This is a genomic window from Pinisolibacter sp., assembly GCF_036782435.1.
Lineage (GTDB): Bacteria > Pseudomonadota > Alphaproteobacteria > Rhizobiales > Ancalomicrobiaceae > CALBKH01.
The window spans coordinates 21,822-77,320 of the sequence record NZ_DAIPZB010000018.1; the positions used below are offsets into that span (position 1 = coordinate 21,822).

Below are 55,499 nucleotides of genomic sequence, written 5' to 3' on the forward strand. Positions count from 1 at the left end.
ACCCAAAGCACCCAAAGCACCCAAAGCACCCAAAGCACCCAAAGCACCCAAAGCACCCAAAGCAAAGGAGATTCGCCGATGTGTCACGTCAATAGCTGGGGCGCTAACGAATAAGTTTTTGCGCTCCGCAAGGAGATTGCATGATCAATTTTAACGAACCTCCCCTCGATACCGCCAGCTTCGAGTGGGACAACAATAAGCGACTCGCGAACATCGCCAAACACGGCATCGACTTCGAGGATGCCATCGACGTGTTCTTCGAGCCGCATCTGGATGAGCCGCTGAGCTATCCGCACGAAGCCCGCCGAAAGGCCCTCGGCCTGATCGGCGATCGTCTCGTCGCCGTGATCTACACGTGGCGGGGTCCTTCGATCCGGATCATCTCGGCGCGACGAGCGAGAGCCAATGAGCAGAGAGCGTATCGTGCGCTACACCCTCGCGGAGATCCGTGAGAAGCGCGCCTCGGGCGAATTGAAGAGCGAAACCGATTGGGCTCGGGTCGATGCCAAGACCGACGAGGACATCGAGCGCGACATCGCCTCCGATCCCGATTGGCAGCACGATCTCGACCCCGACTGGGAGAACGCCGTCCTCGTCGTTCCCCCGTCGAAGACCCCGATCTCCATCCGCCTCGACGCCGACGTCCTCGCCTTCTTCCGTGAAGGCGGCGCCGGCTATCAGAAGCGGATCAACGCGGTGCTGCGCTCCTACATGGACCACACGCGGAAACGCCGGGCCAAGCGCAAGTCCGACGCGGCGGAGTGACGAAGGCGCGCCCTCACCCCACCCCCGGCAGCCCCACGAACCCCGCCGTGATCGCCACCTGCGCCCCCCAGTAGAGCCACCACACGGCGAGCGGCAACCAGAAGGTGGCGAGGGGGCCTTCCTTCAGGCGGAAGGTGACGGTCGCCAGACACGAGTCGGAGGCCGCGAAGGCGAAGGCGCCGACGAGCGCCGAGCCACGTCCCGAGAGCGCCAGCGCACTCACCACCATGGTGGCGATGGTCACCGTATAGGCGACGACCGGCGCCCGCATCGAGCCGAGATGCCCCCACAGCCAGCCGAGCAGGCCGAGGCAGAGCACCACGATCGCCACCGCACCGACGAGCCGCCACGTCTCCCCCCCGATCGCCGCGAGGGGCAGGCCGACCTGCCGGAACAGCACGATGTAGACGACATGGGCGAGGAGAAAGCTCGAGAGGCCGGCGAGGAACGGCTTCTCGCCCTCGAAGGCGAGGAAGAAGTCGCCGAGCGCCGAGAGCGCCAGCGCCGCGACCAGCCACACCGGCCCGCCGGCGAGAAACGCGTAGACCGCGAGCGAGGCCACCGCCGTGGTCTTCACCACCGCCCGGCGCGGCGTCTTCTCCGCCCGCAGCAGCACGGTGCCGTAGAGCGCGGCGGCGAGACCGGAGAGGAGGAGGGCGGCGGGCAAGGATCGTTCCCCGGATCATCGCGGCGAGGGATATCGTGACGAAGGACATCGCGGCGCGGGCCCGAGCCCCGTGGGCCTCCGGCACGCGTCGGGACGCGGACCGGCGCTCGCATCTTCTTCGCGACCGCATCGAAGACCGACCGGCGAAACGCCGGGCGCGCGGCCTCACTCCACCCGCGGCCGGATGCGCACCACCACGTCGACGTCTTCGAGTTCCATGCCCGGCGGCAGGGTCGGCATGCCGATCACCTTGAGCTCGCCGGCGGAGATATCGGTCACCTCGCCGGTCGAGGCGTCGTAGAGGTGGTGATGCGGCGCGGTGTTCGAATCGAACACCACCTTCTCGGAATCGATGATCAGGCGGCGCAGCAGGTTGGAGCGCTCGAAGAGATCGAGCGTGTTGTAGACGGTCGCGCGCGAGATTTCGGGCATGATCACCCGCGCCCGCGCCCACACCTGATCGGCGGTGAGGTGGATCGGTCGCGACAGCAGCACTCGCGCGATCACCAGCCGCTGCAGCGTCAGCGCGATACCGGCGGTGCGCAGTCGATCGGCGAGGTCCTGATCGGTGACCTCGCTCATGCGTATCGCCCCGCCGATCTCGTCGTCGAGGTTGATGCCCTGCGGCGACAGGGAAGTCTGCATGGCCCGACCCATGATACGTCACTCCAACCGGAGGCGAGAAACGAAGCCGAAATCATAGAACGTCCTCCTCGCCACGAAAAGTCCTGCCCGCGAACGGGGTTCGATTCGATCGGCGGACATCGAGTCCGTCGGCCGTCCCCCGCCGTTCCGTTCGATCGGGAAGCCGTCATCCGCCGGCTCCTCGGGTCTGCGCCTCCCCATCTTTCGCCCGCCTCTGCAGGTGGCCGAGCAGGAACGAGAGCTCGTCGTCGCCGAGCGGCACGAATCGCCGCATCGCATTGATGTTGGAGATCCACTTCTCGGCGTCGTAGGCCTCCGGCTTCGGCAACGCATGACAGAACGAGCAATTGGCGTCGTACATCTCCGCCGCATAGGCGGCGATCCGCCCACCGTCGGACACCCAACCCGGTGCGGCGGTCCAGCCGCGCAGCCGGCCTTCGGTCCAGGTCTCGTCACGCTCCGGCTCGACCCGCGCCGCGCCGGCCTCGATCTCGAGCCGATCACCGTCGACGACGGTCGCCGCCGTGATGCGGCGCCCGAAGGCGGCGTAGACGGTGCGGACCGTCCCTTCCCGCTGCCAGACCATCGCCTCGATCCGCAGGCGATCACCCTCTTTGGCCAGAACTCGCACCGGCATCCCCGGCACGACACGCGCGACGGGGCTCCCTCCCGTCGCGTCGGCGAAGACGTCCATCGTCACGAGCGCCGTCACCGTGGCCCCGATCGCGAGCGAGGGCACCGCTTCGGTTATCCGCCGCGCCATCTCGCGATGCCGGGCGGTGAGGTCGGGCAGCTTGTGGGCTATGCCCTTGTGGCAATCGATGCAGGTGTAGCCCTTCCCCTCCGCCGCCTTCATCGCTTCGACCGATTTCGGCCGTTGCTTGTGGAAGTCCATCGCTTCGTAGCTGTGGCAATTGCGGCATTCGCGGCTGTCGCTCTCCCGCATCCGAGCCCATTCGCGACGCGCCAGATCGAGACGCCGCGCTTCGAACTTCTCCGCCGTGTCGATCGTGCCGGCGAGCTTGGCCCAGAGTTCGCCGCTCGCCTGCACCTTGCGGATCACTTTGTGGGTCCAATCCTTCGGCACGTGGCAATCGGAGCAGACGGCACGAACGCCCGACGGGTTCGCCCAGTGCACCGAAGCGCGGTATTCCTCGTGGACCGTGGAACGCATCTCGTGACAGGAGATGCAGAAGTCGAGGCTGTTCGTCGCCTCCAGGGCGGTGTTGAAGGCACCCCACCCGACGATCCCGACGACGATGCCGAAGACCACCCCGGCGGGAATGCTCCACCATCTCCGAACGACACGACGGCCGGCGGATCGGTCCGATTCCCCACGCGTCGTCATCGACGGCGTACCCTTTTCCATTTCACCCCCGTCGCCGGTCCACGACGAACGGACCACCGACCGCCCGGTCCCACCTCCCGTCCGGGTGGGACCGCGCAGCCGGCGGAAGAGATCCACCGACGGGCATCAGGGGCGGCGAGCCCGCCGGTGGCGATGACGAGACGTCGATCGGGCGGCCGATCGACGTCTCTCGGGCGCGAGCCTCAGCCGAAGGGCTTCGGCTTCGGGGTCTGGTCGGTCGACGGCGGCAGGATCGGCAGCTTGAAGTCGGGCTGGTCGCCGGTCAGCGTCTTGAGGAACGCCACGATCGAAGCGTTCTCTTCCGAGCTGAACTTCTTGCCGAGCTGCAGACGGCCCATCAGATCCACCACTTCGGTGAGCGACCAGTAGGCGCCGTCGTGGAAGTAGGGATAGGTCATCTCGACGTTGCGCAGCGTCGGAACCTTGAAGTTGAAGCGATCGGCGTCCTTGCCGGTGACCGCCGCGAGGCCTTCGGCCTTGTTCTTGGTCTGGTAGGGCTCGATCACGCCCATCTTCTGGAACGAGGCGCCGCCGGCGGCCGGTCCGTTGTGGCAGGCGACGCAGCCGGAGTCCTTGAACAGTTCCCAACCGGCCACTTCCTGCTTGGTCAGCGCCTTCTTGTCACCCGTCAGCCACTTGTCGAAGCGGGAGTTCGGCGTGACCAGCGTGTCCTCGAAGGCGGCGATCGCCGTCGTCACCCGGTCGATGTTCACCCCGTCCGAACCGAACGCCGACTTGAACTCGGCGACATAGGCCGGGATCGATTCGAGGACGTCGACCGCGAGCTGGTGGGTGAAGGCCATCTCACCCGGATTGGCGATCGGTCCGCCGGCCTGTTCCTTCAGGTCCTTGGCGCGACCGTCCCAGAACTGGGCGAGGTTCATCGACGAGTTGAGCACGGTCGGCGCGTTGATCGGCCCCTGCTGCCAGCGGTCGCCGATCGACGTCGGCAGGTTGTCGGTGCCGCCCATCGAGAGGTTGTGGCACGAGTTGCAGGAGATGAAGCCGGACTTCGACAGGCGCGGGTCGAAATAGAGTTTCTTGCCGAGTTCGACGACCGCCGGTTTGGTGACCTTGGCGGCGGGAATGGGCTGGATCGGTTCGTCGGCCGCGAAGGCGAGCGCGGTCGAGCCGGCGAGAAGCGAGAGGGAGGCGAAGAGCAGGGAAATCGGGCGCGTCATGGGACGGATCTCCATCGGATCGGCCGACGGATGGCGTCGGCGTCGGGTCCGCCGACGGAAGCCGTCGGCGTCGGGTCGTGCCGCCCATGTCGGCGGCTCTCCTCGACCGTCTCGTGTCTCTCCTCGCCATCCCCGTCCGAATGGCGAGCCGTCGGTTCGGTCGAGATGGGTTATTGCGTTTAGACCGGGTCCAAACCTTGCGATGGATCAAAATCGGTGCCCTCGGACCGCCGCTGGGACGTCCTGTCGCAGCCCTGGCAAATTCGACGAGGTCGATCTCCGCCGCTCCGGCGCACGCCCGAAGCGACGAGAAGAGGCGGACGAATCCATCGATCCGTCCGCCTCCGGAGATCATCGCCGAGGGGCGATCCGCCGTGTCGACCTCGCCTCAGCCGGTCAGCGCCGCCTTGACGAGGCCGCTCGCCTTGGAGAAGTCCATCTTGCCGGTGAAGCGCTCCTTGAGCGCCGCCATCACCCGGCCCATGTCCTTCGGCCCGGCCGCGCCGATCTCGGCGACGAGGGCGGCGATCGCCGCTTTCGCGTCATCTTCGCTCATCTGCTTCGGCATGAATTCGCGGATGACGGCGATCTCCTCGCGCTCCTTGGCGGCGAGTTCCGGCCGTCCACCCTCGTCGTAGAGCTTGGCCGAGTCCTCGCGCGACTTCACCAGCTTCGCCATCAGCTCGACGATCTCGCCGTCGGAGATCTGCTCGACGCCGGAAGTGCGGCCGGCGATGTCCTTGTCCTTGATCGCCGAGGTGATCATCCGAAGCGCCGACAGGCGCGCCTTGTCGCCCGCCTTCATCGCCGTCTTGACCGCGGCGTTCAGCTCGTCCCGCATGGCTTCTCTCCTCGCATCGATCGCCGTTTCGCCCGTTCCATACACCCTCGCCGGCCACGACGCGACCATCGGTCCATGAAAGCATCGCGCGCGAGTTGACCTCTTTCCGGGGGCGGCCTATATCGCGCCCCGAGGCGGGCGACGACCTTCGCGGGGTCGGACGTCGTGCGTCCGGGGGCAGCCCATCGCCCGCGGACGATCCGCGCGGCTCGCGGCCACCGCTCCGGTGACCCGAGTGACCCCCGACGAGAACCGATGCCATGACCGACACCATTTCCGCCGGCGTCTCCGCTGAAGCCGACGTCTGGGCCGAGCCGAAGCCGACCGCCCTTCTGGTGCTGGCCGACGGCACGGTCATCGAGGGCCAGGGCCTCGGCGCCGCCGGCTCCGCCGTCGGCGAGGTCTGCTTCAATACCGCCATGACCGGCTACCAGGAGATCCTCACCGATCCCTCCTACGCCGGCCAGATCATCACCTTCACCTTCCCGCACATCGGCAACATCGGCGTCAACGACGAGGACATCGAGACCGTCAACATGGCCTCGGCCTCCGGCGTGCGCGGCTGCGTGCTCAAGGCGTCGATCACCGAGCCGTCGAACTGGCGCTCGACCCGCCATCTCGATCAATGGCTGAAGGCTCGCGGCATCGTCGGCCTCGCCGGCATCGACACCCGCGCGCTCACCGCCCTGATCCGCGAGAAGGGCATGCCCAACGCGGTCATCGCCCATTCCCCCGACGGCATCTTCGACCTCGCGGCGCTGAAGAAGGAAGCCGCGGCGTGGCCCGGCCTCGAGGGCATGGACCTCGTGCCGATGGTGACCTCCGCCCAGTCCTTCACCTGGGACGAGACCACCTGGACGCTCGGCGAGGGCTACGGCCGCCAGACGGCGCCGAAGTACCGCATCGTCGCCCTCGACTTCGGCGTGAAGCGCAACATCCTGCGCCTCCTGGCCGACGCCGGCGCCGAGGTGATCGTCCTGCCGGCGACCGCCACCACCGACGAAGTGCTGGCGCTGAAGCCCGACGGCGTCTTCCTGTCGAACGGCCCCGGCGATCCGGCGGCGACCGGCGAATACGCCGTCCCCACCATCAAGGGCGTCGTCGATGCGGGTCTGCCGACCTTCGGCATCTGCCTCGGTCACCAGATGCTGGCGCTGGCGCTCGGCGCCAGGACCATGAAGATGCATCAGGGCCACCACGGCGCCAATCATCCGGTGAAGGACTTCACCACCGACAAGGTCGAGATCACCTCGATGAACCACGGCTTCGCCGTCGATCGCGACAGCTTACCCGAGGGCGTCGTCGAGACCCACGTCTCGCTCTTCGACGGCTCCAACTGCGGCATCGCGCTCGAGGGCAAACCGGTGTTCTCGGTGCAATACCACCCCGAGGCCTCGCCCGGCCCGCAGGACAGCCACTACCTCTTCACCCGCTTCATGAACCTCATCCGTGAGGCGAAGGGCGAAGAGACGCTGCCCGAGCGCGCCTGATCGGGGATCGGGACCGCCATCGAACATCGAGAAGGCCGCCTACGGGGCGGCCTTCGTCGTTTCGGCGCCTACGGGAGAGTGCGACGCAGGCGACGACGGCCTCGCCTCACCGCACCGCGATCTCGATCAGGCTCGGGCCGTCCCGCTCCAGCGCCTCGGCCACCGCGGCGCGGATCGCGTCCGGGTCGTCGGCACGAACCGACGGCACGCCCATCGACGCGGCGAGCGCCTGGAAGTCGATCGCCGGATCGTCGACGTCCATGCCGACGAAGCGGCCCGCCACCGCGTTCGGACACCCGAGCTGCTTGGCGATGTTCTGCAACACGCCGTAGCGGCGGTTGTTGAAGACGAAGAACAGCACCTTCGTCCCGTATTTCGCCGCGCTCCACAGCGCCTGCGGCGAATACATCGCCCCGCCGTCGCCGACGAAACTCGCCACCGGCCCGTCATGCATCAAGGCCGCCCCGACCGCCGCCGGCATGTTGCAGCCGAGCACGCCGCCGCGGGCGAAGAAGTAGCGCCCCGGCCGGGTCATCAACAGCTCCTGCACCCGCCCGAAGGTGGCCGCCGAATCGTTGGCGATCAGCGTCGTCTCCGGCAGCGCGTCCGACACGGAGAGAACGGCGAGATCTGGGGTGAGCGGCGTCGACGCATCCGCCAGGATCTCGGCACGCACCGCCGCGACGTGGCTCCCCTTCGCCACCCGCCGCGCTTCGAGCCGCGCCGCGATCGTCTCCCGGTCGAGGCGATGGGCGAGATCGGCGGCGGTCGCCTCGAGCGTCACGCCGATGTCGCCGAGGAGCGCCGTGTCGGCCGGATGCTCGCGCCCGAAGGCCTCCGGATTGTCGGCGATGTGATGCACCCGGACCCCCTCGGGGATCGGCCGCACGTCGCGGTAGGGGTAGGCGACGAAGGCTCGCCCGCCGACGAGGACGATCGCCTCGGCCTTCTCCAGCCGCTCGCGCATCACCGCGAAGTCCGGCTTCAACACCCCGGCCCAGCACGGATGCGCCGAGGGGAAAGCGGCGCGCGAGGTGAGCTGCGTGCCCCACACCGCATAGCCGCCGGCCTCCGCGAAGGCGACGATGCCCGGAGCGGCGCGCGCCGGCAGATCGTCGCCGAGCAGCACGAAGACCTTCTCCGGATCTTGCGCGGCGAGCTTCTCGGCGAGCAGCAGCGCATCCGGAGACGCCCCGAGCCGCGGCGGAGCGGAGGCGGGCGGCGTCGGCCCCTCGACCGCCTGATCGAGAATGTCCATCGGCAACGACAGGAACACCGGCCCGCACGGCGGCGTCCGGGCGATGGCGAAGGCACGCCTGAGCGCCTGGCCGACGTCCTCGCCGCGCCTGACTTCCGTCGCCCACTTGGTCACCGGATGGGCGAGCGCCACGAGATCGCCCGAGAGCCACGGCTCGGTCATCAGATGCCGCGTGTCCTGCTGGCCGGCGGTGACGACCAGCGGCGTCTCGCTCGCCTTCGAGGCGACGAGCACGCCCATGGCGTTGCCGAGGCCGCCCATGGCGTGGAGGTTGACGAAACCGGTCCTGCCCGAGGTCAGCGCCCAGCCGTCCGCCATGCCGACCGCCGTCGCCTCCTGCAGCCCCAGCACATAGGTGATGTCGGGCGCGTCGACGAGCGCGTCCATCAGCGGCATCTCGGTCGAGCCGGGATTGCCGAAGACGTGGGTGATGCCCTCGTCGCGCAGGATGTCGAGCAGAACGTCGGCGGCGCGCCTCGTCATGGCGGAATGTCTCCTCGGCCGGATACGGCGACCCGGCCACGGGACGTGACGGATCTTCCCACCGAAGCTAGCGCGAGGGCCGCGCCATCGGCGGTCGAAGAGAGCCACCCTGGTGCGACATCACGCAATCGGATAGCGTGAAATCGACCCTACGAGATACCGGATCGCACATGGACGAGATCGACCGCAAGATCCTGCGCATCCTGCAACAGGATTCCTCGATCCAGAATCAGGCCCTCGCATCCCTTGTCGGCCTGTCGCCGTCGCCGTGTCTGCGGCGCGTCCGGGCGCTCGAGGCGGCCGGCGTGATCCGCGGCTACGTGGCGCTGGTCGACGGCAAGGCGGTCGGCGCCGGCTTCGTCGCCTTCGTCGAGGTGCGGCTGGAGCGCCAGTCGGAAGCCTGGTCGACCCGCTTCGAGACGGCGATCCTCGCCCGCCCGGAAGTGATCGATTGCGCCTTCGTCACCGGCGATTTCGACTATCTCCTGAAGGTCGCCGTCGCCGACCTCGACGAGTTCCACCGCTTCCTCACCCAGATCCTGACCCGCATCGAAGGCGTCGCCAACACGCGGACGATCATCCCGGTGAAGCGGATCAAGGAAACGACGGCGGTGAAGATCGGCTGAGGCGGACGGCATCACTCTCCGCCTTCGACGTTCATGTCGATCATCGACCGGCTCCAGTCGGCGATGAACCGCGTCCGCCGCATCCGATCCTGGGTGAGGAGCAGCGCCGGACCGATGGCGATGGGCCGGCCGGCGCCGGAGCCGAGGATCGAGGCGGGGCCTTCGACCCCCGGGGGTAGGCCGCCGTCGGCGGAGAAGAAGAAGGCCTCGGCGCGGCCGACCTCCTGCCCGCGCGGCGACAGCAGATAGTCGAGGAAGATCCCGCCGTCGCCCCCGGAGCTGCGCCGCGGGATCATCGCGCCGCGCGCCAGCACGAGGGTGTAGTCGCGCGGCAGCACGATCCCGATCGGCGCGCCCTGCCGCATGCGGCCGTAGGCATAGGAACCGAGGAGGTTGTAGCCGATCAGCAACTCGCCACGCGCCACGCCTTCGAGCACCTGATCGGTGCAGCAGCGCAGCACGGTGCCGACGCGGCCCATGCTCTCCAACAGTCGGCCGTAGGTCGTCCCGGTCTGGAGAAGATCGAAGAAGGCGTAGAGGTAGCCCACCCCCGACAGGCGGATGTCGTAGGTGCCGACCCGCCCGCGGAACAATCCGGCGTGGGTGCGCAGGATCTCGGCCAGTTGGTGGTGGCTCGCCGGCACCAGTTCCGGGGCGAGCAGCTTCTTGTTGTAGACGATCACCGCCGGTTCGAGAGTGAAGCCGAAGACCTCGTCGCGCCATTTCGCCCAGCTCGACAGTGCGGCGGCGTCACCGCTCCGGTGAGGCGCGGCGCACCCGCGATTGGCCAGTTCGACGAGATGGTCGACGGCCGAGGAGAGCAGGAGATCGGCATGGGGCCGATCGGCGCGGCAGGCCTCGGCGGCCTCTTCGAAGAGATCGTTGGTGACGTAGTCGTGGTAGTCGACCGTCACGTCGGGACGCAGCCTCTGAAAATCGAGGATCAACGGCCGGATCGCCGAGAGGTCGGTCGCCCCGCGCACCACGATGCGACCGCGCTCACCGGCCGGCGCCGGAAACACCTCCCGTTCCGCGGCCCGGACCGTCGCCGTCGACAGGGCGAGCGCCGCCGCGATGAGGATCGAGCGCCACGTCATACCGTCGCCTCCTTCACGCCGCCGGCACGCGTCAGCTCGAGGATCACCGTGAAACCGGCCGCACCGGCCTCGCGAAAGGCGAGACCGCCGCCATGGGCGCGGCAGACCTCGGCGGCGATGGCGAAGCCAAGACCTGTGCCCTCGAGGCCGGACGAGGGTGCGCCGAAGCGGGTGGTCACCCGCTCCCAGACGCTCGACGGGATGCCGGGTCCGTCGTCCTCGACTTCGATCGTCACCCGCGCCGGGTCCGGTTCGAGCACCCGGACCGTCAGGTGGCCCGGCGCGCCGTGGCGGATGGCGTTGCCGATGACGTTGGTCAGAGCCTCGCGCAGGCTGACCGGCTCGCCTGTGACGATCACCTCGTGCTCGGGCGCCTCGAGCGCCACCACGACGTCGCGGTCGAGCGAAGCCGGCACCGCGTCGCGCAATGCCCGCCGTGCGATCGCCACCACGTCGACGTCGACGAAATCGATCGTGTCGGTGCGATGGATCACCATGGCGTGGCTGAGGATCTGATTGGTGAGGCGGCCGAGCTGATCGGCGCGATCGCGAATGCGCTCGACCCGGTCGCGATCGCGCCCGCCGATGTCGCCGCGCGACAGGAGGTCGATCTGCGCCGTAAGCGCGGTCAGGGGCGTGCGGATCTGGTGAGCGGCGTCGGCGATGAAGCGTTGCAGGAGCGCCATGCGCTCGGCGAGCCGCTCCATGAAGTGATTGATCGCCCCGGCGAAGGGCCGCAGTTCCTTCGGCATGGCGATGTCGAAGGCGGTGAGGTCGTTGGGGTCGCGGTCGTCGAGCGCCTGCGCCACCCGTTGCAGCGGCGCCAGCGCGATGCGGACGGCGATGATCGCACCGACCAGCCCGACGACGCCGAGCGCGACCACCAGCCCGATCACCTGCAACGCCAGACTTCGCGCCAGCGACGATCGGGCGGTCTCCGTCTGGGCCACCAGGACCTGGACGCGGCCGGAGATCGCCGGGTCGGACACGGCGCGGGAGACGACGGCGACGCGGACCGGTTCGCCGAGATGGCGGCCGGCGGAGACGACCGGCTCCCGCCGCAGCCGGTCGGGATCGCGCCGCACCTCGAGATCGTCGGCGCCGGTGATCGTCTTCCCGTCGACGCCGATCACTCGATAGAAGACGCGGTCGCGGTCGGCGAGCGCCAGCATCTCGAAAGCCGAGAGCGGCAGATCGACCACCAGGCGATCGTCCTCCACCGCGATCGCCTCGGCGATCTGCAGGGCGGCACCGATGAGCAGGCGGTCATAGGCCTCGTCGGCGGCGGTGCGCCCCCATACCCAGGCGGCGGCGACCAGCGTCACCGCGACCGCGCCGAGCACCGCGCCGATCGCCAGGACGAGACGGAGGAAGAGCGAAGGTTCACGCCGGCTCATGGGCGACCAGTCGATAACCGAGGCCGCGCAGGGTCACCACCTCGGCCCGGGCGCCCTCGAGTTTGCGCCGCAGCCGCGCCACGTAGAGTTCGACGGCGTTGGCGCCGGGCGCTTCGTCGAAACCGAAGAGCTGATCGAGCAACTCCTCCTTGGTGAAGACTTTGCCCGGTCGCGAGGCGAGGATCTCGAGCAGGGTCAACTCGCGGCGCTTGAGGGCGACCTCGCGCGCGCCGATACGGACGCTGCGCGAAGAGCGGTCGACGACGATGTCGCCGACGCGGATCTCGTTCGACGCTTCGCCGGACCGGCGTCGCAGGAGGGCGCGGGCGCGCGCCTCGAGCTCGCGGAAGTCGAACGGTTTGACCAGATAGTCGTCGGCGCCGAGATCGAGCGCGCCGACCCGGTCGTCGACTTCCGACCGGGCGGTGAGGACCAGCACCGGAACGGCGTTGCCGGCCGCCCGCAGCCGCTGGAGGATGGCGAAGCCGTTCAGACCCGGCAGGTTCACGTCGAGGATGACGAGGTCGTAGGGGGTGTAGTCGAGAATCTCGCTCGCCGCGGCGCCGTCCGTCTCCCAATCGACGGCATGGCCGGTGGTCTCGAAGCGATCGACGATCGCCTCGGCCACGTCGCGCGTGTCCTCGATCAGGAAGATCCGCATGGCTGCCCTCGACGGCGCGCGCGCCGTGACAGGTTGGTGACAGGTCGCGACGCTAACAATCGTCGTCGAACCCGTCCACAAAGAATCCGGGAAGATCAAATTCGGAGGAAGGTCCGGGCCGACCGGACAGAAATTCCTACCCGACAAGTCATCGCACCGACGATGACCAGCCGTCGCGACGATGTCGTCGCGCGGACGGATCGGTGTGACCGAGGAAACGTCCAGAGAGGAAAGAAGACGATGCCGACCTTCTTCAGCAACACCAAGATGCTGGCTTGCGCCATGGTCCTCCTCGGCGCCACCGCGGCTTCCGCGGCGCCGGAGAAGACCGAATGCCTCGCCGGCGCCAAGCCGGGCGGTGGTTTCGACCTGACCTGCCGTCTCGCCGCCAATTCGCTGCTGGCGACCAAGGCGATCGACAAGCCGATGGCCGTCACCTACATGGAAGGCGGCGTCGGCGCGGTCGCCTACAACCACGTGATCTCCAAGCGGGCGGACGACGCCTCGCTCATCACCGCCGCCTCTTCCGGTTCGGCGCTGCTCATCGCCCAGGGCAAGTTCGGCAAGTACGACGCCTCGGCGGTACGCTGGCTCGCCGGCCTCGGCGCCGACTACGGCGTCCTGGTGGTCGCCGCCAATTCGCCGATCAAGACGCTGAAGGATCTGGTCGACGCCTATGCGAAGACGCCGAACGAGTTCCCGATCGGCGGCGGCGGCGCGGTCGGCAGCCAGGACTGGATGAAGGCGGCGCTGATGGCCAAGGCCGCCGGTCAGGCGCCGAAGTCGATGCGCTACGTGGCGCTCGAGGGCGGCGGCGCGGTGATCACCGCGCTCGAAGGCGGCCACATCAAGGTCGCCTCCGGCGACGCCGCCGAAATGGTCGCTCACCACACCGCCGGCAAGGTCCGCATCCTCGCGGTGATGTCGAAGGAGCGCCTGCCCGGCGCGCTGAAGGACGTGCCGACCGCCAAGGAGCAGGGCATCGACGTCGACTGGACGGTGTGGCGCGGCTTCTACGTCGGCCCGAACGTGTCGGACGCCGACTACGCCTGGTGGACGAGCACCTTCGAGAAGCTCACCGCGACGCCCGAATTCGCCAAGGAGCGCGAGGCCCGCGGCCTCTTCCCCTTCACCGTGATCGGCAAGGCGTTCGACGAACGGGTGAAGGCCGACGTCGCCCGCTTCAAGGCGCTCGCCGCCGAAGCCGGACTGTGATCGACGCGACGCGGGCGGGGCTCCCCTCCGCCCGCGTCGGCTCGTCTTCTCCTCGCAACTCCAGGGGTGAACCATGCACGGCGACCACGGCGCCACGCTGCGCCACGGCCGGATCGGCGCGGCCGCACTCTTCGTCTTCGCCCTCGTCTTCGGATGGATGGGAAGCCGGATCGAATATTCCTTCTCTTCGGATCCGCTCGGTCCGCGCACGTTCCCGGTGGCGCTGGCGGTCGTGCTGGCGGGTCTGGCGATCCTCAACTTCGTCCGTCCCGGCCGCAACGAGGCCTGGCCACGCGGTGCGACGCTCGTCGGGGCCATCGCCCTGCCGGCGCTGGTGGCCGCCTGCGCGCTGCTCCTCGGTCCGGCCGGTTTCCTCGTCGCGATCTTCGTCATGACCGCCGGGTCGAGCCGCGTCTTCGGCGCCTCGTGGCCGAAGGCGATCGTCGCCGGCGTCCTCCATGCCGTCGGCTGGTACCTGCTCTTCGCCGTCCTGCTCGAGGTGCAACTGCCCTCCGGCGATCTCTTCAAGATGCTCGTCAAGCGCTGACGCGCCGCGCCTCACGGAGTTCGACCCATGAACCTCGACTACCTGTGGCACGGCTTCGCGGTCGCGCTCACCCCGACGAACCTGCTGATCGGCTTCGTCGGCGCCTTCCTCGGGACGCTGATCGGCGCGCTGCCGGCGATCGGTCCGATCAACGGCATCGCCCTCCTGCTGCCCATCGCCTACACCATGGGCCTGCCGCCGGAGAGCACGATGATCCTGCTCGCCGGCATCTATTGCGGCGCCGAATACGGCGGCCGCATCTCGTCGATCCTGCTCAACGTGCCGGGCGACGCCGGTGCCGTGATGACGGCGCTCGACGGCCATCCGCTGGCCAAGCAGGGCCGCGCCGGCGAGGCGTTGGCGATCTCGGGCCTCGCCTCCTTCTTCGGCGGCACCGTCGGCACCATCGGCCTCGCGCTCTTCGCCCCGGCGCTCGCCGCGCTCGCCATCGGCTTCGGTCCGGCCGAATATTTCGTGTTGATGGTCTTCGCCTTCGCCACGCTCGGCTCGATGGTCGGCTCCGACCCGGTCAAGACGCTGGTCGGCTGCACCCTCGGCCTGATGCTGGCGACCGTCGGCCTCGACCCGACCTCGGGGGCCTACCGCTACACCTTCGACGAGCCGGAACTCGGCGACGGCATCGAGTTCGTCGTCCTGGTCATCGGCCTGTTCTCGATCTCCGAGGCGATCAACATCCTCGAGCATCAGAGCAAGGGCGGCGAGATCCTCAAGGTGGCCGGCCGTTCGCTCGCCCGCCTCGACGACATCCGCCGCTGCGTCTGGACGGCGGTGCGGTCCTCGGTCATCGGCTTCGTCGTCGGCGTGCTGCCGGGCACCGGCGCGTCGGTCGCTTCGGCGATCTCCTACATGACGGAGAAGCGGCTCAACGATCGTGACGGCACCTTCGGCAAGGGCGACGTGCGCGGTCTGGCCGCTCCGGAAGCCGCCAACAACGCCACGGCGGCGGGCGCCTTCGTGCCGATGCTGACCCTCGGCGTTCCGGGCTCCGGCACGACGGCGGTGATGCTCGGCGCGCTGATGCTCTACAACATCCAACCCGGCCCTCAGCTCCTGACCGAGCGGCCCGAGATCGTCGGCGGTCTGGTCGCCTCGATGTTCATCGGCAACCTGATCCTCCTCGCCCTCAACCTGCCGATGGTGAAGATCTTCGCCCGCGTCCTCACCCTGCCGAACTGGATCCTGGTGCCGTCGATCCTGGTGCTGTCGGTGGTCGGCGTCTACTCGACCCACTCCAGCGTCCTGTCGGTGCTGATCATGTTGGGCATCGGCGTCGTCGGCTGGATGCTGCGCAAGCTCGATTTCGAGATGGCGCCGATCATCCTCGGCTTCGTGCTCGGCAAGGTCATGGAGGTCAATCTGCGCAATGCGCTGGCGATCTCCGGCGGCGAGCTGTCGATCCTGTGGTCCTCGACGATCTCGCAGGTGCTGTGGGTGATGGCCCTCACGGTCGCGGTGGCGCCGTGGTTCCTGGCCCGCCGCATGAAGCGACTGCGCGCGGTGGAAGCCAAGGCCGAGAGCGCCGGACTGCCGGAGGATTGAGGCGGACGCGACGGACGGGAACGGGCACGCCTCCGACGAGCGGGCGTGCCCGTTCCCGCATCCCGTCTCCGCGTCGCGATCGGGCCCCGACGCCGATCCGCCGGCGCACCGCGCCGCGGACACGGCTCGAGCCGATGAGCCGCCGCGGATCGTCGGAATGACCGTGGGGTCGACCGTCTTCCGCCGGCGCGATGCCGACGGCTCTCTCCGACCCGAAGCGGGCGCGACCGAATCAGTGGCGCGTCGACTTTGGAGTTGCGTGTAATATAGATATCCAGCATTCTTTCGTTAGAAAATCGGCATTGATTGCCCCCCTAGAGGCGAAAATAAGATGGGAAGCGACTCCCCGATCCTCGTTTACCAAGATTTTGTTGAGCTGACCTGCAATGAAGATGATGGCTACGTTAGTAGCTCTGTTTCGAAGGCAGATTTACATCGCAATGGGGCTCGGCTCCGCCAGACCAATTCTGCACAAGGTATTTTATTGGTCGACTCGGATGAAGATTTTCGCGATTACAACGAGAGAAAGCGAATCAGTTCGCTGAGGAATGAGACGTTTGGAAGATGGAACTACTTTGAACACTGCCCTCACTGCAACACAAAACTCACTACAAATACATTGAACATTGAAGGTTTTCGAGGATTTTATACTAGCGAGTGCCCCTGTTGCGGGTGGTGGGAAACAGAGCATTTTTTATCGGAGGAGTTTGATAGCTACGGCTTCAAGCATGGCGTTAAGTCATTCCACCGCAGATCTATTCTAAAGTCATTTTCCGTCTCATCGGCCGAAGTTCCGGTAGAAAATCTTTGCGAATATCTAACGCATCACCCACAAAAACTTGAGGATGTCGATCCCGGTAAATTAGAAGAACTTGTTGGCCACGTCTTTCGTGAAACCCATAAATGTGAGGTCTCGTACGTCGGAGGTCCGAACGACCGCGGAATCGACCTGTACCTAGCGCGAGGCGATCAGGAAATGGTTGTTCAAGTAAAGAGGCGCGCGCTCAGGCGGGGAGCGCAACCTGCGAGCAGCGTTCGGGAGTTTGTGGGTGCGATGGTTATACAGGGCGCCCTTCGGGGGATATTTGTAACGTCCGGAAAATTCAGCAAGGCCGCCGTACGTGAGGCGGACGACGCATCAAGGCGCGAACCAATCACCAGTATAGAATTGGTCGATGGAGGTCGACTGATTGCAATGTGTGAATTGACTCGCCCGATCATGATGACAAAGTCTAGTTATTCTGAATCTGATATGGAATTAAATTTATCGGAATTCAATAATTTAATTGGATTCTCAATGCGAAACCCTATAAATAATTAGTACATTACATGGCATGAACTAGTCAAGCCACACCCCCCCTTTCGGCACGAACATAGTTATACGATAGACTTATCGCATCGGTGTTCACCTCAAATATCCTCCTTCGCCGCGAACCGACGCTCGTCCACAGCCCTCTCACCGGTGCCCGTGCCCGTGACTCCCGTGAGCATGGTCCCCATGGCCGTGTTCGTGCTCCCCCGACGTCCCCTCGTGCGCATCCGCATGGTCGTGCGCGCCGGTGTGGACGTGCTCGTGGACATGGGCGTGCTCGTGGGAATGGGTGTGGCCGTGCTCGTGACTGTGGACGAGGTCGCCGTGGCGGTGCTCGTGAGTGTGCCAGTGGGTGTGCTCGTGGGCGTGGCGGTGCTCGTGCGGATGGGTGTGCGGCTCGGGATGGACGTGACCGTGCGTGGCGTCGATCTTCTCGTCGTGCATGACATCCTCCCCGTCCGGCGTCCGCCGCATCCCTCGCCGGACCTCGTGCCGAAGCGGCGGCGCTCGCCATGATCGAAACTTCTCGAGCGAAGGCAAGCCCGAACCGCCGCCACCCCCCGGTCGCCCGGGTGCTCGCAGCGCCGTCGATGCTCGCCCGCCCGGGCCGCCTCCCCGCACGGCGCGCATCCGTGTCCCTTGTTCGCAAGCCCTCCTTGATCCCGGGCCCGATCCGGCGGACGCTGGGGAAACGGCTTCAGGAGGGCCCCATGGATCCGATCCGCATCGTCGGCGTGAACTTCTCGAATTTCGTCCAGTCCGCCCTGCTCGCCCTCAAGGAGAAGGGCGCGACCTACGAGTTGGTTCCCCCGCCGAGCGCCCTCGAGGAGCCGGCGCATCTCGCCCTCCATCCGTGGGGCAAGATCCCCGTCCTCCTCCTCGACGGCGCCCCCCTCTACGAGACCACCGCCATCCTGCGCTGGATCGACACCGCGCTGCCCGGACCGGCGCTGATGCCGACCGACCCGCTCGCCGCCGCCCGCGCCGAACAGTGGATCTCGGCGATCACCTCCTATCTCGACATCCACGCCATCCGTCAGATCGGTTCGCCGATGTTCTTCGCCACCCGCCGCGGCGAAGCTTTCGAGCCGCCGCAGGCCGCTCTCGAGGCGCTCGAACACGACCTGACGGTCTTCGAGACCGCCCTCGGCCACGGCCCCTTCCTCGGCGGCGACGCCCCGAACCTCGCCGACCTGCTGCTCGCGCCGATCGTCAACGCCATCGCGCTGATGCCGCAGACCCGGCCGATGCTCTACATGCGCCCGGCGCTGACCGCCTTCCTCGCGGCGGTCCATGCCCGGCCCTCGTCGGAAGGCGTGCTCAAGAAGCCGGCGTGAGGCGGTGGCGCGAGGCGATCAGGGACGGCCCGCCATCGCCTCCGCCAGAACTTCGAAGATCCGCCGATGACCGCATTGCGCCACGTTGAAGCGTAGGAAGCGGCCGGCGGAGAGCGAGGGCGAGAAGACGTTGCCCGGCGCCAGGACGACGCCGGCGGCGTCCGCACGTTTCGACACCTCGACCGCCTCGACGCCCTCCGGCAACTCGGCCCAGACGAAGATCCCCTCTTCACCCGCTCCCCACGGCCTGAGCCCCAGTCGCTCCAGAGCTCGACACACCCGCACCCGCGCCTCGCCGAGACGGCGGCGCAGACCGTCGACGTGCCGGCGATAGCTGCCGTCGACGAGCAACCGATGGACGACCTGGGCGGCCAGATCGTCGTTGGTGAAGGAGGTGGCGAGCTTCGCCTCGGTGAACGCCTCCGCCCGCGTCCGGTCGGTGGCGATCCAACCGAGGCGGATCGCCGACGACAGCGTCTTGGAGAACGACCCGACATGGATCACCCGCTCGAGCCCGTCGAGCGCCGCCATCCGCGGCGCCGGCCTCGTCTCGAAGTCGGCGAAGACATCGTCCTCGACGATCGTGAAGCCGTGACGTCCGGCGAGGTTGACCAGCCGATGCGCCGTCGCCGCGCCGATCCGGCCCCCGGTCGGATTGTGCGGCCCGGCGTTGGTCAGATAGAGCCGTGGCCGATGGATCTCCGCTTCACGCTCGAAGACTTCGAGATCGGGTCCGTCCGGATGGAAGGGAATGCCGATCACCCGCGCCCGCTCGAGCTTCAGCTTGGCGCGGAAGTTGTAGTAGCAGGGATCGTCGACGAAGACCGTGTCGCCCGGCTCGACCAGAAGGCGCACCACCAGATCGACCGCGGCGGAAGCGCCGGCGGTCAGAACGATGCGGCCGGGTTCGGCGGCGATGCCGCGTTCGCCGAGCCGCCGCGCCAACACCTGCCTGAGGCCGGCGTGGCCGAGCGGCGAGCCGTAGTCGACGAGCCGCGCGACGGGGTCGCGGGCGAGCGCGCGCAACGCCCGCCGGATGCCGGCCTCCTCGAGCCATTCGCTCGGCAGCCAGCCGCAGCCCGGTTTGAACACCGTGTCGTCGAGCTCGAGCGACCGGCGCATCACCCAGGAGGGATCGATGTCGCGATCGGCCGGTGGAGCCGGCTCGGCGACGATCGGACGCGGCACCGGCGCCACCGTGAACCCGGACCCCGGCCGAGCCACCACGCGGCCCGCCGCCACGAGCCGGTCGTAGGCCTCCACCACCGTCGACTTCGACAGGCCGAGGTCCTCCGCCGCCCGCCGGATCGACGGCAGGCGCGCCCCCGGTGGCGAACGACGCTCGTCGATCGCCCGCTCCACAGCCGCCACCACCGCGCCGACCAGCGTCGCATGACGATCGCGCTCGATCCGTATGTCCATCGATCGTCCCGATGAATGTACCGGTACGGTTCATCCGACCGTACCCGAACCGTATCTCGATCGATGGCGCGTGTCAGCCGATTCTCCGGGCGGTGCACAGCGAGGGAGTTTCGACGATGGACGATCGCAGAGCGGGACTGATCGACGGACTGATCGGCGTGGCGTTCTTTTCCGGATCCCTGGTGGCGACGCGGTTCGCGGTGACCGATTTCGATCCGTTCTTCTCGACCTGGGCCCGCGCCGTCGGCGCCGCGTTCCTGGCGAGTGCGGCCCTCCTCGTCGCGCCACGACCGTGGCCGACCGGACGGGAGTTCGTCGCCCTCGCCGTCGTGTCGGCGACGGTGGTGATCGGCTTCCCCGTCGGCTCCGCCCTGGCGCTGCGCGAGATCACGGCCGCTCGCGCCACGCTGTTCATCGGCCTTCTGCCGCTCTTCACCGCCAGCTTCGCCATTCTGCGCGGCATCGCCCGGCCGCCGCACCCCGCCTTCTGGCTCTTCGCCGCCGCCGGCAGCGCCGTCGTCGCGCTCTATGCCCTCGGCGGCACCCTCGGCGGCACGTGGCGCGGCGACGGCTTCATCCTCGGGGCGGTCGTTTCGGCCGGACTGGGATATGCGGAAGGCGCCCGCCTCACCGCTCGTTTCGGCGGTTGGCGGGTCATCTCCTGGGCGGTCGTTCTCGCCCTGCCCCTCACCTTGCCGCTGATGCTGCACGACTGGCCCGACTGGTCGCGGGTCGGTTGGCCGGCGATCGGCGGCCTCGCCTACACCGCCGCCTTCAGCCAATGGATCGGCTTTCTCTTCTGGTATCGCGGCCTCGAGCGCGGCGGCGTCGCCGCGGTCGGCCAACTGCAACTGTTGCAGCCCTTCCTCGGCCTGATCCTGGCGGCGGTCCTGCTCGGCGACACGATCGATCCGCGGCTGGCGCTCTCGACGGTCCTCGTCGTCCTCTGCATCTTCGGCGCCCGGCGTTTCGCCACCCCGGCGCGCCGTCCGGTGATCGCCGAGGCGATCAGAGACTCGGCGCCTTGAACGTGTCGCAGCTCGACATGCGGCCGCTCTCGAAGCCGATCTTGAACCAGCGCACCCGCTGCGCCGACGAGCCGTGGGTGAAGCTGTCGGGCACGACGTAGCCCTGCATCGTCTTCTGGATCGAATCGTCGCCGATGCGGGACGCGGCGTTGAGCGCCTCTTCGATGTCGCCCGGTTCGATGAAGTCGCGCTCCTTCTGCGCCTCGTGCGCCCACACGCCGGCGAAACAGTCGGCCTGCAACTCGACGCGGACCGAGGCGCGGTTCTGCTCCTTCTCGCTCATCCGGGCTCGGGCCTGATTGAAGGCCGGCAGGATGCCGATCAGGTTCTGGATGTGATGGCCGATCTCGTGGGCGATCACATAGGCCTGGGCGAAGTCGCCGGGGGCGCGGAAGCGGGTCTTCAGCTCGTCGTAGAAGGCGAGGTCGATGTAGACCTTGTGATCGGCCGGGCAGTAGAACGGCCCGGTCGCCGCGCTCGCCTGACCGCACGGGCTGCGGGTCGAGCGCGAGAACAGGACGAGCCGCGGCTCCTCGTAGCGCATGCCGCGCGCCTTCGGCACGAGATCGCCGGCCTGAGCGGGCAGGATGTCCTTCCAGCGGTCCTCGGTGTCGCCGAGCACCACCGCGACGAATCGACCGAGCTGATCGTTGCGCGCCTGACTGCGCTGCGGCGGCTGGGCCGAGCGCTGGTAGGACTGCGACTGCGTGCTCGGGCCGATCTGCGTGCCGGTGAGCAGGCTCATCGGGTTGATGCCCATCACCCAGGCGATGATCAGCATGATGACGATCGTGCCGATGCCGCCGCCGCCGATGTTGATCGGCAGGCCGAAGCCGCCGCCCGGCGAATAGCCGCCGCTCGAGCCGTAGGACCCGTCGTCGCCGCCGAAACCACCACCGTCGCCGCCGCCGTCGCGGCGATCCTCGATGTTGCTGCTCTCTCTGTGGCCTTCCCAGCGCATCGTCGCAGTCCTCGTCGAAGCGGCCTCGTCGAAGCGGCCTCGTCCCCGCGGGTTCCCCCGCGACGACATCGGCGGCGCATGTCCCCTTATATCGTAGGCTTTCGTGGCGATGAAAAGATCTCGCGCCGCACCCGCACGAGAGCGACCGCTTTCGGCCGGTTCGGCCGGCCGTTCGCCCGCCGCGGCGAACCTGCCCCTCTTTTCCCCCGCATCCTTTTCCCCTATAACGCCGGCCAGTCCGGACGACCCTCCGACTTCATCGACAAACGACCGGTGCGGGCCGCTCACGTGCGACCGCGCCGGATAGGTCGCGAGCACGCATGCCCAAACGCACAGACATCGAGAGCATCCTCGTCATCGGCGCCGGCCCGATCGTCATCGGTCAGGCCTGCGAGTTCGACTATTCGGGCACCCAGGCCTGCAAGGCGCTGAAGGCCGAAGGGTACCGGATCATCCTGGTCAACTCGAATCCGGCGACCATCATGACCGACCCGGATCTGGCCGACGCCACCTACGTCGAGCCGATCGTGCCGGAGGTCGTCGCCAAGATCATCGAGAAGGAACGCGGCGACCGCTCCAAGGGCTTCGCCATCCTGCCGACCATGGGCGGCCAGACGGCGCTGAACTGCGCCCTCTCGCTGCGCAAGATGGGCGTCCTCGAGAAGTACGACGTCGAGATGATCGGCGCCACGGCGGAAGCCATCGACAAGGCCGAGGACCGCGAGCTGTTCCGCGAGGCGATGAACAAGATCGGCCTCGCGACGCCGCGCTCGCGCTTCGCCAACGCCTCCGACCTCAAGCGCGCCGACAAGAAGATCCACGACGAGGAGATCGCGCGGATCCGTGGCCTCGACGCCTCCGACGCCGAGAAGTCGAAGCTCGAGGACCGCTTCCGCAAGTCCTGGGCCGACAAGGAAGAGGACCGCAAGCGCCGCTACGTCTCGAAGGGTCTGGTGGAAGCGCTGGAAGCCCTCGACGAGGTCGGCCTGCCGGCGATCATCCGTCCGTCCTTCACGCTCGGCGGCACCGGCGGCGGCATCGCCTACAACCGCGAAGAGTTCATGGACATCATCGAGCGCGGCCTCGACGCCTCGCCGACCACCGAGGTCCAGATCGAGGAGAGCGTGCTCGGCTGGAAGGAGTACGAGATGGAGGTCGTCCGCGACAGGGCGGACAACTGCATCATCGTCTGCTCGATCGAGAACGTCGATCCGATGGGTGTCCACACCGGTGATTCGATCACCATCGCCCCGGCGCTGACGCTGACCGACAAGGAATACCAGATCATGCGCGACGCCTCCCTCGCGGTTCTCCGCGAGATCGGCGTCGAGACCGGCGGCTCGAACGTCCAGTTCGCCATCGATCCCGAAACCGGCCGCATGATCGTCATCGAGATGAACCCGCGCGTCTCGCGCTCGTCCGCCCTGGCGTCGAAGGCGACCGGCTTCCCGATCGCCAAGGTCGCGGCTCGTCTGGCCGTCGGCTACACCCTCGACGAACTGGCCAACGACATCACCGGCGGCGCGACGCCGGCGTCGTTCGAGCCGACCATCGACTACGTCGTCACCAAGATCCCGCGCTTCGCCTTCGAGAAGTTCCCGGGCGCCGAACCGACGCTGACCACCGCGATGAAGTCGGTCGGCGAGGTCATGGCCATCGGCCGCACCTTCCAGGAGAGCCTCCAGAAGGCGCTGCGCGGCCTCGAGACCGGGCTGACCGGCCTCAACGACATCGAGATCCCCGGCCTCGGCCAGGGCGACGACAAGAACGCCGTGCGCGCCGCCCTCGGCACGCCGACGCCCGACCGGCTGCGCTACGTCGCCCAGGCCATGCGCCTCGGCGTCACCGACGAGCAGATCCACGCGTCGTGCAAGATCGACCCGTGGTTCCTCGAGCAGATCCGCGGCCTGATCGACACCGAGGCCAAGATCCGCACCCACGGCCTGCCGAAGACCGCCGGAGCCTTCCGTGGCCTCAAGGCCATGGGCTTCTCCGACGCCCGCCTCGGCGAACTCTCGGCCAAGTCGGAAGCCGAAGTGAAGGCCGCCCGCCGCGCCCTCGCCGTGAGGCCCGTCTTCAAGCGCATCGACACCTGCGCCGCCGAATTCGCCGCGCCGACCGCCTACATGTACTCGACCTACGAGATCCCCTTCGCGGGAACCGTGGACGACGAGGCGCGGCCGTCGGACAAGACCAAGATCGTCATCCTCGGCGGCGGACCGAACCGCATCGGCCAGGGCATCGAGTTCGACTACTGCTGCTGTCACGCTGCCTTCGCGCTGTCGGATGCCGGGTTCGAGACCATCATGGTCAACTGCAACCCGGAGACCGTGTCGACCGACTACGACACCTCCGACCGGCTCTATTTCGAGCCGCTCACCGCCGAGGACGTGCTCGAGATCCTCGAGACCGAGAAGCAGAACGGTACGCTGAAAGGCGTCATCGTCCAGTTCGGCGGCCAGACGCCGCTGAAGCTCGCCGAGGCGCTGGAGAAGGCCGGGATCCCGATCCTCGGCACCTCGCCCGACGCCATCGACCTCGCCGAGGACCGTGATCGCTTCAAGCGCCTGCTCGACAAGCTCGACCTGCGCCAGCCCGAGAACGGCATCGCCTATTCGATCGAACAGGCCCGCCTCGTCGCCGAGAGCCTCGGCTTCCCGCTGGTGGTGCGCCCGTCCTACGTGCTCGGCGGTCGCGCCATGGAGATCGTCCGTGACGAGGCCGGCTTCGACGCCTACCTCAACGGTACGCTCCCCGGCATGGTGCCCGCCGACGTCAAGGCGCGCTATCCCAACGACAAGACCGGCCAGATCAACATGGTGCTCGGCAAGTCGCCGCTGCTCTTCGATCGCTACCTGTCGGGTGCGATCGAGGTCGACGTCGACGCCCTCGCCGACGGCAAGGACGTCTACATCGCCGGCATCATGGAACACATCGAAGAGGCCGGCATCCACTCCGGCGATTCGGCCTGTTCGCTGCCGACCCATTCGCTGAAGCCCGCGGTGATCGCCGAGATCGAGCGGCAGACCCGCGATCTGGCCCTCGCCCTCGACGTCGGCGGCCTGATGAACGTCCAGTACGCGGTCAAGGACGACGTCGTCTACATCCTCGAGGTCAACCCGCGCGCCAGCCGCACGGTGCCCTTCGTCGCCAAGACCATCGGCGAGCCGGTCGCCAAGATCGCCTCCCGCGTCATGGCCGGCGAGGCGCTCGCCTCCTTCGGCCTGAAGCCGAAGAAGCTCGACCACATCGCGGTGAAGGAAGCCGTCTTCCCCTTCGCCCGCTTCCCCGGCGTCGACACCGTGCTCGGCCCGGAGATGAAGTCGACCGGCGAGGTCATCGGCCTCGACTACGACTACGCCACCGCCTTCGCCAAGTCGCAGCTCGGCTCCGGCACCCGCGTGCCGACCGGCGGTACGGTGTTCCTGTCGGTGCGCGACGAGGACAAGGATCGCATCCTGCCCTCGATCCGCGCTCTGGTGGAGACCGGTTTCCAGGTGATCGCCACCTCCGGCACCCAGCGCTACCTCGAAGCCCAGGGCGTGCCGGCGACCAAGATCAACAAGGTGCTCGAAGGCCGCCCGCACATCGTCGACGCCATCAAGAACGGCGGCGTGCAACTGGTGTTCAACACGACCGAGGGTGCACAGGCGCTCGCCGACAGCCGCTCATTGCGTCGCGCCGCCCTCTTGCACAAAGTCCCCTACTATACGACCCTCGCAGGAGCGATCGCCGCCGCGGAGGCGATCGTCGCCTATGCCGGCGGAGAACTCGAAGTCCGGCCGCTGCAGGCCTATTTCTCCGACGTCGCCTGAGGGGGCGAACGCGGAGACCGCCGACGGAAGGGTGTGAAGGCCCTGCGGACGGCGGTAAATGGATCTAGGGGGGACGGATCGGCCGCCGGCCGAACCCCGAAATCGAAGAGACGAGCGGCCACCGCCGGGAGGCGGCGGTCGTGAAGTCCTTTTGTCAACGACGTCCGAAAAACCGGACGCCAGATGAAAAGGGTCCTGACCCATGGAGAAGATTCCGATGACCGCGGGCGGCCACGCCGCTCTCGAGGCCGAGCTGAAGCATCGTCAGCAGGTCGAGCGCCCGCGCATCATCCAAGCGATCTCGGAAGCGCGCGCCCACGGCGACCTTTCGGAGAACGCCGAATACCATTCCGCCAAGGAGCAGCAGAGCCACAACGAGGGCCGCATCGCCGAACTCGAAGACAAGCTCGGCCGCGCCGAGGTCATCGACGTCTCCAAGCTCGGCGGCACCAAGATCAAGTTCGGCGCCACGGTGACCCTCATCGACGAGGACACCGAGGAGGAGAAGCGCTACCAGATCGTCGGCGACATGGAAGCCGACGTGAAGCAGGGCCGCATCTCGATCTCCTCGCCGATCGCCCGCGCCCTCATCGGCAAGACCATCGGCGACACCGTCGAGGTCATGGCCCCCGGCGGCGCCCGCTCCTACGAAGTGACCGGCGTCAGGTTCGCCTGAGCGAAGTGACCGGCGTCGGGTTCGCCCGAGCGACGTCCATCTTCGACCACGACGGATCGGCGGCGAGCCCCCTCGCCGCCTTTCGCATGTCCGGTCGGCTCTCCGGAAGCGGTGCCTGCCGCCTCAGCGCGTCTCGCCCGCCGCCCGTTTCAGGGCCGGCGCGAACAATTTCGCCACCGCCGCCGCACCGGTCGCGCTCAGATGGTCGTCGTCGGAATAGAGGATCCGTCCGTCCTCGACGATCCGGCAACGGCCGGCGCCGCACAGCAGGTCCGCCGGCTCGAGGATCTCGACCCCCGGCCGCGCCACGCCCGCCGCGGCGAAGAGATCGCGGATCTTCTTCTGCCGCGCCTCGTAGGCGTCGCGGTCGGGCGTCTGCGGCGGCGTCCAACCGAAGCGTTTCGCCGCCGCCAACACGGTCGGCACGTCGAAGCCGACCTCCGGCACCGAGAACAGCACCACCACCCGCCGCCCCTTCAACGCGTCGAAGGTCGTTCGGAGCCCCGCCTCGACCTCCGCCGCCAGCCGGTCCCGGCTCACTTCGCGGCCGTCGCGAGCGTAGCGCAGATCGGCGACGTGTTCATGGCCGAAGGACGCCGGCGGCAAGACCACGCCCCATCGCGCCACCACCAGCACCGTGCCGATGTTCTCCTCGGCGATGCGCCGCATCGCCCAGTCGAGATGATCGGCGCAGTGCCAGTTGCCGGCGCCGTGGCGCTCGAGCCCGAGGAGCGGCGGGCAGGCGACCCGGCCGAGATAGAGCCCCCTGACGCCCTCCTGCTTCGCCACGTCGCCGATCGCCGCGGCGAGCGCCCGCGAGTGGCTGTCGCCGATCAGCGCGAAGCCGTAGTGCTTCGGCTCGCTCGCGCCGATCTCGCACGGCGGCAGGTTGCGCGCGATCGCGGTGCGGCTGCGCCGGCACGCCTTGTCGATCGCCGGCGGATCGGCGGCGACGTCGGCGATCGCCCTGACCTCGGGTGACAGGCGTCCCGGCAATCCGCGCCCGACGAAGCCGGCGATACCGGCGCCGACCAGCACCAGACTGAGACCACTCGCCACGACGAACAGCCGCGACCGCGACGCGAGCCGCCGCCGTGCCCTAATCGGCGCTTCGATCAGGACCAGCGTCCCCCACGAGAGGAGCACCGTGAGGGCGAAGATGCCCGCCGCCTCGAGCGGCTGGAGCGGCCGGCCGAGCACCTGGACGGCGAAGACGATCAGCGGCCAGTGCCACAGATACATCGGGTAGGAGATCCGCCCGATGAAGACGAAGGGGCGCGTGGCGAGCAGCCGGTTCGCCGGGCTCCCCGCCGCCACCATGACGGCGGAAGCGCCGATCACCGGGAAGAGCGCCACCCAGCCGGGAAAGGCCATGCTCTCGTCGATGAGGAAGCAGGAGGCGACGATCATCGCCAGTCCGCCGACGCCGACCAGGTCGCGCAGCCGCGGCGAAACGGTCGTGCGATGCAACGCCAGCAGCGCCCCGAAACCGAGTTCCCAGAACCGCATCGGCAACAGGAAATAGGCCTGCCCCCAGTCGACCATCCCGGCGACGACGCTCGAGGCGAGCGACGCCACCACGACGGCGAGAACGATCGCCAGCCGGTTCCAGCGGTAGCGCCGCGCCGCGATCAGGAGCCAGGGGAAGACGATGTAGAACTGCTCTTCGACGCCCAGCGACCAGGTGTGGAGGAGCGGCTTGGTGATGCTCGCCGCATCGAAATAGCCGTCCTCGCCGAGGAACATGAAGTTGGCGGCGAACAACGGCGTGGCGATCAGGGTGCGGGCGAAGGCGAGGAATTCGCGCGGCATCAGCGCGATCCAGGCGCCGAGGAAGGTCGCCGCCAGCATGACGATCAGCGCCGGATAGATGCGCCGGATGCGCCGCTCGTAGAAGCCGGCGAAGGTGAACTCCCCGGCGTCGACCTCGCGGGCGATGATCGAGGTGATGAGGTAGCCGGAGATGACGAAGAACACGTCGACGCCGACGAAGCCGCCACTCATCGTCGTCATGCCGAGATGGAACAGCATGACCACGGTGACCGAGACGGCCCTGAGACCGTCGATGTCCGGACGATAGGAGAGCGAGGCGCTCATCGGGCCACCTCCGCATGGCCGAAGAGGCCGGGCAGCCGCGCCGCCAGCGCCGCGGCGATCTCGTCACGGTGGTCGGTGGAGACGGGCGTGAGCCGCAGCAGCGTCGCGGCGAGATCGTCGGCCCTCGCCCCGGCGATCGCCGTCACCGCCATCGCCCCGCCGTCGACCAGCGTGCCGACGATGTCGTCGACCAGCGTCGGCTCGAAGTCGCGCGGCCGAAGTGCGATCACCCGGCGTTGCGCCGCCACCGCCTCGGACATCATCGACACCGAATCCTCGGTGACGATCAACGCGTCCGCCGCGAAGATGTCGCCGACCGTTCCCGATCCCGCACGCCGCCAATCGACGAAACGCTCGATCACCCCGCGCCGTTCGAGATCGGTGAAGCGATCCGAACCGGCGTCCCCCGTCCGCCGCGAATTGCCGACCCGCCAGACGACCCCGAACCGGGCTCGCATCTCGACGACGAGCGCCGCGACGTCATCCCAGTCCTCGGCCGAAAAGCGATGCGAATGGGCGTTGCCGCCGAGAAGGAGGCCCAGCGTCGCGCCCGACAGATCGCCGGCGGCAGCGAGTGGGCGCGGCCGCGGCAGCTTGTCCGGCTCGACCAGACAGGGCACCGGCGTCAGCGCCGCATTGGGGAGACCGGCGAAGGATTTCACGCTGACCAGCATCAGGTCGATCTCCGGCGTCGTCGACACCCCGCGGCCGAGGCCGGAATAGACGTAAGGGATACCGAAATGGCGCTTCAGCAGCAGGCCGGCCGCGATCGCCGGCCGACCCGATCCGACGATCACGTCCGGCCGGTCGAGCCGCGCGACGTCGATACCGTAGAGGTGTTTCAGCCAGAAGGCCGGCGACAGGAAACGGAAACCGTTCACCCCGAGCTGGCGCAACGGCGGCGGCACGAACCAGCGCGGGCGCACCTCGAGCCGCTCGACCGTCGTCTCCCGCATCCGTCCCATCACATGCGCCACGCCCTCCGCCTGATGGCGATGACCGGGCTTGTTGATCAGCAGGACGAGGATGCGCAAGGGGGCCATGGCCGGCGTCGATCTCGGTGGCGAAGAGCCGGCGGTCCGGCCGCCTGCTCTTAAGCCAATCCCGCCGAGGGATAAAGCGCCGGATGGGCGGGGCGGCAAGCCGCCACCCGCCGAGGGTCCCGCCTCGCCGGCTTGCCCCGCTCCGCCGCCCGCGGCTATGGTCGCGCCGCGTCGCCGGAGGGGCGGCATGAGGAACCGGAGCGACGGTTGAAGTATCGGGCCGACATCGACGGACTGCGGGCGATCGCCATCGTCACCGTCCTCCTCGACCACCTCGACGTGACCGGCTTCACCGGCGGCTTCGTCGGCGTCGACGTGTTCTTCGTCATCTCCGGCTATCTCATCACCACGCTGATCGCCGAGGCGCAGGCGAAGGGCACCTTCTCGCTCGCCGTCTTCTACGAGCGGCGGATGCGGCGCATCTTCCCCGCCCTCCTCGTCACTCTGCTGGCGACGCTCGCCGCCGGCGCGGCGCTGATGACGCCGGCGGATTTCGAGGATCTCGGCAAGTCGGTCGGCGCCGCGGCGATCTCCGGCGCGAACTTCTGGTTCTGGTCGTCGTCGGGCTATTTCGCCCCCGACGCCGAACGCCTCGCCCTGCTCCACACCTGGTCGCTGGCGGTCGAGGAGCAGTACTACCTGCTCTTCCCCACCCTGATGATCGGCCTCGCCACCGCCCCGCGCCTCCCGTAGCGCGGCGTCCTCGCCGGTCTCGCCCTCGCCTCCTTCGCCTGGAGCGCCGCGACGTCGGACCTCTGGCCCAACGCCGCCTTCTATCTCCTGCCGGCCCGCGCCGGCGAACTGCTGCTCGGCGCCCTGGTGGCGCTGACGCCGCCGCCGCGGCTCGACGCACGTGGACGCGAGGCGGTCGCCTTCCTCGGCCTCGTGCTGATCGCCGTCGCCGTGGCGGTGATCGACCGCGCCGATCCCTTCCCCTCGTGGCGGGCGGCGCTGCCCTGCCTCGGCACCGCGATGGTGATCCACGCCGGCCGCGCCGGTTCCTCGGCGACGGCCCGCCCCCTCGCCCTGCCGCCGATGCGCTTCCTCGGGGCGATCTCCTATTCGCTCTATCTCTGGCACTGGCCGGTGATCGTCTTCGCCCGCTACCGTTTCGTCGACGATCTCGACGCGGTGGCGGTCGCCGTCCTCGCCGCGCTCTCGATCGGCCTCGCCACCCTGTCGTGGTGGTTCGTCGAACGCCCCTTCCGCCACGCTCCCGATCCGACCCGCACCCCGCGCGTCCTGGCGATCGGTGTCGCCTCGGTCCTCGCCGTCGGCTTCCTCGGCGTCGGTGCCTGGGTGTCGAAGGGCCTGCCCTTCCGCATGGAGCCGGAGATCCGCGACGTCGCCGACCCCGCCTGGGGACGGTTCCGCGGCTGCCTGAAGGGCGTGACGGCGGCCGATGCGCGCGCCGACCGCCTGTGCCGGCTGGGCGCGGCGGATGTCACCCCGAGCTTCCTCCTCGTCGGCGACAGTTTCGCCGCCGCCCTCGCCGACGGCATCGACGGCGAGGCGAAGAAGGCCGGCATCGCCGGTCGTTTCGTCGGCGTCCAGTCCTGTCCGCCGATCCTCGGGCTGAAGTCGGGCGCCGGCTCCTCGACCTCCCGCGCCGCCTGCGAGGCGACCAAGGCGGAACTCGCCGGCATCGTCGCCGCGACCGGGGTGCGCTCCGTCGTGCTCCATTCGGTCTGGGCCAATTTCGACGGCGAACGCGGCCGCACCCGCCTCCTCGCCGGTTCGGGCATCGCGCAAGGGTCGACCGAAGCCGACGTCTTTCTGAAACAGTCGGTGGAGCGCACGGTGGAGATGCTGCGCGGAACCGGCGTGCGAGTCGTGGTGGTCGGTGCCGTGCCGATGGCGGCGAAGAACGTACCGGCGACGCTGGCGCGCGCCCGTCTCTCCGGCCGCCCCGCCGAGGTCGCCCTGACCACCGCCCGCGCCGAAGCTCTGAACCACACCGCGACGACGATCTTCGCCGATCTCGCCGCTCGCGGCCTCGTCGACTTCGTCTCGCCGCTGCCGCTGCTGTGCGCCGGGGATCATTGCCGCGTCGAGGCCGACGGCCGCCCGCTCTACGCCGACGCCTATCACCTCAATCTCACCGGATCGGCTCTGGTCGCCGCGGCGATCTGGCCGCGCCTCGGCCTCGTCGGGCGTTGACGCATCCCGCCGCCAGGGGCGTCATACCGAATTCGGATGATCCCATCCGAATTCGGTATTCCGTTCATCGAAAATGGCCCGTCCGAACAAGGGCCTTTTCGATGGTATTCCTGACGCGAATTTCTCATGCCTCTGACGCAGATGAGAAATTCGCGTGTGTTCAAAGGCCGGGTGCGTCAGCATCTTCGGCCTTTGGTATGAGTCGGATCCGGCGTCGCGAAGCGACTTGCCGGATCTCGCATCACGCTTCCGGCGTCTCGCCCCACAGCCAATCCCGCGCCAACCACGACGCCGGCCGGGTGCCGCGCCAGAGCGAGCCGGTCCAGCCCTCCAGCGCCTCTTCCATCTTCGGCTTGCCGTGGAAACACATCACCCGGCAGGTCTGCGGCAGGCGCGGTTCCTGGAAACGGTTGAACGGGAAGACGCGCATGGCGTCGCGCTTGAACGAGGAGATCCACTCGCCCGGCCAATAGGTGAGTTCGCCGTGCCGGAGCGCCGTCATCGAGGTGTAGAACTGCTCCGAGCCCTTGTGGCGGGCGACCGAACCGGCCGGGTCGGCGGCGAACTCCTCGTAGAGGAACGGGTGCTTCGCCGGGTCGAACAGGAACACCGAGCCGTGGCCGCCGTCCTTGCCCTGGCGTTCGTAGCGCCACTCGCGCCGCATGCACACCTTGCCCGGGGCGAAGTCGAGCAGGTCGTCGAGCGGCCCGGTCACCACCACATCGATGTCGAAGCCGAGCACCGGGCCTTCCATGCCGGCGAGGCCGGGCTTGAACAGCGACACCTTGCGCCACGCCCCCTTGCGGCCCTCGCGGTTCATCGCCGCGACGATCTCCGCCTCGAACGGTTCGACCGGCAACGGATGAACCTCGATGCCCGGATCGAGTCCTTCCGGATGTTCGGTGAAGCAGAGGAAGCGGAACGGCCGCTTCAGGAATCGCGACACGCCACGATGCAGCCGGTTGACGTAGTAGGCGGGGTACTTGGTGCCCCACTTGATGCAGACGACGTTGACCGGAGGGAGGGAAGCGGCGGACATGCGGGTTTCGGCGGCCTCGATGGCGGGAGAGGCGGCTTCCTAGCACGCCCCATCCGGTGCCGATACCCCGGGCCTGCCGGGGGACGTCGCCGGTTTCTCCTCCGATCGCGCGAATGTGGCGGCGATTGCGCGATTGTGACGGTATCCGCCCTTCCCCCCGTCCGCCCGTTTCGTTATGCCGTCGCACGAAGAACCCTCGATCCTGGCCCATGCCGAGCGATTCCGCGCCCCCGCTTCACCGCCGCCTGTCCTGGCGCCTGCAACACCTCGCCCTCGGCGCGGTGGCGGCGGTGCTCGGTGCCATGGGCCTCGATCGCGCCTCCCGTTTCATGGGCTGGTGCTGGCGCCGGCTCGCGCCGTTCAACAAGCGTCACGCCCGCGCCGACGCCCATCTCGCCATCGCCATGCCGGAACTCTCGACGGAAGAGCGCCGCCGCATCCTCGGCGACATGTGGGAGAACCTCGGCCGCACCGCCGCCGAGACCATCCTCCTGCCGCAACTCCTGAGAGACGCCGGCCGCGTCGTCTGCACCGTGCCGGACGACGAGTTGGAGAAGGCGCGCGGCGGCGCCGTCTTCGTCTCGCTCCACACCGGCAACTGGGAAGTGGTCTCCGTTCCCCTGCTCAGGGCCGGTTTCGCGACCAAGGCGCTCTACAAACCGCTCTCCAACCCGATCGTCGAGGACTGGCTCCGGGCGCGACGCGAGCCGATCTATCCCGGCGGCCTGATCGGCCGTCAGCACGGCATCGCGGTGAAGCTGCGCTCGATCGCCCGCGCCGGATCGGTCCTGGCGATCGTCGCCGACCAGACCGACCGCACCGCCATCACCGTCGACTTCTTCGGCCGCCCGGCCCGCGCCATGCCGTTTCCGGCGCTGCTCGCCCGCCGCCTCGGCCTGCCGCTCTTCGTCGGCCGGACGATCCGCACCGAGGGCGCCCGCTTCCGCGTCGAAGGCCGCTGGCTCGACGTTCCCCACACCGCCGACGCCGAGGCCGATGTGATCGCCCTGACCCGCGCCATCCATGCGGTCTGGGAGGAGTGGATCCGCGAATATCCCGGCCAGTGGATGTGGGCCCATCGTAAATGGTTGTGAGCCGTCACGATTCCTCCGCCGCCCCCTTGGGATCTCGGGGGTCCATCGACTATATGGGAAGAACACGTTCGACATTCGTCGAGGAAGAGGATCCATGTCGCATCATCACGCCCGCGTCCTGGTGATCGGTTCCGGCCCGGCCGGCTACACCGCCGCCATCTACGCCGCCCGCGCCATGCTCGAGCCGACGCTCATCGCCGGCATCCAGCTCGGCGGTCAGCTCACCGTCACCACCGAGGTCGAGAACTACCCCGGCTTCGCCGAGCCGATCCAGGGTCCGTGGCTGGTCGAGCAGATGCGCCTGCAGGCCGAGCACTGCGGCACCAACCTCGTCTACGACACGGTCACCTCGGCCGATCTGTCGAAGCGCCCCTTCACCCTCACGCTGGACGGCGGCGACACCTGGACCTGCGACGTGCTGATCGTCGCCACCGGCGCCCAGGCCCGTTGGCTCGGCATCCCGACCGAGGAGAAGTTCCGCGGCTTCGGCGTCTCAGCCTGCGCCACCTGCGACGGCTTCTTCTATCGCGGCAAGGAAGTGCTGGTGATCGGCGGCGGCAACTCCGCCGTCGAAGAGGCGCTCTACCTCACCAACCACGCCTCCAAGGTGACGGTCATCCACCGGCGTGACAGTTTCCGTGCCGAGAAGATCCTCCAGAACCGCCTCTTCGCCCATCCCAAGATCGAGGTGATCTGGAACGCCAGGCTCACCGAGGTGCTGGGGAGCGAGGGCATGCCGCCGTCGGTCACCGGCGCCCGCATCGAGGACGTCGTGACCGGCGCGACCCGGGATCTCACCTGCGACGGCATCTTCGTCGCCATCGGCCACAAGCCGGCGGTCGAGCTCTTCGACACCCAGCTGAAGCTGAAGCCGTCGGGGTATCTGTGGACCGCGCCCTATTCGACCGCCACGTCGATCCCGGGCGTCTTCGCCGCCGGCGACGTCGCCGACGACGTCTTCCGCCAGGCGGTCACCGCCGCCGGCATGGGCTGCATGGCGGCACTGGAAGCCGAGAAATTCCTGGCCGGCACCGCCCACGGCGCCGCGGCTGCGGAATGAACCCGATCGGCCCCGCACGCCGAAGCGGGGTCGGACGGAAGCGAGACGAGGGGGGACGGCTCTTGGACTGGGACAAACTGCGGATCTTCCATGCCGCCGCCGACGCCGGTTCCTTCACCCATGCCGGTGAGAACCTGGAGATGAGCCAGTCGGCGGTGAGCCGTCAGGTGAGCGCGCTCGAGGCCGACCTCGGCGTGCCGCTGTTCCACCGCCACGCCCGCGGCCTGATCCTCACCGAGCAGGGCGAACTCCTGTTCCGCACCGCCCGCGAAGTGCTGATGAAGCTCGAGCAGGCGCGCTCGCGATTGGTCGAGACCCGCGAGAAGCCCTCGGGCCTCTTGCGCGTCACCACCACCGTCGGCCTCGGCACGTCGTGGCTGACATCGCGCATCCACGAGTTCATCGAGACCTACCCGGACGTCGAGTTGGAACTGATCCTCGACGATCAGGAACTCGACCTCGCCATGCGCGAGGCCGACGTGGCGCTGCGCGTGCGCCAACCGGTGCAGCCGGATCTGATCCAGCGCAAGCTCTTCGCCATCCACTACCACCTCTACGCCTCGTCGGCCTACATCAAGCGCCACGGCGCGCCGGAGTCGATCGAAGACCTCGATGTCCACCGCATCATCACCTTCGGATCGGCGGCACCGGTCTATCTGCGCGACATGAACTGGCTGGAGACCGCCGGCCGCCCGTTGAACGCGCCGCGTCGGCCCTGCCTCAAGATCAACAACGTCATGGCGATCAAGCGCGCCGTCCAGCGCTCGGTCGGCATCGCGCTCTTGCCCGACTATCTCGTCGACGCCGACAGCGATCTCGTTCAGCTGATCCCGGAGGCCGACGTCCCGGCCTTCGACTGCTACTTCGTCTACCCCGAAGAGATGCGCAACACCGCCCGCGTCAAGGTGTTCCGCGACTTCCTCATCTCCAAGGCGGAGCGCTGGACCTACTGAGACCGTCGGCGGTCGAAAGCGGCCGAGGGTGTCCCGGCGCGGATGTCGCCGGCCTTCGATGCGGGTGAGGAAGACGCGCGGCTTCGCCGGCCCGACGCGTCGGCACGCGGCCGTCGCCACGCGGCGAACGCCCCGTCGCCGCCCGCCCGGTTCGCATCCCCGTACCACCTCACCCTCCGGCCGCCCCACCCCGGTGGCCGATCGCCGTCCCCGGTGGCCGATCGCCGTCGCGCGACCGCGGCCGATCTCGACTGCTCGTCGTTCGCAGCGACGATCGAAACGATCGAGTTCGCCGTCGAATCTTGCCGAACCCGCCGCAACAGACCGAGAATCCGCACGAATCCGCATCTCGACATACTCGCTGAAATCACACGAATTCCGACATTTTTCCACGTGACGACATTGCAACAGTCGGCGAATATACTCCTCTCGAGCGATCGACGCGCATCGAGGCAGGTGATTTCTACGCAGGATCTGATACTATTCGCGACGGGGACCCGACCACTGCGTACCGATGGAGGGGTCCGATGTTACGCAACCTGTTCTTCACCGTCCTGGCCTCGACGGCCCTGGTCGCCACCGCGCAGGCGTCCGACCTCGGCAGCAGGCCGCCGCCGGCCGTACCACTGAGCCAGGCGATCGCCTCCTACGACTGGACCGGTTTCTATGCCGGTGCGACCGCCGGCTATGTCTGGGGCCGCGACCGGATGACCGACGTCGCCGGCTACAACGGCCCCGCCGGTTCCTTCACCAACCATCCCGACGGCGGCATCTTCGCCGTCCATGGCGGCTACAATCTGCAGAACGGCCGCGCCGTCTTCGGCGTCGAGGCCGAACTCGGCTATCTCGGGCTGAGCGGCAGCAAGCAGTTTCCGCCCTATGTCGGCGTTCGCGGCCCGACCGACAGCGTTCTGTCGACCCACACCGACTTCTTCGCCGCGGTCACCGGTCGTGTCGGCTTCACCCCGGCGGATCGCTTCCTGGTCTACGGCAAGGGCGGCGTCGCCTTCGCCAACCTGAAGACGTCGTTCATCGACAGCGACCCGGCCGGAACGACCCTCGTCGCCGGAACCTCGAAGACGCGCTTCGCGCCCGGCTGGACGCTCGGCGCCGGCATCGAATACGCCGCCTCCGGCAACTGGGTCGGCCGCCTCGAATACGACCACTACGACTTCGGCACACAGACGCACGACGCCCTGTCGGCCGGCGCCGGCGTCTTCCCGTTCCGCCATCGCACCAGCGCCGACACGGTGCGCCTCGGCATCAGCTACAAGCTGGGCGGACCGCAGGTGTCCTACTCCAGGTGACGCGGCCGTTGCGTCCCGACGAAAACCCACGAGGCCGGCGCCCGCGCCGGCCTCTCTGCTCGCGGGCGCCTCGGCGCCGGCGTCACATGTAGAGCTTCTCGCTCTCCAGTCCGGTGTAGAGGCCGGCCACCTCTTCGGCATAGCCGTTGAAGAGACGCGTCGGCACGCGTTCGTCGTCGCCGATCCGCCGCTCGTAGGCCTGGCTCCAGCGCGGGTGCGCCACCGTCGGATTGACGTTGGCCCAGAAGCCGTATTCGCGCGGCCCCAGATCCTGCCAGAACGTGACCGGCCGTTTCGCCGTGAAGGTGAACCGAACCAGCGACTTGGCCGATTTGAACCCGTACTTCCACGGCACCACCAACCGGATCGGCGCGCCGTTCTGTTTCTCCAGAGACTGGCCGTAGGCGCCGACGGCGAGGAAGGCGAGTTCGTTGGTCGCCTCCGCCAGCGTCAGTCCCTCGACATAGGGCCAGGGGTACTGCGGCGACGACTGCGCCCGCGCCACACTCGGATCGTGGAAGGTTTCCATCCGCAGATACTTCGCTTCGGCCTTGGGCGAAGCCATCTTCACCAGCTCGGCGAGCGGGAAGCCGGTCCACGGGATCACCATCGACCACGCTTCGACGCAGCGCTGACGATAGATCCGCTCCTCGAGCGCCACCTTCTTCAGGAGATCGTCGACGTCGATCTCGAAAGGATGATCGCAGGCGCCGTCGACGACGATCCGCCACGGCGAGGTCTTCAGCCGCTGCGCCGCGCGTACGATGTTCTTGGAGAAGCCGAATTCGTAGAAGTTGTTGTAGGTGGTCACGTCCCCCATCGGCGTGAGCGGCTCGACCGCACGGAAGCGTCCGTTCGGCGTGGCGGCGGGCAGCGGCGCGGCCGGCTCCTCGGCCTGCGTCGAGGCGATCCGGTCGAGACCGAAGGCGGCGCCCGCGAGACCCGCTGCGGCGACGCCGCCGAGCCCGAGAAGCGCCCGCCGCGAGAAGAACAGCTTCTCCGGCGTCGTCTCCGCCTCGCCGATCGTCCAGCGCTTCTTGCCATCCGCCATGATACCGTCCTCATCTTCGCCGCAACGCGGCCGACGTCTCTCCTACGTATCGACATGGGCGATCGTTTCATCTCGGCGAGCGACGAGGGATCAAAGCCTCGTGAACACCCCCGCGGCCGGCGGAAGCAGGGGAGACCGGAACGGGACCCCGCCCGCCGAAAAACGCTTCCCACCACGGCCGTATCGGCCCAAGCTGGCCCATTCGACCCGACGGCAGCGGATCGATCGAGACGACGATGGCGCGGACGAACGACGGCACATGCGCGGTGACGGTGGTGATCGCCGCCTACGCGGCCCACGACACGATCGTGCGCGCCGTCGCGAGCCTTCTCGCCCAGACCAGATCGGACTGGGAGGCGATCCTCGTCGCCGACGACGGCTCCGACTATGCCGCGACCCTCGCCGCCGCCGGGCTCGCCGATCCCCGCATCCGTCACCTCGCCAGCGGCGGCATCGCCACCGGCTGCGCCGCGGCGCGCAACGCCGCTCTGGCCCACGCCCGCGGCTCCTTCGTCACCCGCCTCGACGCCGACGACGAATTCGAGCCCGACCGCCTCGCCCGGCTGCTGCCGACGGCGGCGGCACATGGCTCGGCGACCGACATGGTGCGCGTCCTCGATCATGTCACCGGTGACGAGCTTCGGGGCGTCGCCCTCCCCCCCGGAACGGCCCGCGCCGATGCGGCCCGGCTCGCCATGCTCCATTGCCCGCTCGCCCCGATGGTGGCGCGCCACCTCGCGCCCGAATGGTTCGCCGAGGCCGACATCGCCGAGGACGTGCTCTACCTCTTCGCCGTCGAGGAGCGTGCCGGCCCGATCGCGGTGCTGCCCGAGCCACTCTATCGCTACCGTGTCCGCACCGGCTCGATGTGCCACGACCACGACGGCGCCGACCGGGCCGAACGCAGCTACGCCGCGATCGACGCCCGGCTCGCCTCCGACGGCTTCGGCCGCCTGTCGCCGACCACCGCGGCGCGCGCTCGCCCCGTCTTCGCCGCCATGCGCGCCTTCAATCGACGCTTCGCCGAGGCCGAAGCTGCCGGCTTCACCGGAGATTTCCAACGCTGGTGTGCCGCGAACGCCGCGGCGACCTCCCCGACGACCACCGAGGCGGTACCGCCGCCGCCCTGAAACGGACGACGGCGCGGGTGAGGACCCGCGCCGTCGTTCATTCTCGGATCGGTGATGCCGGTGCGCCCGAGCTCAGCTCTGCTGCATCGCTTCCTTGGCCCGCTCCAACACCTTCTGGGCGAGATGGCCGGCCACTTCCGCGAGGTTGTCGAAGTCCTGCGTGAAGGTGCCGACGCCCTGCGTCGCCGAGCGGATGTCGATGATCAGATGTTCCATCTCCGCCTGCGGCATCAGCGCCTCGACCACGTCCCAACCCGACCATCCGGGCCGGCCGTCGTAGCCGAGCAGCTGGCCGCGCCGGCCGGAGACGATCTGGTTGATGCGCGCCGTGGCGTCCGACGGCGTGGTGATCGACACCCGCAGGATCGGCTCGAGCAGCACCGAATGCAGCTTCGCCATCGCCTCGCGCATACCGATCTGAGCGGCGGTCTTGAAGGCCATGTCGGAACTGTCGACGGTGTGATAGCTGCCGTCGACCAGCGACACCTGCAGGTCGACCACCGGGAAGCCGTGCAGACCCTTGATGAGGAAGTCGCGAACGCCCTCCTCCACCGCCGGGATGTACTGACGCGGCACCACGCCGCCGGTGATCTTGTCGACGAAGACGAAACCGGAGCCTCGCTCGCCCGCCATGACCTCGAGCGCCACGTCGCCGAACTGGCCGTGGCCACCCGACTGCTTCTTGTGGCGACCGCGGACCGCGGCGTGACCGTGCACCGATTCCTTGTAGGGCACGCTCGCCGGGGTCGACTTCACCTTGATGCCGAACTTGTGCTCGAGCCTCTCCAGCGCGACGCGCAGATGCATCTCGCCCTGGCCCTCGAGCAGGGTTTCACCGGTGTCCTGATCCTGACGGATGCGGAGCGAGGGATCCTCCTCGGTGATCTTGGTGAGCGCCGCGGAGAGCTTGACGTCGTCCTTGTGGTCGAGCGAGGCGATGGCGAAGCCCATCACCGGCGCCGGCGGCACCACCTCGGCGAGCGCCGGCATGCCGCCCTTGTGCGAGGTCAGGGTCAGGCCGGTCTGCGCCGGCTCGACCTTGCCGAGCGCCACGGTCTCACCGGCGACCGCTTCCGCCTTCTTCTGCTGATCCTTGCCGGTCAGCTTGTAGATGCCGGAGATGCGGTCCGAAGACCCGTCGGAGGCGAAGAGCGTGACGCCGTCGGCGACCCGGCCGGAGAGCACACGCGCCACCGACAGCTTGCCGCCGTGCGGCGTGTGCCAGGTCTTCATCACCTGGACGACCGCTTCCGCATTGGCGGTGAGGCCGAGCCGCTCCTGCGTCTCCTCGAGCCCCGGCGCCTCGTGGCGCAACGCCTTCAGGAGCCGTTCGATGCCGTTGCCGTGCTCGGCCGAGCCGATCAACACCGGGCAGATCTGGCCGGCGCGCAGCTCCTTGCCGAGGTCGCCGAAGATCTCCTCGAGCGGCGGCGTGACGTCGGAGAGCAGTTCCTCCATCAGATGGTCGTCGTAGTCGGCGATGCGCTCCAACATCTGGAAGCGCGCCTCGACCTCCGCCGCCTTCTCGGCGTCGGGAATCGGCGCGATCTCGGAGGGCGCGTGCTCGTGCCAGATGTAGGCGCGCTCCAGCGCCAGATCGATCGATCCGATGGTGGCCCCGTCCTTGATCAGAGGGATCTGCCTGAGGACCATCGGCGCGCGCGACGCCGGCTGCATCAGCTCCAGCACCTCGCGGACGCCGCCTTCGGTCTTGTCCAGCTTGTTGAGGAAGAGAATGTGCGGGATCCCGCGATCCTCGAGCATGCGCAGCGTGACCTGCAGCGCCGGGATCTTCTTCTCGTCGGCTTCCGCCACCACCACGGCGACGTCGACGCCGGCCAGCGCGGCTTCCGCCTCGAACAGGTATTCGACCGAGCCGGGGCAGTCGATGAAGGTGTAGCGATCACCGAGGTAGTCGCATTCGGCGACGTTGAGTTCGACGCCCATCTGGTGAGCGCGGGCTTCCTGGGAGGAATCGCCGACGGTGTTGCCCGCCGCCACGGTCCCTGCTCGGGTCAGGGCCCCCGTGCGTTCGAGGATGGCCTCCAGCAACGTCGTCTTGCCGCTGCCGAAGGGGCCCACGAGCGCCACGCACCGGGGCCCACCTCGTCTGCCGCTGCTCGTCCCTCCGTTGGAGTCGGTCATGACGGTCTCCAGTTCTCTTTATGTTCTGATCCGAATGGTCCGCGACGGACGCGTTCCGCCGCGGTCGAAGGTGGGCGCCTGAGCCCCGGGGAGGGGCCCGTCGCCGCCGGCCGGATCGTTGCGCCGAATTCGCCGACTGACAAGTCGCCGCGACACCCACGGTCTCCCCGATCATCGCTGCGATGCGGCCGACCCGCGCCGCGATACGGCCCACAACCGATTGGAAACAAGGAGATATCCCCATTCCCGCGACGATGCTGCAGGGCACACTCGGCGTTTCTGCGATCCGCAACACTCCTTAGCCGGGACCGCACGTCACCCGGCGACGAATTCGTCGAAGCGGCCCCACGGCGCGCGCGAAACATGGTAAGGTCGCCGCCGTGATTGTTCGGAGGGGCCCTGCCCGACCCATTGGATGTTGATCGTCGAACTCTCGATCTTCCTGTTTCTCACGCTCATCAACGCGTTCTTCACCGCCTCCGAGATGGCGCTCGTCTCGGCTCGCAAGCCACGCCTGATCGCCCTTGCCGAGGATGGTGATCAGCGCGCTCGGCGAGCGATGGATCTCGGCGAGCATCCCGGCCGTTTCCTCTCCACCGTCCAGATCGGCATCACCCTGATCGGCCTCGTCGCCGGCGCCTCCTCGGGTGCCCAGCTGTCGCTGCGCCTGTCCGACTGGCTCTCGGCGGTCTTTCCGGGTTTCGCCTGGGCGGCGGCCGAGACCGCCTTCGTGGTCGTGATGATCGCCATGACCTTCGTCACCGTGGTCTTCGGCGAACTCGTTCCCAAACGCATCGCCATCGCCCGACCGGAGCCGATCGCCCTGCGCGTCGCCGGGCTGGTGGAGATCTTCTCCCGCCTCACCAACCCCTTCGTGATGCTGCTGACCGGCACGACCAGCCGGGTGTTGCATCTGCTCGGCGTCGACGAGCCGAGCGGCGGCGACGTCACCGAGGACGAGGTGATGCACGTGCTCGCCGAGGGCGTCGAATCGGGCGTTCTGCATCCCGAGGAACGCGAGATGCTGGAAGGCGTCATGCGCGTCGCCGACCGGCCCATCCGCGCCGTGATGACGCCGCGGCCCGACCTCTACTGGATCGACCCGAACGATCCCCCCGAACGCCTGCTGAAAGAGGTCGTCGACTGCCCCTATTCGGCGATGATCGTCGCCGAGGGCTCGATCGACGAGCCGGCCGGCCTCCTCTTCAAGAAGGACCTGTTGCGCGACGCCGTCGAAGGCCGCCCCTTCGATTGGAAGGCGCATCTGAAGCAGCCGCTGGTGGTGCCGGAGGGCGCACCGGTGTTGAAGCTGCTCGAGCGCTTTCGCGACACCCCGGTGCACGCCGCCTTCGTCGTCGACGAATACGGCGGCCTCCAGGGTCTCGTCACCCTGACCGACATCGTCGAGGGCATCGCCGGCGATTTCGCCGACGTCGACATGCCGCAGGTCTCCGGCCCGTTCCGCCGCGACGACGGCTCGTGGCTCATCGACGGCGACACCCCGATCGACGAACTCGAACGCCTCGTCGACCTGCCCGACCTCGAGCACGGCGGCTATCACACCCTCGGCGGCCTGATGCTGTCGGTGCTCAACCGCATCCCCGTCGAAGGCGACAAGGCGCGCATCGGCGACTGGTCCTTCGAGGTCGTCGACATGGACGGCCGCCGCATCGACAAGGTGATGATCTCACCCGTGCTCACCCATCCGCCGATCCCCGACGAGGAAACGGCGTGACCCGCCGCCGCGGGGCGGCCGGTCGCACCGGCCGCCGGAGGATCGCCGCTCTCACCGACGCGTCAGCTTCAGCCCGGCGACGCCGGCGGCGAAGTTGACGCCTTCCTGGGTCTGCACCGACAGCGGATTGAGCGCGATCGAGCGTCCGAGACCACCGATGAGCGCATTGGCGCCGACGCCCGCCCCGGCGCTGGCTTCCGCCGAGACGCCGGCATATTTGCCGGAAAGCGCACCGGCTTTGCGCCCGGTCTTCGGCGCGAACACCGCCCAACGGATCTCGGTCGCCCGCGTCTTGCCGAGATCGAGGCCGACGCGGGTGATGTCGCCGCGATAGTGCTCGACCGTGCCGCCGTCCGACGGCGAGAAGCGGCAGGAGAGCGTCTTGGTCGAGCCGACCAGGAAGTTGGCGCCGCTCGATACGTTGCAGGCCAGGATGCCGACCTGGATGCGCTCGCCGGCGGCCAGCGCCGGTGAGCCGAGCGCCGCGAGTGCACCGAGCGTGACGGCGACGCCGGTCGATAGGATGAACCTCTTCGTCATGACCGATCTCCTTCCGATCGTTGAATGTGAGTCTACATCCGTTCTGTTCGACCGGCGTCCGTATTCGGTCTATGCGGCGAGAACGTGAAGAGCCCGCGGCGAGGGCGCCGCGGGCTCTTCGAAGACGCGAGCAGATCGCAGACGGATCAGCGCAGGTTGCCGCAGAAGCGTTGGATGCGCTTGCAGGCTTCCTCGAGCGCCGAAGTCGCCGTCGCGTAGGAGATGCGGAAGTGCGGCGCCAGACCGAAGGCCGAGCCCTGCACCACCGCGACGCCTTCCGACTCCAGGAGCTCGGTGACGAAGTCGTCGTCGCTCTTGATGACGTTGCCCGACGGCGCCGTCTTGCCGATCGTGCCCTTGCACGACGGATAGACGTAGAACGCGCCCTCCGGCGTCGGGCAGGTCAGGCCGTTCGCCTGATTGAGCATGGAGACGACGAGGTCGCGGCGCTCCTTGAACACCTTGTTGTGCTCGGGGATGAAGCCCTGCGGCCCGTTCAGCGCCTCGACCGCCGCCCACTGGGCGATCGACGACGGGTTCGAAGTCGACTGCGACTGCAGCGTCGCCATCGCCTTGATCAGCGCCTCGGGGCCGGCGCCGTAACCGATGCGCCAGCCGGTCATGCAATAGGCCTTGGAGACGCCGTTGACCGTCAGCGTTCGATCGTAGAGACCGGGCTCCACCTGCGCCGGGGTGGCGAAGACGAAGTCGTCGTAGACGAGGTGCTCGTACATGTCGTCGGACATCACCCACACCTGCGGATGCCGCATCAGCACGTCGGTGAGCTTCCTGATCTCCGCCGCGGTGTAGGCCGCGCCCGACGGGTTCGACGGCGAGTTGAAGATCAGCCACTTGGTCTTGGGCGTGATCGCGGCTTCCAGCGCTTCCGGCGTCATCTTGAAGCCGGTCTCGATGCCGGCCTCGACGAATACCGGGGTGCCGCCGCCGAGCAGAACGATGTCGGGATAGCTGACCCAATAGGGCGCCGGGATGATCACCTCGTCGCCGGGGTTCAGCGTCGCCAGCAGCGCATTGTAGAGCACCTGCTTGCCGCCCGTTCCGACCGACACCTGGCTCGGCTTGTAGGTCAGGCCGTTCTCGCGGGCGAACTTGTCGACGATCGCCTTCTTCAGCTCCGGAATGCCGTCGACCGCGGTGTACTTGGTCTGGCCGTCGCGGATCGCCTTGATCGCCGCTTCCTTGATGTTGTCGGGCGTGTCGAAGTCCGGCTCGCCGGCGCCGAGACCGATGACGTCGCGGCCGGCCGCTTTCAGCTCGCGCGCCTTGTTCGTCACGGCGATCGTGGCGGACGGCTTGATGCGCGAGAGGCTGTCGGCGAGGAAGGCCATGGTCGGTCTCCGGATGGGTCGTGAAAGGATGGTTTCGATCGGAAGAACCGCGGGCGCGAACGATTGAAACCGCGCGCCGCGGAACGCGCCGGACCCTAGTCCCGCCGCGCTGTTCCGGCAAGCGCTTTCGCCGTCGTGCCCGGCGACCACACGTCACGGTGTCGACGCTTCTCCCGGTCGGGCGCGCCGGTCACGAACCCCGACCTCATCCTCCGTCGTCTCCCCGACTTCTCTTCGCCACACTGCCCGGCTAGAAGACGCTCCTCTCGATGGAGGCCGGATGCCGGAGACTGCGTGAGACGACGCGCCCGTGGCGCGTCGAAGAGCCTGTTCCGAACGGGTGGAAGAGACCCGTTCGCATGAGAACTCGCTCCACGGAAAGACCCGCGTGGTTTTCGATCCGATCGGATCGCGGATCACCGGAGAAGGTGCGCCCGAGGCCCGCGTGATCGCGGTTCGGCGCACCGTCCGCATGTCTCACGCCGAGAGAACTCCCTTGAACATCTCCCGAACGGAACAGCGCGTCCTGCACGTGCTGGCCCAGGGCGGTCGCATTCGTCACCACCGTGACGGCGGCCGCATCGTCGCCGTCGACTGCATCGACCGCGACGGCAATCGCCTTCTCGACTGCGATCTCGCCACCTTCGCCCGGCTGCGCCGGCGCGGCCTGATCGCCTCGCGCGGCGGTGCCCCCTACGTCGTCTCCGAAGCCGGCCGCCGCGCCGTGCGTTCGCAGCCCGACAACCGCTGACGGGTCGGGCGGGGTTCGCGCCCCGCCCGGCTCATACCGACTCGACGCGAGACCGACTCGCTGCGAGCAAAACGATTCCCTGTTCCGCTTAACCCTGAGGTGCCCGACGGCGCCGGGCCCTCGAAGAGCGAAGCCGATGACCTGCCGTGCCTCTCGGTCCTTCGCTCACGCCTCGGGATGAAGGGCCTCCGCAGCACTGCCGATCCGGGCCGGGCTCACTTGGTCCGAGATCACCCGTGTCGGAGCTTCTGCACCACGATGGTCAGATTGAGCGCGAGCGTGAAGATGTTGGCGAGGATCACCGGCCACGAGCCGATGAGAAAACCATAGACCAGCCACAACGAGATACCGGCGGTGAACACCGCGAAGGTCGACAGCGACAGCGAGGCGGTGTCGCGCGCGCGGACGGCACGCAACGTCTGCGGCAACCAGCACAGGGTGGTCAGGAGCGCGGCGACGGTGCCGACCGCTTCGACATGGAGAGGGAACATCAGGAGATCACCATTTCTGGAAGACGAGGCCCGCGCCGAGCGCGATCAGCCCGAAGCCGAGGATGTGATTCCACCCCGGCGGTTCCTTCAGATAGACGAAGGAGAAGACGCCGAAAATGAGGAGAGTGACCACCTCCTGGATGGTCTTCAGCTCCACCGCCGAATAGAAGGCGTGTCCCCAGCGGTTGGCCGGCACGGCGATGCAATATTCGAAGAAGGCGATGCCCCACGAGACCAGCACCACCGCCCACAGCGGCCGGTTCGGGTGGGCGAGGTGGCCGTACCAGGCGAAGGTCATGAACACGTTGGAGGCGAGAAGCATCGCCACCGGGAGCGCGTAGCCGGCGAGCGCAGTGGACATCGTGAGGCCCTCTCCACGAGATGTGCCCCGACACTCCGCCCGATATGGTTGACGGAAGATGAGCGCGAGGTCTCCCGCTGCGCGTTCTCGCGATTTTGATCCCGCTCAAGGCCCCCGTCGGCCGTCCGGCCCATGATGCGCCTCGAAGACGGCGAAAGAACCCGTCGGAAAGAGAGGACATCATGGAGATCTCGGTCGAGAAGGTCCTGGACCTGGTCGAGCACCTCCGTCTGATCGATTCCAAGGACGGAAACGCCGAATTCGACAGTGGCGACGACAGCTACGAGTCGGGCGCCGGTCATCTCTTCGAAGACATCGCCGAGGACGGCACCGAAGATCAGATCCGCGGCGTCATCGAGGGTCTCAACATCGACGAACAGGCCGAACTGGTCGCTCTCGTGTGGATCGGCCGCGGCGACTTCGAGCCGGAGGAATGGCCGGCCGCCATCCGCCGCGCTCACGAACGCGCCGTCCGCTCCACCGCCCGCTACCTGATGGGCATCCCCAACGTCGGTGACCTGCTCGAAGAGGGGCTCGCCGCCGTCCGCGCCGACGCCTGAGCCGCGACGCACGTCGACCCGATCCGTGCCCCGAGGCGCACCGGCTCGGCTCCGCGCCGCCGGACCCGCGCGGTCGCGGCCGTGCCGCCGTGGCCGGGTGGGCTCAGTCCTCGACGAGGAAGGGGTTGTTCATCCGCTCCGCCCCGAGGGTCGACGTCGGCCCGTGACCGGGGAGGAAGCCGACGTCGTCGCCGAGCGGCAGCAGTTTCTCGTGGATCGAGCGCATCAGCGTGGCGTGATCGCCGCGCGGCAGGTCGGTGCGCCCGATCGATCCGGCGAAGAGCACGTCGCCGACGATGGCGAGCCGCACGTCCGGCTGGAAGAAGACGACGCTGCCCGGCGAATGCCCGGGACAGTGGATCACCTGCAGCACCACATCGCCGAAGCGCACTTCGTCGCCGTCTTCGAGATGACGATCGGAGGCGCACGCCCGCAGCCCGTTGAGACCCCAGCGCGCCGCCGATTCCGGGATGCGTTCGAGCAGGAAGGCGTCGTCGCGATGCGGCCCCTCGATCGGCACCGGCCGGCCGTATCTGCGCTCCAGCGCCTCCTTGAGGTCCGTCGCACCTCCGGCGTGGTCGAAATGGCCGTGGGTGATGAGGATCTTGTCGACCGTCACCCCGAGCTGCGCCAGAGCGTCGAGGATCCGCGGCACGTCGCCGCCGGGGTCGGTGACCACACCGAGCTTCGTCGCATCGTCGAACAGGATCGCCGAATTCTGCTCGAGCGCCGTCACCGGCACGATGGCGAGGCGGAGTTGCGGAGTATCGGGGGTCTCGCTCATGCGTTTCCTCTGCGGCGATTTCGACGGACAACGGCGCCGCCGGCGTCGCGGACGGCCGATCACGAATCCGCCAGCCGCGCCGGTCCGACTCGCAACCGAGCGACCGCCATACTATGTCGGTCGGAAACGAGGACGTCGAGACGAGGACGCACATGCGCGCCATCACGCTCCTGGCCACCGCCGCGGCGACGATCGTCGCCACGATCGCCGATCCCGTCTCCTCGGCGGGACCGGGCGTCGCGCGGGCCCAGGAGACCGCACCGCCGCCGGCCGCCGTCCCCGGACCGCTGCGCCCGATCGCCGCCCCGCCGGCACCCCCCGGCGCCGCCGGGTCGGACCGCCGTGCCGAACCCTCGCCGCGCCCCCCGACGCCGCCCGTGCCGCCCTCGCCCCTGCCGCCCGCCGCGGTGCTGGAAGGCGCCTTCCGACCCGGCGCGACCGGCGAGAAGGCGGAAGGCCGCGCCATCGCCCGTCTGGCGGCCAACGAGCTGCGCCTGGAGAAGCTCGCCGTCACTCCCGGCCGCGATCTCGAGCTCTGGTTGGTCGCCGCCGAAAGGCTCCGTCTCGGCGAGGATCTCTCCGACACCAAACACGTTTCCCTCGGCCGCCTGAAGAAGGCGACGGGCGATCAGGCCTATCGCCTACCACCGGAGATCGATCTGCGCGTCTACGGCAGCGTCGTCGTCTGGTCGCGCCGCGAGCGCGCGGCCCGCGCCTATGCCGCACTTTCCGAACGAACCGAACAACGATCGGTCAAGCAAAAGAAGCGTCGCACCAAGTGATTCCGCCGCGTCGCCCTTGCCCTTTCGGCCCGTATCGTCCATAAAATGGCGAGGCGGCGGTTCGGAACTTGGGCGAGACGGTCGGCGCGACCGGATCCCGTGGATCGGCAGGCATCTCGAGAGAGATGAGGGCGATCGCGAGATGAACAGCGCAATCCTGTCCCGACGTGTAACGTGACTGCCTGGTCGTTCACTCCGTACCGATTTGGTCCGGGGTGAAGTGTCGTTGAAGGGGCGAGGCCCCGCGGGAAAGGACTGGGAATGAGGGATCGTGGATTCGGCGGCGGACGTGGCGGCGACCGCGGCGGCTTCGGGCGTGGTCGTGACGAAGGCTTCGGTGGCGATCGCGGCTTCGGCGGTGGTGATCGTGGTTTCGGCGGCGGCGACCGTGGTTTCGGCGGCGATCGTGACCGCGGTTTCGGCGGTGGCGGACGCGGCGGCTTCGGCGGCGGCGACCGTGGTTTCGGCGGCGGCGACCGTGGTTTCGGCGGCGGCGATCGTGATCGCGGCGGTTTCGGCGGCGGTGAAGGCGGTGGTTTCCGTCCGCGTCGCTCCTTCGGCGACGAAGGTGGTTTCGGTGGCGGCCCGCGTGGTCCCCGTCCGCAGGTCGAGCGCGGCCCGCGTCAGAACGGCACCGTGAAGTTCTTCAACGCCGAGAAGGGCTACGGCTTCATCACTCCCGACGAGGGCGGCGCCGACGTGTTCGTGCACGTCTCCGCGGTCGAGCGCTCGGGCCTCGGCACCCTCGACAAGGGCCAGAAGATCTCCTTCGAGACCGAGCCGGACAAGCGCGGCAAGGGCCCCAAGGCCGTCAACCTCCAGCCGCTCGAAGGCGGCGCCGAGGGTGACGTCGAAGGTGGCACCGGCGACGACTACGGCCAGCCGGACGAAGAGTGATCGCATCACGGCGTTTCGGCCCCGTCACCCGCGGGGCCGGTCACCGCGCCGAGACGATCGACATCGGCCGCATGCCCACGGGCCATACGGTCGTGGACGCGAAGAATTCGAACCCTCCCGTGCCCGCGCGGGAGGGTTTTTCGTAGGCATCTCCGGGCGATGCCCGAGCGGATGGACCGGCCGCCGCACGAAGAAGCCGCTCCGTGACGGAACCCGAACCGGTGTCGAACCGCGGCGGAGGGGCCGTCGCAAGTGGCGCGGCCCCGTTTCACCGACCGGGTGAGCGACCGAGCCGCCCGCCACCCCGCAGCGATCCGCATCCCGCGCACCCACCGAGACCGCCGATGAACTACCGTCACGCCTTCCACGCCGGCAATTTCGCCGACGTCCTGAAACACGCGGTGCTCGCCCGCATTCTCGTCCATCTCGCGGGAAAGCCGGCGCCGTTCCGCGTCCTCGACACCCACGCCGGCATCGGTCTCTACGATCTCACCGGCACCGAGGCCGCGCGCACCGGCGAATGGCGGGACGGCATCGGCCGCATCCTCGCCGCCCCCTTTCCTGCCCCCGTCGCCGAGTTGCTCGCCCCCTGGCTCGCCGCGGTGGCGAGCGCCGCCGGCCTGACCCGCCCCGAGCATCTCACGCCCGAGCGGCTGACCCGCTATCCCGGCTCGCCGCTGGTGATCCGCGCCGGCCTGCGCCGCGACGACCGCGCCACCGTGGTCGAACTGCATCCCGCCGACGCCGCCACCCTCGCCGACCTCTTCGCCGGCGACGCCCGCGTCAAGGTGGTCGAACTCGACGGTTGGCTGGCGCTGAAGAGCTTCCTGCCCTTCAAGGAGCGCCGCGGCCTCGTCGTCGTCGATCCGCCCTTCGAGAAGGAAGGCGAGTTCGATCGCATCGTCACCGGCCTCGTCCAGGCGACCCGCCGCTTCGCCACCGCCACCTATCTCGTCTGGCACCCGATCAAGGACCGCCGCGACCTCGCCCGCTTCCACGACGCGATCGTCGCCACCGGCATCCGTCGCGTCATGGCCGTCGAACTGGCGACCGCCGCCACCCGGACCGACGGTCCGCTCACCGCCAACGGCCTCGTGATCGTCAATCCGCCGTGGAAGCTCGCCGAAGAACTCGACATCCTGCTCCCGGCACTGGCCGAGCGCCTCGCCACCGGCCGCGGCGCCGCCGCCTGGCGCTGGCTGGTGCCGGAGTGAGCGACCGCCGCCCGGTTCGCCCCACTGGAATCACGCCCATGAACTCTCGGTGATCGGCCGGAAAACGCGTTGCACCGTCCATCGCCGACGCTGGCATCGCGGCGATGCTTCGGGAGAAATGGCGATGAACGCATTGTTCGGTTTCGGCGAGACCGTGGAGGAGCACGACGTCCCCGTCCTCAACGAGCGCGAGATCCGCGCCGGCGCCGGCCTCATGTTCCTGGTCGCCCTGATCGCCTTCATGAACGCCTGGTTCGCCGGCGACTTCGTCCCGACCAAGCTGGTGATCGTCGCCTTTCTGCTCGATTTCGCCATCCGCGTGTTGGTCAACCCGCGCTGGTCGCCGAGCCTGATCGCCGGCCGCATCGCCGTGCGCAACCAGACGCCGGAACTGGTCGGCGCACCGCAGAAGCGCTTCGCCTGGGGGCTGGGTCTCGTCCTCGCCGGCACGATGCTGTGGCTGGTGGTCGTCCAGAACGTCCGCGGCCCGGTCAATCTGGCGATCTGCCTCCTCTGCCTCGTCCTCCTTTTCTTCGAGAGCGCCTTCGGCATCTGCATCGGCTGCCGCCTGCACCGGCTGCTCACCCGGCAGAAGACCGAGCTCTGCCCCGGCGACGCCTGCGATCCCCGCGAGCGCCGTCCGATCCAGCGCCTGACCGCCGGCCAGATCGCCGCGCCGATCGTCTTCGCCGCCGCCCTGTGGGGCGTCTCGCCGTGGATCACGGCGCAGCCGGCCTTCCCCGACGCCGCGACACCCGGCACCGGCACCACCCTCTCGCCGGAAGAAGAGGCGCGCTGCCGCGTTCCCGATTTCGCCAAGGCGATCGGCCACGAAGAGGGGTGGAAGCTGCACAACGGCTGCAAGTGAGGCGGCAGCCGCAGGGCGACGGCGACCTCCGCGCCGCTCAGCCCTCGCGGATCGCCCGCACGAGCCCGCGCGCCCCGGCCGAAACCTCGGCCCAGGTGATCTCGAAGCCGGAATCCGGCCCGTAGTAGGGATCGGCGACCGCCTCGCCGGCGCGTCCCTCGACATGATCGAGCAGCAGCGACAGCCGGGCGCGCGCCCCTTCCGGCCGCATCGCCGCCAGCACCGCGAGGTTCTCCCGATCGAGCGCGACGATGTGGTCGAAGCGCTGGAAGTCGTCGCGCCCCACCTGCCGCGCCGCATAGTCGTCGATCGGCGCCCCGTGACGGCGCGCCACCGCCCGTGCCCGCGCATCCGGCGGCCGGCCGACGTGCCAACCGGCGGTGCCGGCCGAATCGACCGTGACCGCGAGCCCGGCGCGTGCCGCCTCGGCGCGGAAGGCGGCCTCCGCCAACGGCGAGCGACAGATGTTGCCGAGACAGACGAAGAGCACCGCCGGACGATCCGTCATTCCCCACCTCCGCTCAACCCGATACCGAGCCGACGATGTTCCACCCCGTTCGAAACATCGTCGGCGAAGGCGAGCCCGAACGGGCGTCGGCCGGTCGGACCGTATCACTCATGAAAGCCGGCCGAGGCCGACTTTCATGACCCCGGTATGACGGCCCCTGATAGCGTCCGATCGCCCCATCTCCAAGCCCTCGAACCGGTTCGCGGCCATTCCCGGCTTGACCCTTGCGCGAGCCTCCCCCATCGTCGCATCCGACGGTACGAACCGTCGCTTCGGGAGACTCTCATGCGTCGTCGCCTCGCCCACGGATCCGCCGCTCGCCGCCTCGTCCACGGTGCCGCGCTCCTCCTCGTGTTCGGCGTCGCGCCGGCCGTCGCCGGTACGTCGGCCGAAAACCGCCTCGCCGGCACGCCGTCCTGCACCGACGACTGGACGCTCGCCAAGATCCGTCACCGCTTCGCCTACGGCGCCCTGAACGTCGAGAAGCGCGACCTCGCCATCGTCGAGGTGACGAAGATCCGCGAGATCGCCACCTCGGTCGACCGGCCGAGCCCGATCCCGCGTCGCTGGTGCACCGCCAAGGTGCGGCTCTCCGACGGCACCCGGTCGCAGCTGTCGTGGGTGGTCGAGGGCGGCGTCGGTTTCGCCGGCCCCGGTCTCGCGTGGCTCCCAGACGAGGTCGAGTTCTGCGTCTCCGGCCACGATCCCTGGCGCGTCCACGACGGCACCTGCCGCACCACGCGCCGTTTCTGGTGAGCCCGGGCGACCCGCCCCGCCGCCCCTTCGACGCCCCTACGGGAAGATCCGCCATGACGCGTGCCGTCTTCGCTCTCGTCGCGCTCCTCGTCGCCTGCCTCGCCGCCGATCCGGCCGCCGCCCAGAACCGCGGCCGCCCCGGCGACTTCGACCTCTGGGTCCTGTCGCTGTCGTGGTCGCCGAGTTGGTGCGAAGCCACCGGCGACGCCCGCGGCGACGCCCAGTGCGCCCGCCCCTACTCCTTCGTCGTCCACGGTCTGTGGCCGCAGTACCATCGCGGCTGGCCGGCCGATTGCAACGCCGCCAAGGCCCCGCCCAGCCGTGAACAGGTGCGCGACATGCTCGACATCATGCCGAGCCCCGGCCTGATCCAACACGAATGGCGCAAGCACGGCACCTGCTCGGGCCTCTCCGGCGAGGTCTACCTGCGCATCATCCGCAAGCTCTACGAGAAGATCCGCATCCCCGACGAGTTCAAGGACACGTCCCGGCCGCGCATGGTGTCGACCCGCGAGGTCGAGGCCGCCTTCGTCTCCGCCAACAAGGGGCTCGATCCGGACGAGATCGCGGTCCAGTGCGACAGCCGCCGCCTCCAGGAGGTGCGCATCTGCCTGAAGAAGGATCTCTCCGCCTTCGTCTCCTGCGGCGAAACCGAGCGGCGCTCGTGCCGGCTCGACCGGCTCTACCTGCCGGCGGTCCGCAACGGAGCCCGCTGACGATGATGCGTCTCCTGGCGGCGACACTCCTCGCGCTCGTCGTCGGCGCCTCGGCCGCGGCGCCGGCCGTCGCGGCGGAAGCGACGCTCCAGGGCTGGGCGACCCGCTGCGACGCACCGCTCTGCCGCGCCTCGAAGCCCTCCGCCTCCGGCCTGCAGGCGCTGCTCGTCGGTCGCTTCGAAACCGGTGACGGTCTCGCCGTCGGCCTCGCCGCTCCCGGCGCGGTGGTCGACCGCGATCGGCCGATGACGCTGCGCATCGACGGCCGGCGCATCGCCGATCTCGCGCCGAAGTCGGGCTTCCTGCCCTTCGAGCGGGTCGACGCCTTCTGGATCACCGACGCGACCGTCGCCCGCGCCCTCGTCGAGGCGCTGCCCACCGCCAAGTCGGTGCGTTTCGAGTACATCGACGTGACCGGCGCCCCTCACGACGCCGACATCGACCTCGCCGGCTTCGCCGCCATGCTCGCCTGGACCGACCGCGAGCTCGGCCGCACCACGGCGAAGCCCTCCGGCGTCGCGCCGCGCGGCCTGGAAGCGGCGCCGAACCCCGGCCGCGCCGCCCTGGTGGTGCGCATGGGCGTGCCGCCCCGCCTTCTCGCCAAGCATGCCGCCGCCAGCGACTGCGAGGCCTCGAACTCGCCGCTCCTGCGCGCCTTCAAGCCGGTGATCGGTGTCCTCTCGTCGACCGCCATCCTCTATGCCATCCCCTGCACCGCCTCGACCGGCAACGTCTCCTACCGGCTGTGGGTGGTGGAGAGCGGCGAGATCGGCGGCATCACCGCCCAGTATTTCGCCCTGTTCGATCCCGACTACGGCTGGAAAGGCTCGGACCTGCTCGCCAACGTCGCCTATGACGACGCCGGCGGGCGCCTGACCGCCACGCTGCGCACCGGCGCCGGCTGCGGCGGTCGCGGCCAATGGCGGTGGAAGAACTGGGCCTTCGCCATGGAAGAATATCGAATGGCCGCCGACTGCGTCGAAGGCCGCGACCCCACGGCCTGGCCGAAGGTGTGGTCGAAGGACTGAACCTCCCCTCCCCCGATCCTGGATCCGCCGTTCGCCCCGGAGAGACCTCCATGCCCGTCCTGCGTTCCGCACCCGCCTCGCCTTTCGGCCGCAAGGTCAAGATCGCCGCTGCCGAACTCGGTCTCCTCGACCGGCTCGAGATCCGCATGGCCGACACCACCGATCCCGGCGACAGCCTCCGCAAGGAGAACCCGCTCGGCAAGATCCCGGCGCTGATCCTCGACGACGGCATGGTGCTGTTCGACAGCCGCGTCATCCTCGAGTGGCTCGACGTCGAAGCCGGTGGCGGACGCATCATCCCGGCCGCGCCGGCCGCCCGCTTCGCCGCCCTGCGCCTCCAGGCGCTCGCCGACGGCCTCGCCGACGCCGCCCTGCTCATCGTCTACGAGGGCCGATTCCGCGCCGAAAGCGAGCGCTGCCCGGCTTGGCTCGCCCATCAGCAGGGCAAGATCGACCGCACCCTCGACGCGCTCGAGGCCGCCCCGCCGGCGGACGGCGCCGCACTCTCGGTCGGCACCATCGCTCTCGCCTGCGCGCTCGGCTATCTCGACCTGCGGCTCGGCAGCGGCTGGCGTGAGACCCACCCGAAACTCGCCGCCTGGCTCGACGCCTTTTCCGCCCGCGTCCCCTCCTTCGAGAAGACCCGATTCGTCCCCTGACCTCGTGGGGATCGTCCCCATGGCGTGCATCGCGTGGCGATCCGCCGGACCCCGTGGGAAACGAAGAC

At 68.6% G+C, this 55,499-nt stretch carries 52 protein-coding genes and 1 pseudogene; 31 read left to right on the forward strand and 22 right to left on the reverse strand.

All coding sequences use genetic code 11. The features are described 5' to 3' along the window. Window positions 1-140: 140 nt before the first annotated feature. Both V7Q42_RS09710 and V7Q42_RS09715 read left to right on the forward strand, forming a co-directional pair. Complete coding sequence (locus V7Q42_RS09710) at window positions 141-452, forward strand: BrnT family toxin (RefSeq protein ID WP_333823820.1); 312 nt, start codon at window positions 141-143, stop codon at window positions 450-452. Continuing rightward, a complete protein-coding gene (locus tag V7Q42_RS09715) occupies window positions 424-765 on the forward strand; it encodes a BrnA antitoxin family protein (RefSeq protein WP_333823822.1) in 342 nt (113 codons plus the stop codon). The genes V7Q42_RS09710 and V7Q42_RS09715 overlap by 29 nt, the downstream gene beginning before the upstream one ends. A gap of 13 nt (window positions 766-778) precedes the next feature. Here V7Q42_RS09715 and V7Q42_RS09720 read toward each other — a convergent pair whose 3' ends face one another. The 5 genes from V7Q42_RS09720 to V7Q42_RS09740 form a co-directional block, all read right to left on the reverse strand. Next, entirely contained in the window at window positions 779-1,432 is a 654-nt protein-coding gene (locus V7Q42_RS09720) for a lysoplasmalogenase (RefSeq protein WP_333823823.1), read from the reverse strand. A 165-nt stretch (window positions 1,433-1,597) separates the two neighbouring features. Continuing rightward, entirely contained in the window at window positions 1,598-2,089 is a 492-nt protein-coding gene (locus tag V7Q42_RS09725) for a Fur family transcriptional regulator (RefSeq protein WP_333823824.1), read from the reverse strand. Between the two features lie 154 nt (window positions 2,090-2,243). Further along, complete coding sequence (locus V7Q42_RS09730; protein ID WP_333823825.1) at window positions 2,244-3,446, reverse strand: NapC/NirT family cytochrome c; 1,203 nt, start codon at window positions 3,444-3,446, stop codon at window positions 2,244-2,246. 182 nt (window positions 3,447-3,628) lie between these two features. Further along, window positions 3,629-4,627, reverse strand: coding sequence for a cytochrome-c peroxidase (locus tag V7Q42_RS09735; RefSeq protein WP_333823826.1), 999 nt, complete (start codon window positions 4,625-4,627; stop codon window positions 3,629-3,631). Window positions 4,628-5,015: 388 nt separating this feature from the next. Then, window positions 5,016-5,468, reverse strand: coding sequence for a GatB/YqeY domain-containing protein (locus V7Q42_RS09740; RefSeq protein ID WP_333823827.1), 453 nt, complete (start codon window positions 5,466-5,468; stop codon window positions 5,016-5,018). 260 nt (window positions 5,469-5,728) lie between these two features. Here V7Q42_RS09740 and carA point away from each other — a divergent pair, with 260 nt between their 5' ends. Continuing rightward, window positions 5,729-6,958 (forward strand): glutamine-hydrolyzing carbamoyl-phosphate synthase small subunit, encoded by a 1,230-nt coding sequence (carA, locus tag V7Q42_RS09745; protein WP_333823828.1) that lies wholly within the window; start codon window positions 5,729-5,731, stop codon window positions 6,956-6,958. Window positions 6,959-7,064: 106 nt separating this feature from the next. Here the strand turns inward: carA and V7Q42_RS09750 are convergent, their stop codons facing one another. Next, window positions 7,065-8,699, reverse strand: coding sequence for a thiamine pyrophosphate-binding protein (locus V7Q42_RS09750; RefSeq protein WP_333823829.1), 1,635 nt, complete (start codon window positions 8,697-8,699; stop codon window positions 7,065-7,067). Window positions 8,700-8,869: 170 nt separating this feature from the next. On the opposite strand from V7Q42_RS09750, the gene V7Q42_RS09755 reads away from it, so the two are divergent. After that, the gene (locus V7Q42_RS09755) at window positions 8,870-9,325 is read left to right on the forward strand and encodes an Lrp/AsnC family transcriptional regulator (RefSeq protein WP_333823830.1); all 456 of its coding nucleotides are present in this window, start codon (window positions 8,870-8,872) and stop codon (window positions 9,323-9,325) included. Window positions 9,326-9,336: 11 nt separating this feature from the next. Here the strand turns inward: V7Q42_RS09755 and V7Q42_RS09760 are convergent, their stop codons facing one another. Genes V7Q42_RS09760 through V7Q42_RS09770 form a run of 3 tightly spaced genes read right to left on the reverse strand, consistent with a single transcriptional unit; the run spans window position 9,337 to window position 12,480 of the window. Beyond that, complete coding sequence (locus tag V7Q42_RS09760; protein WP_333823831.1) at window positions 9,337-10,422, reverse strand: ABC transporter substrate-binding protein; 1,086 nt, start codon at window positions 10,420-10,422, stop codon at window positions 9,337-9,339. Further along, window positions 10,419-11,819, reverse strand: coding sequence for a sensor histidine kinase (locus V7Q42_RS09765; protein ID WP_333823832.1), 1,401 nt, complete (start codon window positions 11,817-11,819; stop codon window positions 10,419-10,421). Before V7Q42_RS09765 ends, V7Q42_RS09760 begins: the two co-directional genes overlap by 4 nt. After that, a complete protein-coding gene (locus tag V7Q42_RS09770) occupies window positions 11,806-12,480 on the reverse strand; it encodes a response regulator transcription factor (RefSeq protein ID WP_333823833.1) in 675 nt (224 codons plus the stop codon). The genes V7Q42_RS09765 and V7Q42_RS09770 overlap by 14 nt, the downstream gene beginning before the upstream one ends. Before the next feature lie 240 nt (window positions 12,481-12,720). Here V7Q42_RS09770 and V7Q42_RS09775 point away from each other — a divergent pair, with 240 nt between their 5' ends. The 6 genes from V7Q42_RS09775 to V7Q42_RS09800 all read left to right on the forward strand — a co-directional run bounded on the left by V7Q42_RS09775 (window position 12,721) and on the right by V7Q42_RS09800 (window position 18,451). Next, the gene (locus tag V7Q42_RS09775) at window positions 12,721-13,695 is read left to right on the forward strand and encodes a Bug family tripartite tricarboxylate transporter substrate binding protein (protein WP_333823834.1); all 975 of its coding nucleotides are present in this window, start codon (window positions 12,721-12,723) and stop codon (window positions 13,693-13,695) included. 73 nt (window positions 13,696-13,768) lie between these two features. After that, window positions 13,769-14,242, forward strand: a complete 474-nt coding sequence (locus tag V7Q42_RS09780; RefSeq protein WP_333823835.1) for a tripartite tricarboxylate transporter TctB family protein — start codon at window positions 13,769-13,771, stop codon at window positions 14,240-14,242. 27 nt (window positions 14,243-14,269) lie between these two features. Then, window positions 14,270-15,802 carry a tripartite tricarboxylate transporter permease gene (locus tag V7Q42_RS09785; protein ID WP_333823836.1) on the forward strand — a complete coding sequence of 511 codons (1,533 nt, stop codon included), beginning with the start codon at window positions 14,270-14,272 and terminating at the stop codon, window positions 15,800-15,802. A 331-nt stretch (window positions 15,803-16,133) separates the two neighbouring features. After that, window positions 16,134-17,123 carry a restriction endonuclease gene (locus V7Q42_RS09790; RefSeq protein WP_333823837.1) on the forward strand — a complete coding sequence of 330 codons (990 nt, stop codon included), beginning with the start codon at window positions 16,134-16,136 and terminating at the stop codon, window positions 17,121-17,123. Between the two features lie 177 nt (window positions 17,124-17,300). After that, the gene (locus V7Q42_RS09795; RefSeq protein WP_333823838.1) at window positions 17,301-17,630 is read left to right on the forward strand and encodes a hypothetical protein; all 330 of its coding nucleotides are present in this window, start codon (window positions 17,301-17,303) and stop codon (window positions 17,628-17,630) included. 194 nt (window positions 17,631-17,824) lie between these two features. Further along, window positions 17,825-18,451: a glutathione S-transferase family protein gene (locus V7Q42_RS09800; protein WP_333823839.1), complete on the forward strand. Its 627-nt coding sequence runs from the start codon at window positions 17,825-17,827 to the stop codon at window positions 18,449-18,451. Between the two features lie 18 nt (window positions 18,452-18,469). Here the strand turns inward: V7Q42_RS09800 and V7Q42_RS09805 are convergent, their stop codons facing one another. Then, window positions 18,470-19,873, reverse strand: coding sequence for an aminotransferase-like domain-containing protein (locus V7Q42_RS09805; RefSeq protein ID WP_333823840.1), 1,404 nt, complete (start codon window positions 19,871-19,873; stop codon window positions 18,470-18,472). Window positions 19,874-19,989: 116 nt separating this feature from the next. On the opposite strand from V7Q42_RS09805, the gene V7Q42_RS09810 reads away from it, so the two are divergent. After that, on the forward strand, window positions 19,990-20,901 hold the full coding sequence (locus V7Q42_RS09810) for a DMT family transporter (protein ID WP_333823841.1): 912 nt from the start codon (window positions 19,990-19,992) through the stop codon (window positions 20,899-20,901). Here the strand turns inward: V7Q42_RS09810 and ypfJ are convergent. Beyond that, on the reverse strand, window positions 20,882-21,862 hold the full coding sequence (gene ypfJ, locus V7Q42_RS09815) for a KPN_02809 family neutral zinc metallopeptidase (protein WP_333823842.1): 981 nt from the start codon (window positions 21,860-21,862) through the stop codon (window positions 20,882-20,884). The genes V7Q42_RS09810 and ypfJ overlap by 20 nt on opposite strands. A 320-nt stretch (window positions 21,863-22,182) precedes the next feature. Here ypfJ and carB point away from each other — a divergent pair, with 320 nt between their 5' ends. Both carB and greA read left to right on the forward strand, forming a co-directional pair. Further along, window positions 22,183-25,677, forward strand: coding sequence for a carbamoyl-phosphate synthase large subunit (gene carB, locus V7Q42_RS09820; protein ID WP_333823843.1), 3,495 nt, complete (start codon window positions 22,183-22,185; stop codon window positions 25,675-25,677). A gap of 202 nt (window positions 25,678-25,879) precedes the next feature. Beyond that, a complete protein-coding gene (greA, locus tag V7Q42_RS09825) occupies window positions 25,880-26,353 on the forward strand; it encodes a transcription elongation factor GreA (protein WP_333823844.1) in 474 nt (157 codons plus the stop codon). Window positions 26,354-26,476: 123 nt separating this feature from the next. Here the strand turns inward: greA and V7Q42_RS09830 are convergent, their stop codons facing one another. Further along, window positions 26,477-28,450, reverse strand: a complete 1,974-nt coding sequence (locus V7Q42_RS09830; protein WP_333823845.1) for an acyltransferase family protein — start codon at window positions 28,448-28,450, stop codon at window positions 26,477-26,479. Continuing rightward, window positions 28,447-29,493: an ELM1/GtrOC1 family putative glycosyltransferase gene (locus tag V7Q42_RS09835; RefSeq protein WP_333823846.1), complete on the reverse strand. Its 1,047-nt coding sequence runs from the start codon at window positions 29,491-29,493 to the stop codon at window positions 28,447-28,449. The genes V7Q42_RS09830 and V7Q42_RS09835 overlap by 4 nt, the downstream gene beginning before the upstream one ends. A gap of 207 nt (window positions 29,494-29,700) precedes the next feature. Between V7Q42_RS09835 and V7Q42_RS09840 the strand changes: the two are divergent. Beyond that, window positions 29,701-30,663 (forward strand): annotated as a pseudogene (locus tag V7Q42_RS09840) (acyltransferase family protein); the annotation flags it as partial. Between the two features lie 153 nt (window positions 30,664-30,816). Next, window positions 30,817-31,653, forward strand: coding sequence for an SGNH hydrolase domain-containing protein (locus V7Q42_RS09845; RefSeq protein ID WP_333823884.1), 837 nt, complete (start codon window positions 30,817-30,819; stop codon window positions 31,651-31,653). A gap of 241 nt (window positions 31,654-31,894) precedes the next feature. Here V7Q42_RS09845 and V7Q42_RS09850 read toward each other — a convergent pair whose 3' ends face one another. Beyond that, window positions 31,895-32,692, reverse strand: a complete 798-nt coding sequence (locus V7Q42_RS09850) for a hypothetical protein (protein WP_333823847.1) — start codon at window positions 32,690-32,692, stop codon at window positions 31,895-31,897. Between the two features lie 209 nt (window positions 32,693-32,901). On the opposite strand from V7Q42_RS09850, the gene V7Q42_RS09855 reads away from it, so the two are divergent. The 4 genes from V7Q42_RS09855 (at window position 32,902) to V7Q42_RS09870 (ending at window position 37,106) form a co-directional block, all read left to right on the forward strand. Continuing rightward, window positions 32,902-33,786, forward strand: coding sequence for a lysophospholipid acyltransferase family protein (locus V7Q42_RS09855; RefSeq protein WP_333823848.1), 885 nt, complete (start codon window positions 32,902-32,904; stop codon window positions 33,784-33,786). Between the two features lie 94 nt (window positions 33,787-33,880). Then, on the forward strand, window positions 33,881-34,846 hold the full coding sequence (gene trxB, locus V7Q42_RS09860) for a thioredoxin-disulfide reductase (protein WP_333823849.1): 966 nt from the start codon (window positions 33,881-33,883) through the stop codon (window positions 34,844-34,846). Between the two features lie 62 nt (window positions 34,847-34,908). Continuing rightward, complete coding sequence (locus tag V7Q42_RS09865; RefSeq protein WP_333823850.1) at window positions 34,909-35,799, forward strand: LysR family transcriptional regulator; 891 nt, start codon at window positions 34,909-34,911, stop codon at window positions 35,797-35,799. A 527-nt stretch (window positions 35,800-36,326) separates the two neighbouring features. Beyond that, window positions 36,327-37,106 carry an outer membrane protein gene (locus tag V7Q42_RS09870; RefSeq protein ID WP_333823851.1) on the forward strand — a complete coding sequence of 260 codons (780 nt, stop codon included), beginning with the start codon at window positions 36,327-36,329 and terminating at the stop codon, window positions 37,104-37,106. 82 nt (window positions 37,107-37,188) lie between these two features. Here the strand turns inward: V7Q42_RS09870 and msrP are convergent, their stop codons facing one another. After that, the gene (gene msrP / locus V7Q42_RS09875) at window positions 37,189-38,157 is read right to left on the reverse strand and encodes a protein-methionine-sulfoxide reductase catalytic subunit MsrP (RefSeq protein ID WP_333823852.1); all 969 of its coding nucleotides are present in this window, start codon (window positions 38,155-38,157) and stop codon (window positions 37,189-37,191) included. 236 nt (window positions 38,158-38,393) lie between these two features. Here msrP and V7Q42_RS09880 point away from each other — a divergent pair, with 236 nt between their 5' ends. Then, window positions 38,394-39,287 (forward strand): glycosyltransferase family 2 protein, encoded by an 894-nt coding sequence (locus V7Q42_RS09880; RefSeq protein ID WP_333823853.1) that lies wholly within the window; start codon window positions 38,394-38,396, stop codon window positions 39,285-39,287. 72 nt (window positions 39,288-39,359) lie between these two features. On the opposite strand, the gene V7Q42_RS09885 is transcribed toward V7Q42_RS09880, so the two are convergent. Further along, window positions 39,360-41,432 (reverse strand): elongation factor G, encoded by a 2,073-nt coding sequence (locus V7Q42_RS09885; RefSeq protein ID WP_333823854.1) that lies wholly within the window; start codon window positions 41,430-41,432, stop codon window positions 39,360-39,362. Window positions 41,433-41,847: 415 nt separating this feature from the next. Here V7Q42_RS09885 and V7Q42_RS09890 point away from each other — a divergent pair, with 415 nt between their 5' ends. After that, entirely contained in the window at window positions 41,848-43,167 is a 1,320-nt protein-coding gene (locus V7Q42_RS09890; protein WP_333823855.1) for a hemolysin family protein, read from the forward strand. A 51-nt stretch (window positions 43,168-43,218) separates the two neighbouring features. Here V7Q42_RS09890 and V7Q42_RS09895 read toward each other — a convergent pair whose 3' ends face one another. Then, the gene (locus tag V7Q42_RS09895; protein ID WP_333823856.1) at window positions 43,219-43,707 is read right to left on the reverse strand and encodes a DUF992 domain-containing protein; all 489 of its coding nucleotides are present in this window, start codon (window positions 43,705-43,707) and stop codon (window positions 43,219-43,221) included. Window positions 43,708-43,853: 146 nt separating this feature from the next. Further along, on the reverse strand, window positions 43,854-45,056 hold the full coding sequence (locus V7Q42_RS09900) for a pyridoxal phosphate-dependent aminotransferase (protein WP_333823857.1): 1,203 nt from the start codon (window positions 45,054-45,056) through the stop codon (window positions 43,854-43,856). A gap of 496 nt (window positions 45,057-45,552) precedes the next feature. Here V7Q42_RS09900 and V7Q42_RS09905 point away from each other — a divergent pair, with 496 nt between their 5' ends. Then, window positions 45,553-45,807, forward strand: coding sequence for a YjhX family toxin (locus V7Q42_RS09905; protein ID WP_333823859.1), 255 nt, complete (start codon window positions 45,553-45,555; stop codon window positions 45,805-45,807). 230 nt (window positions 45,808-46,037) lie between these two features. On the opposite strand, the gene V7Q42_RS09910 is transcribed toward V7Q42_RS09905, so the two are convergent. Beyond that, entirely contained in the window at window positions 46,038-46,298 is a 261-nt protein-coding gene (locus V7Q42_RS09910) for a SemiSWEET family sugar transporter (protein ID WP_333823860.1), read from the reverse strand. A 7-nt stretch (window positions 46,299-46,305) separates the two neighbouring features. Beyond that, the gene (locus V7Q42_RS09915; RefSeq protein WP_333823861.1) at window positions 46,306-46,659 is read right to left on the reverse strand and encodes a DMT family protein; all 354 of its coding nucleotides are present in this window, start codon (window positions 46,657-46,659) and stop codon (window positions 46,306-46,308) included. 182 nt (window positions 46,660-46,841) lie between these two features. Here V7Q42_RS09915 and V7Q42_RS09920 point away from each other — a divergent pair, with 182 nt between their 5' ends. After that, window positions 46,842-47,219 carry a DUF3775 domain-containing protein gene (locus tag V7Q42_RS09920; protein WP_333823862.1) on the forward strand — a complete coding sequence of 126 codons (378 nt, stop codon included), beginning with the start codon at window positions 46,842-46,844 and terminating at the stop codon, window positions 47,217-47,219. A gap of 103 nt (window positions 47,220-47,322) precedes the next feature. Here V7Q42_RS09920 and V7Q42_RS09925 read toward each other — a convergent pair whose 3' ends face one another. Beyond that, window positions 47,323-48,003, reverse strand: a complete 681-nt coding sequence (locus V7Q42_RS09925; RefSeq protein WP_333823863.1) for an MBL fold metallo-hydrolase — start codon at window positions 48,001-48,003, stop codon at window positions 47,323-47,325. 152 nt (window positions 48,004-48,155) lie between these two features. Between V7Q42_RS09925 and V7Q42_RS09930 the strand changes: the two genes are divergently transcribed. From V7Q42_RS09930 to V7Q42_RS09945, 4 genes are all read left to right on the forward strand, one after another. Next, a complete protein-coding gene (locus V7Q42_RS09930) occupies window positions 48,156-48,785 on the forward strand; it encodes a DM13 domain-containing protein (RefSeq protein ID WP_333823864.1) in 630 nt (209 codons plus the stop codon). A gap of 261 nt (window positions 48,786-49,046) precedes the next feature. Further along, window positions 49,047-49,682: a cold-shock protein gene (locus V7Q42_RS09935; protein ID WP_333823865.1), complete on the forward strand. Its 636-nt coding sequence runs from the start codon at window positions 49,047-49,049 to the stop codon at window positions 49,680-49,682. Between the two features lie 344 nt (window positions 49,683-50,026). Further along, a complete protein-coding gene (locus tag V7Q42_RS09940) occupies window positions 50,027-50,896 on the forward strand; it encodes a 23S rRNA (adenine(2030)-N(6))-methyltransferase RlmJ (RefSeq protein WP_333823866.1) in 870 nt (289 codons plus the stop codon). Window positions 50,897-51,020: 124 nt separating this feature from the next. Then, window positions 51,021-51,764 carry a DUF4395 domain-containing protein gene (locus V7Q42_RS09945; protein WP_333823868.1) on the forward strand — a complete coding sequence of 248 codons (744 nt, stop codon included), beginning with the start codon at window positions 51,021-51,023 and terminating at the stop codon, window positions 51,762-51,764. Window positions 51,765-51,801: 37 nt separating this feature from the next. On the opposite strand, the gene V7Q42_RS09950 is transcribed toward V7Q42_RS09945, so the two are convergent. Next, window positions 51,802-52,272 (reverse strand): low molecular weight protein-tyrosine-phosphatase, encoded by a 471-nt coding sequence (locus tag V7Q42_RS09950; RefSeq protein ID WP_333823869.1) that lies wholly within the window; start codon window positions 52,270-52,272, stop codon window positions 51,802-51,804. A 285-nt stretch (window positions 52,273-52,557) separates the two neighbouring features. Between V7Q42_RS09950 and V7Q42_RS09955 the strand changes: the two genes are divergently transcribed. Genes V7Q42_RS09955 through V7Q42_RS09970 form a run of 4 tightly spaced genes read left to right on the forward strand, consistent with a single transcriptional unit; the run spans window position 52,558 to window position 55,431 of the window. Next, on the forward strand, window positions 52,558-53,028 hold the full coding sequence (locus V7Q42_RS09955; RefSeq protein ID WP_333823870.1) for a hypothetical protein: 471 nt from the start codon (window positions 52,558-52,560) through the stop codon (window positions 53,026-53,028). 53 nt (window positions 53,029-53,081) lie between these two features. After that, window positions 53,082-53,744: a ribonuclease T2 gene (locus tag V7Q42_RS09960; protein WP_333823871.1), complete on the forward strand. Its 663-nt coding sequence runs from the start codon at window positions 53,082-53,084 to the stop codon at window positions 53,742-53,744. A gap of 2 nt (window positions 53,745-53,746) precedes the next feature. After that, a complete protein-coding gene (locus V7Q42_RS09965) occupies window positions 53,747-54,772 on the forward strand; it encodes a DUF1176 domain-containing protein (protein ID WP_333823872.1) in 1,026 nt (341 codons plus the stop codon). A gap of 50 nt (window positions 54,773-54,822) precedes the next feature. After that, the gene (locus tag V7Q42_RS09970) at window positions 54,823-55,431 is read left to right on the forward strand and encodes a glutathione S-transferase family protein (RefSeq protein ID WP_333823874.1); all 609 of its coding nucleotides are present in this window, start codon (window positions 54,823-54,825) and stop codon (window positions 55,429-55,431) included. Window positions 55,432-55,499: the final 68 nt, after the last annotated feature.

Bases quoted from the DNA above. Each gene is read 5' to 3' on its own strand.
- V7Q42_RS09710 (WP_333823820.1), top strand. From the start codon at position 141: ATGATCAATTTTAACGAACCTCCCCTCGATACCGCCAGCTTCGAGTGG.
- V7Q42_RS09725 (WP_333823824.1), bottom strand. From the start codon at position 2,089: ATGGGTCGGGCCATGCAGACTTCCCTGTCGCCGCAGGGCATCAACCTC.
- V7Q42_RS09730 (WP_333823825.1), bottom strand. From the start codon at position 3,446: ATGGAAAAGGGTACGCCGTCGATGACGACGCGTGGGGAATCGGACCGA.
- V7Q42_RS09735 (WP_333823826.1), bottom strand. From the start codon at position 4,627: ATGACGCGCCCGATTTCCCTGCTCTTCGCCTCCCTCTCGCTTCTCGCC.
- V7Q42_RS09740 (WP_333823827.1), bottom strand. From the start codon at position 5,468: ATGCGGGACGAGCTGAACGCCGCGGTCAAGACGGCGATGAAGGCGGGC.
- carA (WP_333823828.1), top strand. From the start codon at position 5,729: ATGACCGACACCATTTCCGCCGGCGTCTCCGCTGAAGCCGACGTCTGG.
- V7Q42_RS09750 (WP_333823829.1), bottom strand. From the start codon at position 8,699: ATGACGAGGCGCGCCGCCGACGTTCTGCTCGACATCCTGCGCGACGAG.
- V7Q42_RS09755 (WP_333823830.1), top strand. From the start codon at position 8,870: ATGGACGAGATCGACCGCAAGATCCTGCGCATCCTGCAACAGGATTCC.
- V7Q42_RS09760 (WP_333823831.1), bottom strand. From the start codon at position 10,422: ATGACGTGGCGCTCGATCCTCATCGCGGCGGCGCTCGCCCTGTCGACG.
- V7Q42_RS09765 (WP_333823832.1), bottom strand. From the start codon at position 11,819: ATGAGCCGGCGTGAACCTTCGCTCTTCCTCCGTCTCGTCCTGGCGATC.
- V7Q42_RS09770 (WP_333823833.1), bottom strand. From the start codon at position 12,480: ATGCGGATCTTCCTGATCGAGGACACGCGCGACGTGGCCGAGGCGATC.
- V7Q42_RS09775 (WP_333823834.1), top strand. From the start codon at position 12,721: ATGCCGACCTTCTTCAGCAACACCAAGATGCTGGCTTGCGCCATGGTC.
- V7Q42_RS09780 (WP_333823835.1), top strand. From the start codon at position 13,769: ATGCACGGCGACCACGGCGCCACGCTGCGCCACGGCCGGATCGGCGCG.
- V7Q42_RS09785 (WP_333823836.1), top strand. From the start codon at position 14,270: ATGAACCTCGACTACCTGTGGCACGGCTTCGCGGTCGCGCTCACCCCG.
- V7Q42_RS09790 (WP_333823837.1), top strand. From the start codon at position 16,134: ATGGGAAGCGACTCCCCGATCCTCGTTTACCAAGATTTTGTTGAGCTG.
- V7Q42_RS09795 (WP_333823838.1), top strand. From the start codon at position 17,301: ATGGCCGTGTTCGTGCTCCCCCGACGTCCCCTCGTGCGCATCCGCATG.
- V7Q42_RS09800 (WP_333823839.1), top strand. From the start codon at position 17,825: ATGGATCCGATCCGCATCGTCGGCGTGAACTTCTCGAATTTCGTCCAG.
- V7Q42_RS09805 (WP_333823840.1), bottom strand. From the start codon at position 19,873: ATGGACATACGGATCGAGCGCGATCGTCATGCGACGCTGGTCGGCGCG.
- V7Q42_RS09810 (WP_333823841.1), top strand. From the start codon at position 19,990: ATGGACGATCGCAGAGCGGGACTGATCGACGGACTGATCGGCGTGGCG.
- ypfJ (WP_333823842.1), bottom strand. From the start codon at position 21,862: ATGCGCTGGGAAGGCCACAGAGAGAGCAGCAACATCGAGGATCGCCGC.
- carB (WP_333823843.1), top strand. From the start codon at position 22,183: ATGCCCAAACGCACAGACATCGAGAGCATCCTCGTCATCGGCGCCGGC.
- greA (WP_333823844.1), top strand. From the start codon at position 25,880: ATGGAGAAGATTCCGATGACCGCGGGCGGCCACGCCGCTCTCGAGGCC.
- V7Q42_RS09830 (WP_333823845.1), bottom strand. From the start codon at position 28,450: ATGAGCGCCTCGCTCTCCTATCGTCCGGACATCGACGGTCTCAGGGCC.
- V7Q42_RS09835 (WP_333823846.1), bottom strand. From the start codon at position 29,493: ATGGCCCCCTTGCGCATCCTCGTCCTGCTGATCAACAAGCCCGGTCAT.
- V7Q42_RS09845 (WP_333823884.1), top strand. From the start codon at position 30,817: ATGGAGCCGGAGATCCGCGACGTCGCCGACCCCGCCTGGGGACGGTTC.
- V7Q42_RS09850 (WP_333823847.1), bottom strand. From the start codon at position 32,692: ATGTCCGCCGCTTCCCTCCCTCCGGTCAACGTCGTCTGCATCAAGTGG.
- V7Q42_RS09855 (WP_333823848.1), top strand. From the start codon at position 32,902: ATGCCGAGCGATTCCGCGCCCCCGCTTCACCGCCGCCTGTCCTGGCGC.
- trxB (WP_333823849.1), top strand. From the start codon at position 33,881: ATGTCGCATCATCACGCCCGCGTCCTGGTGATCGGTTCCGGCCCGGCC.
- V7Q42_RS09870 (WP_333823851.1), top strand. From the start codon at position 36,327: ATGTTACGCAACCTGTTCTTCACCGTCCTGGCCTCGACGGCCCTGGTC.
- msrP (WP_333823852.1), bottom strand. From the start codon at position 38,157: ATGGCGGATGGCAAGAAGCGCTGGACGATCGGCGAGGCGGAGACGACG.
- V7Q42_RS09880 (WP_333823853.1), top strand. From the start codon at position 38,394: ATGGCGCGGACGAACGACGGCACATGCGCGGTGACGGTGGTGATCGCC.
- V7Q42_RS09885 (WP_333823854.1), bottom strand. From the start codon at position 41,432: ATGACCGACTCCAACGGAGGGACGAGCAGCGGCAGACGAGGTGGGCCC.
- V7Q42_RS09890 (WP_333823855.1), top strand. From the start codon at position 41,848: ATGTTGATCGTCGAACTCTCGATCTTCCTGTTTCTCACGCTCATCAAC.
- V7Q42_RS09895 (WP_333823856.1), bottom strand. From the start codon at position 43,707: ATGACGAAGAGGTTCATCCTATCGACCGGCGTCGCCGTCACGCTCGGT.
- V7Q42_RS09900 (WP_333823857.1), bottom strand. From the start codon at position 45,056: ATGGCCTTCCTCGCCGACAGCCTCTCGCGCATCAAGCCGTCCGCCACG.
- V7Q42_RS09910 (WP_333823860.1), bottom strand. From the start codon at position 46,298: ATGTTCCCTCTCCATGTCGAAGCGGTCGGCACCGTCGCCGCGCTCCTG.
- V7Q42_RS09915 (WP_333823861.1), bottom strand. From the start codon at position 46,659: ATGTCCACTGCGCTCGCCGGCTACGCGCTCCCGGTGGCGATGCTTCTC.
- V7Q42_RS09920 (WP_333823862.1), top strand. From the start codon at position 46,842: ATGGAGATCTCGGTCGAGAAGGTCCTGGACCTGGTCGAGCACCTCCGT.
- V7Q42_RS09925 (WP_333823863.1), bottom strand. From the start codon at position 48,003: ATGAGCGAGACCCCCGATACTCCGCAACTCCGCCTCGCCATCGTGCCG.
- V7Q42_RS09930 (WP_333823864.1), top strand. From the start codon at position 48,156: ATGCGCGCCATCACGCTCCTGGCCACCGCCGCGGCGACGATCGTCGCC.
- V7Q42_RS09935 (WP_333823865.1), top strand. From the start codon at position 49,047: ATGAGGGATCGTGGATTCGGCGGCGGACGTGGCGGCGACCGCGGCGGC.
- V7Q42_RS09940 (WP_333823866.1), top strand. From the start codon at position 50,027: ATGAACTACCGTCACGCCTTCCACGCCGGCAATTTCGCCGACGTCCTG.
- V7Q42_RS09945 (WP_333823868.1), top strand. From the start codon at position 51,021: ATGAACGCATTGTTCGGTTTCGGCGAGACCGTGGAGGAGCACGACGTC.
- V7Q42_RS09950 (WP_333823869.1), bottom strand. From the start codon at position 52,272: ATGACGGATCGTCCGGCGGTGCTCTTCGTCTGTCTCGGCAACATCTGT.
- V7Q42_RS09955 (WP_333823870.1), top strand. From the start codon at position 52,558: ATGCGTCGTCGCCTCGCCCACGGATCCGCCGCTCGCCGCCTCGTCCAC.
- V7Q42_RS09960 (WP_333823871.1), top strand. From the start codon at position 53,082: ATGACGCGTGCCGTCTTCGCTCTCGTCGCGCTCCTCGTCGCCTGCCTC.
- V7Q42_RS09965 (WP_333823872.1), top strand. From the start codon at position 53,747: ATGATGCGTCTCCTGGCGGCGACACTCCTCGCGCTCGTCGTCGGCGCC.
- V7Q42_RS09970 (WP_333823874.1), top strand. From the start codon at position 54,823: ATGCCCGTCCTGCGTTCCGCACCCGCCTCGCCTTTCGGCCGCAAGGTC.